This is a genomic window from Klebsiella sp. Lac1, from assembly GCF_009825425.1.
Lineage (GTDB): Bacteria > Pseudomonadota > Gammaproteobacteria > Enterobacterales > Enterobacteriaceae > Klebsiella > Klebsiella electrica.
Map to the genome: position 1 here is coordinate 171002 of NZ_VJZJ01000001.1, position 55902 is coordinate 226903.

Below are 55902 nucleotides of genomic sequence, written 5' to 3' on the forward strand. Positions count from 1 at the left end.
ACCGCGTTGAGATGACGGGCGCGCGGCGTTAGCTCATCAACCAGCGCGGCGGCGCGCTGTTTGTGCGGCACGGTGACCAGTACGCCGCTCATGTTCAGCCATCCACGTAACGCCAGCAAATAATCCGCCACCGCTTCCGGGGCGATATCGACCGGGATCATGACGCTGTCCATCTGCTGGTCGGCAAAGTAGCGGTTGAAGTTCTCCGGGGATTTAACCTGAGTAATCGGATGGCCGATAACGGCAACCACCTGCGTGAATCCACTGACCATTTCAAACCTCATTTGTTAAATGAATGTTGTGAAAGTATTTCAGCGGAACCTGAGAGCGACAACGCAGAATTCGGACGTATTGGTTGTTAATCGCACCACCACTGCGATAATCGCAGTGAATCGATGGTAATGTTGCAAAAATGTGAGCTGATATGCAAAACACAATACATCCGCGCGATTTGATAGTCGGTCTGCAAAAAGGACTGGCCTTGATTCAGCTTTTCTCCAAAGAGTTTCCCCGTCTCACCGTGCCTCAGGCGGCGAAAATGAGCGGCCTGACGCAGAGCGCCGCACGACGTTTTCTGCTGACGCTGCTGCACGAGCACTATGTGCAGACCGACGGTCGCGCTTACTGGCTGACGCCAAAAGCGCTGCGCCTCGGTCAGGCGTATGTCGATTCGGCACAGTTTCCGCGTATGGTCCGCCCCATCGTTGAGTACATTGCCAGCCGCACCGAAGAACATGCGTCGGTGGGGGTGGTTGATGAAGATGAACTGGTGTATATCGCGCGCAGCAAACATACGCCGTTTAACTCGACCTCGGTGCGGTTAGGGGAGCGGGTGCCGATATTTTGCACCGCCGGCGGGCGACTCTGGCTGGCCTCGCTGCCGGAAGAGGAGTGCGAGAGGATTCTGCGGCGTATTAAGCGTGAACAGCGCACGCCGTATACGGTGACGGACGTGGCGATGCTGATGGAGAAAATTGCTGTGGTGCGGCGCCAGGGGTTTGCCGCTATCGAGCAGGAGTTTGAAATTGGGATGCTGGTTCTGGCGGTGCCTTTATCCGACAGGGAAGGGCTGTACTGGGGGGCGCTGAGCCTGACTTCTCACCAGTCGCGGACTTCGCTGGATGCGTTGTGTCGCGACCATCTGGATCTGCTCTATAGCGCGCAGGCGATGCTGGTGGGATAACTCCGGGCAATAAAAAACCCCGCCGGAGCGGGGTTTGTCAGAGCGACAATCTTATCTGACGTAGGCCAGCAGATTGTGTGAATCGGGCACCATAAAGTCGACGGACATCATGACCGACAGCGCGGTAATGGCGACGATAGAAAAGACGAACAGCTTACGCGCCCAGACTTTATCATCCGCCACTTTGTAACCGCGCAGCGCCATCCCCAGCCACCAGACGCTCACCGCGGCCGCCACGACCAGATATTTATACCCGGCGTAACCGCCCAGAGAGAGCATCAGCGTGGCGACAGCAAAAGCCACGATGTACAGCGTAATGTGGTTCTTCGCCACGGAAATGCCTTTCACCACCGGCAGCACCGGAATGTTCGCCGCCTGATAATCCTTAAAGCGGAAAATCGCGATGGCGTAGGAGTGAGGCATCTGCCACAGGCTGAAGATAGCCAGCAAAATCGCCGCGCCGCTATCGAAATGACCGGTTACCGCGCAGTAGCCAATCACCGGCGGCGCCGCGCCGGAGAGAGAACCAATCAGCGTACCGTAGACGGAGTGGCGTTTCATGTACAGGCTGTAGACCCCGACATAAACCACGAACCCCATGACCCCCAGCCAGCAGGCCAGGGGATTCGCGCCGAACCACAGGAGCATGAAGCCAGCAATACCCAGCAAGGTGGCGTATACCAGCGAAACTTGTGGCGAGATCAGCCCTTTGACCAGCACCCGGTTTTTCGTCCGTTCCATCTTACGATCGATGTCGCGGTCGATGTAGTTGTTGAATACACAACCCGAGGCGACCACCAGGGACACCCCAAGGAGTGTCCATGCAAACAGCGGATAGTCGATGTGACCTTTGGAGGCCAACAGGAAACCGCCGATCACGGAGATCAGGTTGCCAAAAATGATGCCAGGTTTCGTTACTTGCAGGTATTGCTTAAACATACTTGCCGCTCTTAGTGCATCATCATGTTGTAGTTCAGGTTCCACATAATCCAGATGGAGCCCACAACAACGATAGCAATGATGATTACGGTGAAGATAAACGCGGTCAGGTTCCAACCTTCGTCAGACTTGCTGTTCATGTGCAGGAAGTACACCAGGTGTACCACAATCTGCACAACAGCAGTGACGAGGATAGTTCCCAGAATAGCCGCATGCGATGCGGAGCCACTCATAACCATAGCAAACGGAATCGCCGTCAGAATGATCGACAGGATGAACCCTGTCATGTAGCTCTTTACGCTGCCGTGAGAAGCGCCGTGATGATCGCCAGAATGACTCATTACATTGCCCCCATCAGATAGACAACCGAGAACACGCAGATCCACACTACGTCCAGGAAGTGCCAGAACAGGCTCAGGCACATGATACGGGTACGGTTAGTGTTGGTCAGACCGCGACGTGAAACCTGAACCATCAGCACCGCCATCCAGATAAGACCAGAGGTGACGTGCAGACCGTGGGTACCGACCAGCGCGAAGAACGCTGACAGGAAGCCGCTGCGATCCGGGCCCATACCTTCAACAATCAGGTGATGGAATTCATACAGTTCCATCGCGATGAACCCTGCCCCGAAGAGGAAGGTCAGCGCCAGCCAGGAAACCACCTGGCTTTTGTTGTTTTTGTACATGGCGATAGCCGCCATGCCGTAGGTGATGGAGCTGAACAGCAGCAGCGCGGTTTCAACCAGAACGAACGGCAGTTCGAAAATATCTTTACCGCTCGGTCCGCCAGCCGTGCCGTTCACCAGAACGGCATAGGTCGCAAACAGGGTAGCGAAGATAATGCAGTCGCTCATCAGGTAGATCCAGAAGCCGAATACCTTCATCGGCCCTGTATCGTGGTGCCCGTGTTCGTGCGCGTGGGCGTTATGCGCAAGAGTATCAGTTGCCATTTTTCAGCCCTGCTTTGTTAATCTCGTCGAAATGCTGATTTTCCAGTTTTTCGACTTCTGCAACCGGCACGTAGTAATCCACGTCCTCGTCAAAGCTCTTAATAATCCAGGTCACCAGGATACCGACGAAGCTTGCAATCGCCATCCACCAGATGTGCCAGATCATCGCGAAACCAAACACCGTTGCGAAAGCAGCAATAACGATGCCCGCGCCGCTGTTTTTCGGCATATGAATCTCTTCATAGCCAGCCGGTTTCTTATACGCTTCGCCTTTTTCTTTCATTTCCCAGAACGCATCGCGCTCGTGGACGTGAGGAACGATGGCGAAGTTGTAGAACGGCGGCGGAGAAGAGGTTGCCCACTCCAGCGTACGGCCGCCCCACGGGTCACCGGTCAGGTCGCGGTTCTGCTCGCGATCGCGGATAGAGACGTAGAACTGAATCAGCTGGCAGAGGATACCGCAGGCAATCAGCGCCGCGCCGCAGGCCGCAACAACCAGCATCGGATGGAACTGCGGGTCAATCTGCTGGCTCAGGCGACGGGTCATCCCCATAAAGCCCAGTACGTACAGCGGCATAAACGCCACGAAGAAGCCGATTATCCAGAACCAGAAGGCGCGTTTGCCCCAGGTTTCGTTCAGCGTGAAGCCAAAGGCTTTCGGCCACCAGTAGGTCAGACCCGCGAAGCAACCAAATACCACGCCGCCGATGATGACGTTATGGAAGTGGGCAATCAGGAACAGACTGTTGTGCAGCACGAAGTCCGCGCCCGGTACGGCCAGCAGTACGCCGGTCATACCACCGACAGAGAAGGTGACGATGAAGCCGATAGTCCACATCATTGCTGAGTTGAAGACAATGCGGCCCTGGTACATGGTGAACAGCCAGTTGAAAATCTTAACCCCGGTCGGGATGGCGATAATCATGGTGGTAATACCGAAGAAGGCGTTAACGTTCGCGCCGGCACCCATAGTGAAGAAGTGGTGCAGCCAAACGATGAACGACAGAACGGTAATACAGACTGTTGCCCAGACCAGCGAGGTGTAGCCAAACAGACGTTTACGCGAGAAGGTCGCCGCGATTTCGGAGAACACCCCGAAGACCGGCAGAACCAGGATATACACTTCCGGATGGCCCCAGGCCCAAATCAGGTTGATGTACATCATCATGTTGCCACCCATATCGTTGGTAAAGAAATGGGTGCCCAGGTAGCGGTCCAGGGTCAGCAGCGCGATAGTGACGGTCAGAATTGGGAAGGAGGCGATAATCAGGATGTTGGCGCACAGAGATGCCCAGCAAAATACCGGCATCTTGAACATGGTCATGCCAGGGGCACGCATCTTGATAATCGTTACAAAGAAGTTAATACCGGTTAACGTCGTACCGATACCAGAGAGCTGGAGAGCCCAGATCCAGTAATCGACCCCAACGCCCGGACTGTACTCGATTCCCGACAGCGGCGGATAGGCCAGCCAACCGGTCTGTGCGAATTCACCGACGCCCAGAGAGAGGTTAACCAGAATTACGCCGACAACGGTGAACCAGAAGCTCAGGTTGTTGAGGAACGGGAAGGCCACGTCGCGCGCGCCGAGCTGCAGAGGAACCACGAGGTTCATCAGGCCGACAACAAACGGCATCGCTACGAAGAAGATCATGATAACGCCGTGGGCGGTAAAGATCTGATCGTAGTGATGAGGCGGCAGGAAGCCAGCTTCCCCGGCCGAGGCCAGTACCTGCTGGCTACGCATCATAACGGCGTCAGCAAAGCCACGTAGCAACATCACGATGGCTAAGATAACGTACATGATACCCAGTTTTTTGTGGTCGACCGAAGTCAGCCATTCATTCCAAAGGTAGGACCACTTACCGAAGTAAGTGATTGCCGCCAGAAGCGCCAGTCCCCCGATGATAATCGCAGCCACCGTAACCACAATAATGGGTTCATGGTAGGGCACTGCATCCAGTGTGAGTTTTCCGAACATCGTTTTCTTCCTCGGCCCCTTAGTGAGCGGTTTCCGCGTGGCTCATGTCCATGCCTTCCATCCCTTCGTGCGCTGCGTGCTCGCCTTCAGGTTGGGACATATCCATGCTCTTGCCATGAGACATAAATTTGTTCACAACATCCTTAAACAAATCCGGTTTCACGTCAGAGAAGTATTCCACTTTGTTGTATTCGCTAGGCGCAGCCAGTTTGTCGAAAGCCGCCATGGAGTCCATGGTATTCGACGACTGTTTCGCTTTCGCTACCCACTGATCGAAGGTTGCACGATCCGGCGTGGCGATAGCTTTGAACTTCATACCAGAGAAGCCCGGGCCGCTATAGCTTGCGGAGATACCGTCATAAGTGCCAGTTTCATTCGCGATGAGGTGCAGCTGAGTCTGCATCCCGGCCATTGCGTAAATCTGGCTGCCTAAACGTGGGATAAAGAACGAGTTCATCACGGAGTTAGAGGTCACTTTGAAGTGTACCGGTACGTTCGCCGGGAAGGCTATTTCGTTGACGGTAGCAATACCCTGTTCCGGATAGATGAAGAACCATTTCCAGTCCATCGAAACGACTTCGATGACGATCGGTTTCTCTTCGTGAGCAAGCGGTTTGCTTGGCTCGAGTGCGTGAGTGGTTTTCCAGGTCAGAACGGCCAGGAACAGGATGATCAGAATAGGAACCGTCCAGACCACCGCTTCAACTTTGTTGGAGTGTGACCAGTTCGGGCTATACTTCGCATCTTTATTACTCGCACGATACTTCCAGGCAAATCCTACTGCCATTAAGACGGCGGGAATAACGACAATCATCATCAGGCCAAAGGCCGTCAGTATCAGAGAACGTTGCTCCAGTCCAATCTGTCCTTTTGGGTCAAGGAGCGCAGAATCACAACCACTGAGTAATACAGTACCTGCGATTAATGACATCCATCCCAAACTTTTATTGTATTTCCTAAGTCTCATTGAACGACCTCAATTCCACGGAATCTGGTGGCGCTTAAAGTGTTCGGGCATTTTACGGGAAGGTTGCATTACTGTAAACATGATTGGAGCTGTGTCAGTTCTGTGTTAGCAGGTTCTGCTCGCTTTGTCACATATGTAACTGAGTGTGATGCTAATGCTTGCAACGCCCGCTATATGCGGGATCTATAACGAAAGAGATAAGAAGCTATTGGCTTATGAGGTAATGAGTATAAACACCAAAAAATAACACAACTAATTAACAATTAATTATCAAATAAAAGACATTGCGCTATGGCGATATTAAATCAGTTTTTGCTGAATCGGTTAAATTATTTAATGTTTTGAGTAAAAGTTGTCAATAACTTCCCAAAATGCAAAGCGCACAAAACAGCAAATGAAAAATGAACAATATAAAATCGTTAATAAGCCGTTATAATTACGATCAGTGATTACAACGGCTAATAACACCACAAGTGCGCGTTAAATCAGCGCGCTCTTCCGCAACGCCAGGTAGTCAAGCAGACTTCCGAGCACAATGCCGACGATAGCGGTGATGGCCGCAATTTCCAGCAGCATGGGCAGGAAGGAAAAAGCGGTGAAGTCGAGGGCATTGAGTATCAGCAGCAACAGCCATACGCCCAGCATCAGCGAACCCGTAGCCAGAATCAGCAGCGCCAGGGCATAGGTTTGCGGATATTGCGTGCGCGGGATGAAGTTGCCGGTGCGCTGCGTGTACTCCAGGGTTTGCCGACAGAGCAGCAGCAGCAGGATCCCCGGGACGGCGGCAAAGACAGAGAACAGATAAAACGTTGGCCAACCGTGCGTTTCGACGAACCAACCGGCAATCGGCCCGACGTACACGCGACCGACTGCCGATAGCGCGGACAGCAAAGCAAACTGGGTGGCGGAAAACGATTTATTACACAGCGTCATTAACAGGGCGACAAACGCCGCCGTGCCCATACCGCCGCACAGATTTTCGAAAAAGACCGCCGTCGCCATGGAATAAAGATGTTTATCGGTAATCGACAGCAGCCAGTAGCCGGCATTGGAGGCACCCTGCAGCACGCCGAAAATCAACAGGGCGCGAAACAGGGTCAGGCGCTGCATTAATATGCCGCCGTACAGCGCGCCAACAATCGTCGCGAAAAGTCCCAGCGTTTTATTGACCATTCCGACCTCGCCGGCATCAAAACCGACTCCGCGAATCAAAAACGTGGTGGACAGCGTCATCGCAAAGGCATCGCCGAGCTTATAAAGGACGATTAACAGCAGGATCAGCCAGGCGTTGTTGCGTCCGAAGAAATCGCGCAGCGGTTCGGCGATCGCCTGTTCGAGGCTTTTCGGCACCGGAATGACATCACTCGGTTCTGGCGCCAGTAAGGTGGCGATAATGCAGGGAATCAGCAGCACGGCCATCAGCCAGTACATTCCCTGCCAGCCGAGCCAGCGGTCAGCCAGCCACAGCGCCAGACCGCCGGATACCAGCATCCCCAGGCGATAGCCCAGTACGCTGATGGCCGCGCCAGCGCCACGCTCCTCGGCCGGCAGCACATCGGTTTTCCAGGCGTCGAAGACGATATCCTGCGATGCGGAGCAGAAGGCGATCGTTACCGCTAATGCCGCCATCCAGCGGAGCTGGCTGGCGGGCTCAAGGAACCCCATCGCGGCAATGGCGATAAGCAGCAGAAACTGGGTGGTCAGCAGCCAGCCGCGGCGTCGGCCAAGGAACGGCGGCGTGTAGCGGTCCATCACCGGCGACCAGAGGAACTTAAAGACGTAGGCCTGACCAACCAGTGAGAAGAAGCCGATCGTTTTCAGATCGATATTTTCAACGGTCATCCACGCCTGGAGCGTGCCGGAGGTCAGCGCGAGAGGCAAACCGGAAGCAAACCCAAGGATCAGCAAAATAGCTGATTTAGGCTGCTGGAAAATGCGTAAGTAGTGGTTGGACATAGCTTATGACGCAAACCCGGCGCGAGGCCGGGTTTGCTGACGATCAACGCGCGTTTTGCTTGATGAAATCATGAATGCTGGTGTCCTGCGCCATATCGGCGATGGTATCGGTCAGGACGCTGTTCACCGCATTGGCGATATTCTGGTTGGAGGCCTGGAAGGCGCCTTCAACAGAGTAGCTTGCGCGATAGTTTTTGGTCATTTTGGTGCCGTTCACGGCGGTAGCGATAATCGCGATATCTGCCTTCGTAGCGATGTTGTATCGCACGTTGCCCTGTGAAACGTCGGCATACAGTTTGTTCACGATGATCTGCAGATCGACTGCGCCGTTCGGCCCAATCATATAGCCGCGCGCGGTCATTTGTTTTTCCAGCACTTCCTGCAGCAGGAAGCGCAGATCGCGGGACGCGGTCAGCGTAACCTGTTGGTTATCGCGGGTGACCTTCGCCAGCGCCTGATCCGGACGCTGATCCGCGCCGTTAATGCTGACGGTGACGCCCATCAGGCTTGGATCCTGCTGCGGCAGGCTCATTTTCGGCGATACATCAATGGTGGTCGGAGGCGTCGCGCATCCTGCCAGCATAAACATCGCGACCAGCGGGAAAAGCATTTTCTTAAACATGTTCAGGGTCTCAGCGCATGGTGTTGTTATACCCGTCATACATCAAGCAACGCTTGCGTTAGCGGCTCTTGTTGGCCCTCGTCGCTGACTTCAGCAAGCGCCTGAGGACTTTCCCGTTTATAGCCTTCGTCGCTCAACTTTATTTGGGGTCATTGAGGAAAATTACCGCCATCATAACATCGCCAACGGCGAGGGGAAGTAGCAGCGCATGTAAATTCATCGCGTTGTACATTTTATCGCCTTCTCCCATTTTTATCGCGATCCTGGCGGCTGTTCGGCGGGAGAGAGTCAGTAAACTTGATACTTTTGAATGAAAATATCGGAAGAATGCTAATTTTTTGTTGTTTTCCCCTAATGGAAGCGGTAAAAGCGGCTAACATTTAAAAGGAATGGCGGCATCTCAGCGTTGTCGGAGGAGAAAATTCATGATGATACGTGAACAGATCGAAGCAAAACTTAGGGCAGCGTTCGACCCCGTGTATCTCGAAGTCGTGGATGAAAGTTATCGCCACAATGTCCCGGCTGGCTCTGAAAGTCATTTTAAAGTGGTGTTGGTGAGCGATCGGTTCACCGGCGAGCGTTTTCTCAACCGTCACCGGATGATCTACGGTACGCTGACTGAGGAGCTGTCGAGCACTGTGCATGCGCTGGCGCTGCATACCTATACGATTAAAGAGTGGGAAGGTCTCCAGGACACGGTCTTTGCCTCTCCTCCTTGCCGCGGCGCGGGAACTATCGCCTAGAAATCGTATTTGCAACCGCGGGAACTTTTCCAGTATGTTGCGTGAAGATTTATCAAAAACGGCCTGCGGGCCGTTTTGTTTTGTCTGAAAATGTGCGCAGTGGGCGCTTTTAAAGACAAATTTGCGCGGGAAATGTGAAAAATGCCGCAGCAGTGGGCGACAACCGTTCTCGACTCACAAAAGTGATGCCGCTATAATGCCGCGTCTTATATGAATGTCTTCGGGATGATTCTGACGACAGGGAATGTGTTTCTGATTGAAGAGGGCATCCCGGTTCTGCGAAGCAACGTACACGCGCTTCCAGAGTTGACCGAGCACTGTGATTTTTTTGAGGTAACAAGATGCAAGTTTCAGTTGAAACCACTCAGGGCCTTGGGCGCCGTGTAACGATTACTATCGCCGCTGACAGCATCGAGAATGCTGTCAAAAGCGAGCTGGTCAACGTGGCGAAAAAAGTTCGCATTGACGGCTTCCGTAAAGGGAAAGTGCCGATGAATGTTGTTGCTCAGCGTTATGGCGCATCCGTTCGCCAGGACGTGCTGGGCGACCTGATGAGCCGTCAGTTCGTTGACGCGATCATCAAAGAGAAAATCAATCCGGCCGGCGCGCCGAACTACGTTCCGGGCGAATACAAGCTGGGCGAAGACTTCACCTACGCGGTAGAGTTCGAAGTTTACCCGGAAGTTGCGCTGCAGGGTCTGGAAACAATCGAAGTTGAAAAACCGGTTGTTGAAGTGACCGACGCTGACGTCGACACCATGCTGGACACTCTGCGTAAGCAGCAGGCTAACTGGAAAGACAAAGATGGCGCTGTTGATGCAGAAGACCGCGTAACTATCGACTTCACCGGTTCTGTTGACGGCGAAGAGTTTGAAGGCGGCAAAGCGTCTGACTTCGTACTGGCGATGGGCCAGGGTCGTATGATCCCGGGCTTTGAAGACGGTATCAAAGGCCGCAAAGCGGGCGAAGAGTTCACTATCGATGTGACCTTCCCGGAAGAATACCACGCAGAAAACCTGAAAGGTAAAGCGGCTAAGTTCGTTATCAACCTGAAGAAAGTTGAAGAGCGCGAACTGCCGGAACTGACTGCTGAATTCATCAAACGTTTCGGCGTTGAAGATGGTTCCGTTGAAGGTCTGCGCGCTGAAGTGCGTAAAAACATGGATCGCGAGCTGAAAGGCGCCGTGCGTAACCGCGTGAAGTCTCAGGCTATCGAAGGTCTGGTTAAAGCCAATGACATCGACGTGCCGGCTGCCCTGATCGACAGCGAAATCGACGTTCTGCGTCGTCAGGCTGCTCAGCGTTTCGGTGGCAATGAGAAACAGGCTCTGGAACTGCCGCGCGAACTGTTCGAAGAGCAGGCTAAGCGCCGCGTTGTTGTTGGTCTGCTGCTGGGCGAAGTGATTCGTACCCACGAGCTGAAAGCTGACGAAGATCGCGTTAAAGGCCTGATCGAAGAGATGGCTTCCGCTTACGAAGATCCGAAAGAAGTTGTTGAGTTCTACAGCAAAAACAACGAACTGATGGACAACATGCGCAACGTCGCGCTGGAAGAGCAGGCTGTTGAAGCCGTTCTGGCAAAAGCGAAAGTGTCTGAAAAAGCCACCACCTTCAATGAGCTGATGAACCAGCAGGCGTAATTTCGCCCCACGGTTTAACGTTCAGGTAAAACCCGTTGCCGAGAGGCGGCGGGTTTTTTTTTTATCGCAGCAATAGCTTCAGGATGAGTGCGAAAATGCGATATCAATGATAGCGTTACGACAAAAGCTTGTTATGCTTGAATTATGATTGCATCGCCCCCACTACGAGGAGAGGAAACCGCATGCGTGAAATCATGCATAATGACGAAGCGTGTCTGTCGGGATTCGTTCAGGTTGTGGGTGTCAGGTTGATATTCAGGTAATTTGAATGATGACGGACAGAAGACTCTGGCTGATAATCCGTCCATAAGGTTACAATCAGTGCGGCAGGTTTATTCAAAATTAATCCAGGAGACGGAAATGTCATACAGTGGCGAACGAGATAACTTTGCACCCCATATGGCCCTGGTGCCGATGGTCATTGAACAGACCTCGCGCGGTGAACGTTCTTTTGATATCTACTCCCGTCTGCTCAAGGAACGCGTCATCTTTCTGACCGGCCAGGTGGAAGACCACATGGCGAATCTGATCGTGGCGCAGATGCTTTTTCTGGAAGCGGAAAACCCGGAAAAAGACATTTATCTGTACATTAACTCTCCGGGCGGGGTGATCACCGCCGGGATGTCGATTTACGACACCATGCAGTTCATCAAGCCTGACGTGAGCACCATTTGTATGGGCCAGGCGGCATCGATGGGCGCATTCCTGCTGACTGCAGGGGCAAAAGGCAAGCGTTTCTGCTTGCCAAACTCCCGCGTGATGATCCACCAGCCGCTGGGCGGCTATCAGGGTCAGGCGACGGATATCGAAATTCACGCCCGCGAGATCCTGAAAGTGAAAGGGCGGATGAATGAACTGATGGCACACCATACCGGTCAATCCCTGGCGCAGATTGAGAACGACACCGAGCGTGACCGTTTCTTGTCAGCCTCCGAAGCGGTGGAATACGGCCTGGTCGATTCCATTTTGGCCCATCGTAATTGATGCCCCTGGCGTAAGGGGGCCGCTATACTTGTCTGGAGTAGGGCGGCACAACGCGTGTCAGCGGCTTGCGCCTGAGAATGGCATTTGCGTCGTCGTGTGCGGCACAAAGAACTTAATAAGAGGTTTGGACTCATGACAGATAAACGCAAAGATGGTTCGGGCAAACTGTTGTATTGCTCTTTTTGCGGCAAAAGCCAGCATGAAGTACGTAAGCTGATCGCCGGGCCATCCGTGTATATCTGCGACGAATGCGTTGATTTATGTAACGACATCATTCGCGAAGAGATTAAAGAAGTCGCGCCGCATCGTGAACGCAGTGCGCTGCCGACGCCGCACGAAATCCGCCATCACCTGGACGATTACGTTATCGGCCAGGAGCCGGCGAAAAAAGTGCTGGCCGTTGCGGTATACAACCACTACAAACGCCTGCGCAATGGTGATACCAGCAACGGCGTTGAGCTGGGTAAAAGTAACATTCTGCTGATTGGGCCGACAGGTTCCGGTAAAACGCTGCTGGCGGAAACGCTGGCGCGCCTGCTGGATGTGCCGTTCACCATGGCTGACGCTACCACCCTGACCGAAGCCGGTTATGTCGGTGAAGACGTCGAAAACATCATTCAAAAGCTGCTGCAGAAATGCGACTACGACGTACAGAAAGCGCAGCGCGGTATCGTCTACATCGATGAAATCGACAAAATTTCGCGTAAATCGGATAACCCGTCGATTACCCGCGATGTCTCTGGTGAAGGCGTGCAGCAGGCGCTGCTGAAGCTTATCGAAGGGACCGTTGCCGCGGTACCACCGCAGGGCGGGCGTAAGCATCCGCAGCAGGAGTTCTTGCAGGTTGACACCTCTAAGATCCTGTTTATCTGCGGCGGCGCGTTTGCCGGTCTGGATAAGGTCATTTCTCATCGTGTAGAAACCGGTTCAGGTATTGGTTTCGGCGCGACGGTAAAAGCCAAATCCGACAAAGCGAGCGAAGGCGAGCTGCTGTCGCAGGTTGAGCCGGAAGATCTGATCAAATTTGGTCTGATTCCGGAGTTCATTGGTCGTCTGCCGGTCGTCGCAACGCTGAATGAGCTGAGCGAAGAAGCGCTGATTCAGATCCTGAAAGAGCCGAAAAATGCCCTGACTAAACAGTATCAGGCATTGTTCAACCTGGAAGGCGCTGAGCTGGAGTTCCGCGATGAAGCGCTGGACGCGATCGCCAAAAAAGCGATGGCGCGTAAAACCGGCGCACGCGGTCTGCGTTCTATCGTTGAAGCGGCGCTGCTCGATACCATGTACGATCTTCCGTCAATGGAAGATGTGGAAAAAGTGGTTATCGACGCCTCCGTTATCGACGGACAGAGCAAGCCGTTGCTGATCTATGGCAAACCGGAAGCGCAGCAGGCGTCTGGTGAATAATTAACCAGCTCGCTCAAGCAGTTAACAAAAAAGGGGGGATTTTATCCCCCCTTTTATTTTTCCTGCATTCCCGCCGTTGAATGTGTGGAATACATCCCCATATACTGGATTACATATTAACGGCGTCGCGATGACGAGTCGTGCCGCTGGCTACCTGGCGGACTTTAAACTAAGAGAGAGCTCTATGAATCCTGAGCGTTCTGAACGCATTGAAATCCCCGTATTGCCGTTGCGCGATGTGGTGGTTTATCCGCACATGGTCATACCCCTGTTTGTAGGGCGGGAAAAATCTATCCGTTGTCTTGAAGCGGCTATGGACCATGATAAAAAAATCATGCTGGTTGCGCAGAAAGAAGCTTCGACGGATGAGCCGGGTGTAAATGATCTTTTCACCGTCGGGACCGTGGCATCAATTTTACAGATGCTGAAGCTGCCTGATGGCACCGTCAAAGTGCTGGTTGAAGGCCTGCAGCGCGCGCGTATTTCTGCATTATCGGATAACGGCGAGCATTTTTCAGCGAAAGCCGAGTACCTTGAATCGCCGGCGATCGACGAACGCGAGCAGGAAGTGCTGGTGCGCACCGCGATCGGTCAGTTTGAAGGCTATATCAAGCTGAACAAGAAAATCCCACCGGAAGTGCTGACGTCGCTCAACAGCATCGACGATCCCGCGCGCCTGGCGGATACCATCGCTGCCCACATGCCGCTCAAGCTGGCCGATAAGCAGTCCGTCCTCGAGATGTCCGACATTAACGAACGTCTGGAATATCTGATGGCGATGATGGAATCGGAAATCGATCTGCTGCAGGTTGAGAAGCGCATTCGCAACCGCGTGAAAAAGCAGATGGAGAAATCTCAGCGTGAGTACTATCTGAATGAGCAGATGAAGGCCATCCAGAAAGAGCTCGGTGAGATGGACGATGCCCCGGACGAGAACGAAGCGCTGAAGCGCAAGATCGACGCGGCGAAAATGCCGAAAGAGGCAAAAGAAAAAACCGAAGCGGAACTGCAAAAGCTGAAGATGATGTCGCCGATGTCGGCGGAAGCGACCGTCGTACGCGGCTACATCGACTGGATGGTGCAGGTGCCGTGGAACGCGCGCAGCAAGGTCAAAAAAGATCTGCGTCAGGCTCAGGAGATCCTCGATACCGATCACTACGGCCTTGAGCGCGTGAAAGATCGTATCCTTGAGTATCTTGCGGTGCAGAGCCGTGTGAATAAGCTCAAAGGGCCGATTCTGTGCCTGGTTGGACCGCCGGGGGTGGGTAAAACCTCGTTGGGTCAATCCATCGCCAAAGCGACCGGACGTAAATACGTGCGTATGGCGCTGGGCGGCGTGCGTGATGAAGCGGAAATCCGCGGTCACCGCCGGACCTATATTGGCTCCATGCCGGGCAAACTGATCCAGAAAATGGCGAAAGTGGGCGTGAAAAACCCGCTGTTCCTGCTGGATGAGATAGACAAAATGTCCTCTGACATGCGCGGCGATCCGGCTTCAGCGCTGCTGGAAGTACTGGATCCTGAACAGAACGTGGCGTTTAACGACCACTATCTGGAAGTGGACTACGATCTGAGCGACGTGATGTTTGTGGCGACCTCTAACTCCATGAATATCCCGGCGCCGCTGTTGGATCGTATGGAAGTGATTCGTCTGTCCGGTTATACCGAAGACGAAAAACTGAACATTGCCAAACGCCACCTGCTGTCTAAACAGATTGAGCGTAATGCGCTGAAAAAAGGCGAGCTGACCGTTGAGGACAGCGCAATTATCGGGATTATTCGCTATTACACCCGTGAAGCGGGCGTGCGTGGGCTGGAGCGTGAAATTTCCAAGCTGTGCCGTAAGGCGGTCAAACAGCTGCTGCTGGATAAGTCACTGAAGCACATCACGATTAGCGGCGATAACCTGCATGATTTCCTTGGCGTGCAGCGCTATGACTACGGTCGTGCGGATAGCGAAAACCGCGTTGGTCAGGTCACCGGTCTGGCATGGACGGAAGTGGGCGGCGATCTGCTGACCATCGAAACCGCCTGCGTGCCGGGTAAAGGCAAGCTGACCTATACCGGCTCGCTGGGCGAAGTGATGCAGGAGTCTATTCAGGCTGCGCTGACCGTAGTCCGTTCGCGTGCGGATAAGCTGGGTATTAACTCAGACTTTTACGAAAAACGTGATATTCACGTTCACGTTCCGGAAGGGGCGACGCCGAAAGACGGCCCGAGCGCCGGTATCGCGATGTGTACCGCGCTGGTGTCCTGTCTGACGGGGAATCCGGTACGCGCTGACGTCGCGATGACGGGGGAAATTACCCTGCGCGGCCAGGTGCTGCCAATCGGCGGTCTGAAGGAAAAACTGCTGGCGGCACACCGCGGCGGCATTAAGACTGTTCTGATTCCTGATGAAAATAAACGTGACCTTGAAGAAATTCCAGATAACGTTATTGCCGATTTAGATATCCATCCGGTGAAACGAATCGAAGAAGTTCTGACACTTGCGTTGCAGAACGAACCCTTTGGCATGCAGGTCGTCACGGCAAAATAGTGATTTCGCGCAAATAGCGCTAAGAAAAGTGGGGCTGGGAAGTAAATTCGTACTTGCCAGCCTTTTTTTGTGTAGCTAACTTAGATCGCTGGCAGGGGGTCATCTACAACTCTGTTGTAAGGGCATGACAGTCCTGATATAACTGCTGCGCGGTCGCACCACGAAGGATTCTGGTGCGATATAAATTATAAAGAGAGGAAGAGAACAGTGAATAAATCTCAACTGATTGACAAAATTGCTGCGGGTGCGGACATTTCTAAAGCTGCAGCCGGACGTGCGTTAGATGCTTTAATTGCTTCTGTTACTGAATCTCTGCAGGCTGGAGATGACGTTGCGCTGGTCGGGTTTGGTACCTTTGCTGTGAAAGAGCGCGCTGCCCGTACCGGTCGCAACCCGCAAACAGGTAAAGAAATTACCATCGCTGCTGCCAAAGTGCCGGGTTTCCGTGCCGGTAAAGCGCTGAAAGACGCGGTAAACTGATCGGCTTCCCATCAGGGAATGTGACGAAGTACAAGGGCGCATCGCGAGATGTGCCTTTTTTATTTGCCCGAAACCCGACTTTATGTGTGTTTGTACGCACTTGTGGGCTGACAATCCCCCCATTTTCTTGTCAAAATAGGTCCTCACGCGCGGCAGCCATCACGTGCTATGCTGCGCGAGCTAAAGTCATCTACAGCGGAGCGTTGTTACACCATGATGGACAACCTACGCACGGCCGCCAATAGCGTCGTGCTCAAGATTATTTTCGGTATTATCATTATCTCGTTCATTTTGACCGGGGTGAGTGGTTACCTGATTGGCGGCAGTAACAATTATGCCGCGAAAGTTAACGACCAGGAAATTGGTCGCTCGCAGTTTGAAAATGCCGTTGCCAGCGAACGTAACCGTATGCAGCAGCAGCTTGGCGATCGGTTCTCGGAACTGGCGGCCAACGAAAACTACATGAAAACCATGCGTCAGCAGGTGCTGAACCGTCTGATTGACGAGTCGCTGCTTGACCAGTACGCCCGCGAACTTGGACTGAGCGTCAGCGATGCTCAAGTCAAACAGGCTATCTTCCAGACCCAGGCTTTCCAGACTAACGGCAAATTTGATAACGAACGTTTTGGCGGCATCGTGAATCAAATGGGTATGACCACCGATCAGTACGCGCAGGCGCTGCGCAACCAGCTGACGACTCAGCAGCTGATTAATGCCATTGCCGGTACCGACTTTATGCTGTCCGGTGAGTCCGATCAGCTGGCTGCGCTGGTATCTCAGCAACGCGTAGTGCGTGAAGCCACCATCGATGTCAACGCGCTGGCGGCGAAGCAGACGGTGAGCGATGAGGAAATCAACGCTTACTACCAGCAAAACCAGGCCCGTTTCATGGCGCCGGAGCAGTTCCGCGTCAGCTACATCAAAATGGATGCGGCTGGCATGCAGGAGAACGCTTCTGACCAGGAAATTCAGTCCTGGTATGATCAGCACCAGGATCAGTTCACGCAGCCGCAGCGTAACCGCTACAGCGTGATTCAGACCAAGACCGAAGCCGATGCCCAGACTATTCTGGATGAACTGAAGAAAGGGGCCGATTTCGCCGCCCTGGCGAAAGAAAAATCTACCGACATTATCTCTGCCCGCAACGGTGGCGATATGGGCTGGATGGAAGATGCCGCAACGGTGCCGGAGCTGAAAAATGCCGGTCTGAAAGAAAAAGGCCAGCTTTCTGGCGTGATTAAATCTTCCGTGGGTTTCCTGGTTGTCCGTCTTGATGATGTTCAGCCGGCGAAGGTTAAACCGCTGGCTGACGTTCGCGATGATATCGCGGCGAAAGTGAAGCAGGAAAAAGCGCTGGATGCTTACTACGCGCTACAGCAGAAAGTGAGCGATGCGGCCAGCAATGATAACGAATCTCTGGCCAGCGCCGCACAGGCTGCGGGTGTGAAAGTGAGCGAAACCGGCTGGTTTGGGCGTGACAATCTGCCGGAAGAGCTGAACTTTAAACCGGTCTCCGATGCTATTTTCAACGGCGGTCTGGTGGGCGAGAACGGTACGCCGGGCAGCAACTCCGATATCATCACCGTCGATGGCGATCGCGCATTTGTTCTGCGCATCAGCGAGCATAAAGCGGAAGCCGTGAAGCTGCTGGCGGATGTGAAAGCGCAGGTTATTGATATCGTAAAACACACCAAAGCTGAACAACAGGCGAAGCTGGATGCAGACAAGCTGCTGGCGGCGCTCAAAGATGGCAAAGGTGACGAGGCGATGAAAGCCGCAGGTTTAAGCTTCGGTCCGGCGCAGACGCTGGCCCGTACCGGTCAGGATCCATTGAGCCAGGCGACGTTTGCTCTGCCGCTGCCGCAGCAGGGTAAACCTGTCTACGGTATGGGTAGCGACATCAAAGGCAACGTGGTGCTGCTGGCGCTGGATGAAGTGAAAGCCGGCGACATGCCGGAAGAGCAGAAAAAAGCCATGGTTCAAGGCATCACGCAGAACAATGCTCAGATTGCTTTCGAAGCGCTGATGAGCAACCTGCGTAAGTCTGCGAAAATTAAACTCGGCGATGCCATCGACCAGCAGCCATAATTTTGTGACGCTTCGCAAAAATCAGTAACGTGATGTAATCCTCAAAGGCCGCTTTCGCGGCCTTTTCCATTTCTGCGGTTTGCCTTTTGTACTCTTTTTCCACGCTCGTTATTGTGACTCCGCTGTCTACAAACAAGGAGATAACAGCATGAAATGTGGATTGAAAACGCTTATTGCCGCCGCCGTACTGGTTTGCGCGGCAGGAAGTCCGGGCGTACTTGCCGCCCCTTCCAGCGGGAAAATGTCGGCGACGGCAAAGGAGAGCGTGCAGACGCCGCAGGCGAAGGCGCCTGAGGCGTTAAACGCGACTGACAATGATGGGACCAGGGTGAGTATCAATAGCGCCAGCGCAGAAGAGCTGGCAAAGGCTCTGAATGGCGTCGGTCTGAAGAAAGCGCAGGCTATCGTGAGCTATCGCGAAGAGTACGGGCCCTTTAAAACCGTTGACGATCTTAAGCAGGTCCCGGGGATGGGTAGCTCGCTGGTGGAGAGAAATCTGTCACATCTGACGCTGTAAATTTGCAGTACAAGTTTGCACAGTCGTTATTATTTGCCAGACTGAAGAGGTCACACGAGTGGTGTGACCTCTGACCTCAAAACAACAATGAAAGATAAGGCATGTGCGCTATGCAGACACAAATCAAAGTTCGCGGCTATCATCTCGACGTCTATCAGCACGTCAATAATGCGCGTTATCTGGAGTTTCTTGAAGAGGCGCGTTGGGATGGCCTGGAAAGCAGCCCGGCCTTTCACTGGATGACCGCACGTAACATCGCCTTCGTGGTGGTGAATATCAATATCAACTATCGACGTCCGGCGGTATTAGGCGATGTGCTCACCGTCACCAGCAAACTGGAACAGCTGAACGGAAAAAGCGGGACGTTAAGCCAGGTCGTCACCCTTAACCCTAACGGCGAGGTGGTAGCCGATGCGCTAATCACCTTTGTCTGCATCGATCTTAAAACGCAGAAGGCGCTGCCGCTGGAGGGCGAACTGCGCGAGAAACTGGTGCAACTGGAGTCTTGCTGACAGGCCCAGCGCAGGAGTCTGTCCCGGAGGCGCCGCTGCGCATCTGTTTCAGCTAACGCTAATCGAGAAAATGCCGGGTGGCGGCTGATGCCTGCCCGGCCTGTAGGTCGTTGCGGATTGGGTACAGGAGTACGCTGGCGGGCTACGGGCCTGATGGTATACGCGGTTCTCGCAGGCCCACGAAGGCGTCAGTCGCTACCGGGAAATAAGCGGCTACTGTAGCCCGGTTTTCTGCTTCATCACGGCCATAATACCTGGTCGATCGGCTTCGTACTGGCTTAGCCTGTTGGCGCGCAGGTTACAGGCCGCGCACTGTCCGCAGCCGTCGCCCTTAATGCCGTTATAGCAGGTCAGGGTTTCATGGCGCACCAGCGCTAACTGGCCCCAGTAATCGGCTAAGGCCCATGTCTCGGCTTTGTTCAGCCACATCAGCGGCGTCTCGAAGCGAATATCTTTCGCCATTCCCAGGCTGACGGCATGGTGCAGCGCTTTCACGAACTCGTCGCGGCAGTCCGGGTAGCCGGAAAAATCGGTCTCGCAAACGCCGGTAATGATCGCTTCCGCCTTGACCTGGTAGGCATAAATCGCCGTCAAGGTTAAAAACAGGATATTTCGTCCGGGCACAAAGGTATTCGGGATACCGCTGGCTTCCGGCTCATAGTCCGGCACCGGAATGTTATCGCGGGTCAGACTGCTGACGGCAAGCTCGTTGAGCAGCGTCACGTCGAGCACCTTATGGGCAACGGCGCCCAGCTTTAACGCCAGAGCGCGCGCAACGTCAATTTCCGCGCGGTGGCGTTGGCCATAATCAAAAGTGACGCAGTGCACTTCATCGTACTGTTGCAGAGCCTGCACCAGGCAGGTTGTTGAATCTTGTCCTCCGCTGAAGACAACTACGGCGCGTTTCATGGCAATTCCTGACAATCAAAGTGAAAGCGATATGGTAGCGCCTGACAGGCGCGGCGACCAGCTTCATCACGGCGGTGATGGCGGTAGCCAGGCGCTGGTGAAATCAAACCAGCCTCGGGCGTTAAGCCGCAGGCCGTTCACGCCCGGCGGGGCACTGATACGATAATGGTAATTAAATAGCGGCGTCATGATGGCATCGTCCATCAGGATATTGAAAACATTGCGCAACGCTTCGTTGCGGCTGCGTTCTTCAGGCTGCGCCTGGACGGCATCGAGGGTGGCCTGCAGATGAGCATATTGCGCCCCGGTCAATAAATGGGGCCACATCGTATCGCAGCGCAGCCACTGCTCCAGCGTGTATTCCGGCGCTTCGCCGATCAGCCGATCGCCCATGACCAAATCCGCCTGCGCCAGTTCCTGGCAACCGTGCCAGTTTTTGGCGTCGTGAAAAATGAGCTTCAGTTCGCAGCCGAGGGCGGCAAGCCGCAGGCGGAGCTGTTCCGCCATCGTGTGCAGTTCGACCGGCAGGTGATACAGCAGCGTAAGCTGTTCAGGCAGAGGCACATCCTGATTCTCCGGCCCCTGGGGAATGGTCCATCCGGGCAACACCTCGTGACTGGGGGTAATCAAATCTTCGTCGAGCGGAAGTGTCTTTAGCAGTGAAGAACGGTGAATCAGCGATACCAGCCGTTGCGCCTGAGCTTTACTGAGGCGAGGGCTTTGATGCAGCGTCAGGTAGCAAAATCCGAGGCTGATGCTATTGCTGACCTGACGAAGATTTGCCAGCTTGTCCGGATCGCCAATGGTAATCTGCACCGGGTGGCGGCAGCTGGTGCCCAGATTCTGCTCAAACAGCTGGGGAGTTATCCAGTACTCCACCGCCTGGATCAGCGGGTGGTGCAGATGATAGCGCGGATGATTCTCCAGCCGCACCAGTTCCGGGCTGAACAGTTGCAGGCGAAACGGCCCGCTGCCGACCGTTGGTTCATCGGGATGCGCCAGTACGCTGCCGTCGCTGGCAAGGCGGAAAGGGAGCCAGTAATCCGGGCGATGCAGCGTAATCGTCAGACACTGCGCATGCGTGACATCGATGCGGTTAATACTGGCAAACAGGGCGCGCAGGGCGGGTAGCTCCAGCAACATCAGCAGTCGCCGCTGAAGCTGCGGCGTTTCTAGCGGATCGCCATTATGCCAGAACAGCGTTGAACGGATATAAAACTGCCAGCACAGGCCGTCCGGCGATACCTGCCAGTGATGAGCTAAATCTCCGACCGGAGAGCTACTGTGCGTCCCGAAGCGCGTCAGTCCGGAAAAAATTTGCCCGGCAAGATGTTGTTCGGCGCGGCCAGGTAAAAAACCCGGCCGCAGTGCGTCAAGCGGGCGATAGTAGGGAATACGCAAAGTCGGCGTATTGTTTTGCCACTGACCGCCAAGAAAAGGCGAAAGCAGCGCCTTCAGCTCTTCCGTCGCCAACTGAGCCAGCTCCAGCGCGTTTTTCTGCTGACCATTATTCAGCGCCAGCTCCATCATCTCATTACGTAAGGCTTCTGGCGCGGTGTGAAAAATCAGCGTGCCGCGTTTTCCGCGCCCGGGAGCGGCCTGCCAGCTCAACCAGCCGGCCTCCTGAGCCTGACGCAGCAGCGTTCGAATATGGCGTTCGCTGCAAAAACAGCGTTCAGCCAGTTCGCCGACCGTCACCTGCTGCGGCGCGCCGGAGGAGGGCCGCCAGAGGCGCTGGTACTGGTTCAGACGGTTTAATAACCTCATAGACACTTCATCCTTCAACCGGCCTCTGCGTTGGCTACGCTTGCTCACCCCGGTCACTTACTGGAGTAAGCTTCCGGGGATTCGCGCCTTTGCCGCCTTGATGCAGGCTGTATTATTCACCTCATCTGACAAGGCTGCCTCTGTGCTGCTTGCGCTTGCTCACACCCGTTACCCGGGCTGTCCTTCGGCCTCGCCCCTTCGGAGCCTGCGCGAGCACGGTTTATAAACCCGGAACAATAAAATTTATCTATTCACTATTACTTCCGTATATCTCAGGCAATACTGGAACTCAAGTAAAACTCACCGTGCTTTTGGGAGCTCACATGGCAAAACTCGCTGCATTTGATATGGACGGCACGCTGCTGCTGCCGGACCACCGTCTGGGAACGTCAACGCGCTCAACGCTGAAGCGTCTGCGCGATCGTGATATTACCCTGACCTTTGCCACGGGCCGCCATGCGCTGGAAATGCGCCACGTCATCGGTGAACTCTCGCTGGATGCCTACTTAATTACCGGTAACGGTACGCGGATTCATGCCGTGGATGGAGAAGAGCTGCACCGCCGCGATCTCGATCCTGGCGTCGCGGAAGCGGTGCTCCACCGCCGCTGGGACACGGCGGCCAGCATGCACGTCTTTAATGATGGCGGCTGGTTTACCGGCCAGGAGATGCCCGGATTGCTGAAAGCGCATATTTTCAGCGGCTTCCGCTATCAGATATCCGATCCCAGACGGATGCCGGCGGATAACGTCACCAAAGTCTGCTTCTGCGGCGAGCACGACGATCTCCGGCGGCTCAACGTTCAGCTGGCTGAAGCGCTCGGCGATCGCGCGCATATTTGTTTTTCAGCGTTCGACTGCCTGGAAGTGCTGCCAAATGGGTGTAATAAAGGCGCAGCGCTGGCGGTACTCAGCCAGCATCTGGGGCTGTCGATGCAGGATTGTATGGCGTTTGGCGACGCCATGAACGACCGCGAAATGCTCGGTAGCGTGGGGCGCGGGGTCATTATGGGTAACGCGATGCCGCAGCTCAAAGCTGAACTGCCGCATTTACCGGTTATTGGAGACTGCCGGCATGAAGCGGTCTCCCATTTTTTAACGCATTGGCTGGATAATCCCGATCTTCCTTATTCCCCCGAATAAACAGACCTTTCCAGCAAGCCAGGCGCCACGGTGTCTGGCTTTTTTTATTGTGTGTTCACCATTGCCGCGATTTTTGCCTGCCACGGAGTGATATCGCCTATCTGACTCGCGACCCACTGCGGGTTGTAATAGCTCTCCAGATAGCGTTCGCCGCTGTCGCACAGCAGAGTGACGATAGAACCGGTACGCCCCTCGGCGCGCATACGCACGGCGAGCTCAAGCACCCCCCACATATTGGTGCCGGTGGAGGCGCCGACTTTGCGACCCAGCAGCGTTTCCAGCCACAGGGCGCTGGCGACGCTGGCCGCGTCCGGCACCCGCAGCATCTCATCGACGACGTCAGGAATAAATGACGGCTCGACGCGCGGGCGACCGATACCTTCTATTTTGCTGCCGACCGGGCTGCGCAGGTCGGCATCGCGGCTCTGCCAGTAGTCGAGGAACACCGAGTTTTGCGGATCGACCACCAATAGTTGAGTATCATAGCCCTGACAGCGGATATAGCGGCCAATCGTGGCCGATGTTCCGCCGGTCCCCGCACTCATCACGATATAAGCGGGCTGCGGATGCGGTTCATGGGTCATCTGCCGGAAAATGCTGTCGGCAATATTGTTATTGCCGCGCCAGTCCGTCGCCCGTTCAGCGAAGGTAAATTGATCCATATAATGGCCGTTCAGCTCGCGAGCCAGTCTCTCGGAGGCGGCATAGATTTCGCACGCGCTCTCGACGAAGTGACAGCGTCCGCCATAAAACTCAATCTGCTCAATTTTGCGTTTCGCCGTACAGGAAGGCATGACGGCGATAAACGGCAGGCCGAGCAGGCGTGCGAAGTAGGCTTCAGAGACTGCCGTCGAGCCGGAAGAGGCTTCGATAATCGTCGTCCCTTCTTTAATCCAGCCGTTACACAGTCCGTAAAGGAACAGAGAACGCGCCAGGCGGTGTTTCAGGCTGCCGGTAGGATGGGTGCTCTCATCCTTCAGGTAGATCTGAATACCCGGGAAGCCGGGCAGCGCCAGGCGAATAAGGTGCGTGTCGGCGGAACGCTGATAATCGGCGTTAATTTCACTGATGGCGTGTTTTACCCAGGCGCTCTTCATCGTTATTTCCTGTTTGTCATTTTGTGCCCAGCTTAGTGGAAGTGCGAGGAAAAATTGTTGCTATTTAGCCTTTAAATTACAATGAAAGGAGAAAATTTTTCTCCAGAGGTGCCCGGTGTTAGATAAAATTGACCGTAAGCTGCTTTCTTTGCTGCAAACTGACTGCACCCTCTCTTTGCAGGCGCTGGCCGATGCCGTTAATCTGACCACCACGCCCTGCTGGAAACGGCTGAAAAGGCTGGAAGATGAGGGTATCCTGCTCGGTCGCGTGGCGCTGCTGGATGCCGAAAAGCTTGGCCTCGGTCTGACGGCATTTGTGCTGATCAAGACCCAGCATCACAGCAGCGACTGGTACTGCCGGTTCGTCAGCGAAGTCACGCAGATGGCGGAAGTCCTCGGTTTCTGGCGGATGGCGGGAGAGTATGATTACCTGCTGCGGGTGCAGGTAGCGGATATGAAACGCTACGATGATTTTTATAAACGGTTGGTGAACAGCGTCCCCGGGTTGTCTGATGTCACTTCGAGTTTCGCGATGGAACAGATAAAATACACCACTGCCTTACCTATTGATTAACGGCGTTTGCCGCGACGATTTATACACTCAGGATTTAACTGCTTGCGATTATTTGCTCAACTTAGCTGGTACTTCCGCCGGGAGTGGCGCCGTTATCTCGGTGCTATTGCCCTGCTGGCCATTATCGCCGTTTTACAGCTGATTCCGCCAAAGGTGGTGGGGATCGTGGTTGATGGCGTCACCAGACAACATTACACCGCAGAGAAGGTGTGGATGTGGATCGGCGCGTTAGTCCTGATCGCGGTGATGGTCTATCTGCTGCGCTACGTCTGGCGCGTGCTGCTTTTTGGCGCCTCTTATCAGCTGGCCGTGGAGCTGCGGGAGGACTTTTATCGTCAGCTCAGCCGTCAGCATCCGGCCTTTTACCTGCGCCACCGCACCGGCGACCTGATCGCCCGCGCCACCAACGATGTTGATCGGGTGGTGTTTGCTGCGGGGGAAGGGGTGCTGACGCTGGTGGACTCGCTGGTGATGGGCTGTGCGGTATTGATCGTGATGTCGACGCAAATCAGCTGGCAGCTCACTCTGCTGGCGCTGTTGCCGATGCCGGTGATGGCCCTGGTTATCAAGCGTAACGGCGATGCGCTCCATGAACGTTTCCGCGTCGCGCAGGCGGCATTCTCCAGCCTCAACGATCGCACCCAGGAGAGCCTGACCAGTATCCGCATGATTAAGGCCTTTGGCCTGGAGGACCGGCAATCGGCGCAGTTTGCTGCCGATGCGGCGGATACCGGCAGAAAGAACATGCGCGTGGCGCGGATTGATGCGCGCTTTGACCCGACTATCTATATCGCGATTGGCACGGCTAACCTGCTGGCAATCGGCGGAGGGAGCTGGATGGTGCTGCAGGGCAGTATGACCCTCGGCCAGTTGACCAGCTTTGTGATGTATCTCGGTTTGATGATTTGGCCGATGCTGGCGCTGGCATGGATGTTTAACATCGTGGAACGCGGCAGCGCGGCCTACAGTCGGATCCGCACGATGCTCGAAGAAGCGCCGACCGTCAACGATGGTCATGAACTGGCCCCGGAAGGGCGCGGGGCGCTGAGCGTCGCCGTACGCGAATTTATCTATCCGCAGGCGAATAAGACCTCGCTGGAGAAGGTCAACTTTGTGCTCCAGCCTGGGCAAATGCTGGGTATTTGCGGGCCAACCGGCGCAGGGAAAAGCACGATCCTGGCGCTGATCCAGCGCCACTTTGACGTCACGCAAGGGGATATTCGCTTCCATGATATTCCGCTGACGCGGCTGCAGCTCGATAGCTGGCGCGCCCGTCTGGCGGTGGTGAACCAGACGCCGTTCCTGTTTTCCGACACCGTCGCCAACAACATCGCGCTCGGCAGGCCCGATGCGACGCCGGAGCAAATTGAGCATGTTGCGCGGCTGGCCAGCGTGCACGACGATATTCTGCGCCTGCCTCAGGGCTATGAAACGGAAGTCGGCGAACGCGGCGTGATGCTGTCCGGCGGACAAAAACAGCGCATTTCCATCGCTCGCGCGCTGCTGCTGGAGGCGGAGATTCTGATTCTTGACGATGCGCTGTCGGCGGTGGATGGCCGGACCGAGCATCAGATATTGCATAACCTGCGGCAATGGGGAGAGGGGCGAACGGTTATTATCAGCGCCCATCGCCTGTCGGCACTGACTGAAGCCAGCGAGATTCTGGTGATGCAGCATGGGCATATTGTCCAGCGCGGTCGCCACGACGGACTGGCGGCGCAACCCGGCTGGTATCGCGACATGTATCGCTATCAACAGCTGGAAGCGGCGCTGGACGATGCGCCGCAGGATCACGAGGAGGCCGCTGATGCGTAGTTTTTCCGAGCTCTGGCCGACTTTAAAACGTCTGCTGGCCTACGGTTCTCCGTGGCGTAAGCCGCTGATTATTGCGGTGGTGATGATGTGGATTGCCGCGGCCGCCGAGGTCAGTGGCCCGCTGCTGATCAGCTACTTTATCGACAATATGGTGGCGAAGAACGCCGTGCCGCTGAAGCTGGTCTGCGGTCTGGCCGTGGCCTATCTCGGCTTACAGATCCTCGCGGCGACCCTGCACTATAACCAGTCGCTGCTGTTTAATCGCGCCGCCGTTGGCGTGGTGCAGCAGCTGCGCAGTGATGTGATGGATGCGGCGCTGCGCCAGCCGCTGAGTGAATTTGATACCCAGCCGGTCGGGCAGCTGATCTCCCGCGTCACCAACGACACGGAAGTGATCCGCGATCTGTACGTCACGGTGGTGGCGACGGTGCTGCGTAGCGCGGCGCTGATTGGCGCCATGCTGGTGGCGATGTTCAGCCTTGACTGGCGCATGGCGCTGGTGGCGCTGACTATTTTCCCGGCGGTGTTGATTGTGATGATGATTTATCAACGCTACAGCACGCCGATCGTGCGCCGGGTGCGTGCCTGGCTGGCGGATATCAACGACGGCTTTAATGAAGTCATCAACGGTATGGGGGTTATCCAGCAGTTCCGCCAGCAGGCGCGCTTCGGCGAGCGGATGCGTGAAGCCAGCTATGCGCACTATCTGGCGCGAATGCAAACGCTGCGCCTCGATGGTTTCCTGTTGCGCCCGCTGCTGAGCCTGTTCTCAACGCTGGTACTCTGCGGGTTGCTGATGCTGTTCGGATTCAGCTCGGCTGGCACGATTGAAGTCGGGGTGCTGTACGCCTTTATCAGCTATCTGGGGCGTCTGAATGAGCCGCTGATTGAGCTGACGACCCAGCAATCGATGCTTCAGCAGGCGGTGGTCGCCGGCGAGCGCGTCTTCGAATTGATGGATCGCCCGCGTCAGGAGTGGGGGCAGGATAGCGCGCCGCTGCGCAGCGGCACGGTGTCGATTGAGAACCTCTCTTTTGCTTATCGCGGCGATCGCCTGGTGCTGCAGGATATCAACCTGGAGATTCCGTCCCGTGGTTTTGTGGCGCTGGTCGGCCATACCGGCAGCGGCAAAAGCACGCTTGCCAGCCTGATGATGGGCTACTACCCGCTGAGCAAAGGGGAAATTCGTATTGACGGTCGTCCGCTCTCCTCGTTGAGCCACAGCGCGTTGCGCCAGGGCGTCGCTATGGTGCAGCAGGATCCGGTGGTGCTGGCGGATACCTTTTATGCCAACGTCACGCTCGGTCGCGATATCAGCGAGGCGCAGGTCTGGGAAGCGCTGGAGTCGGTGCAACTGGCGGAACTGGCGCGCGGGATGAGCGAGGGGATTTACACGCAGCTGGGCGAGCAGGGGAATAATCTCTCGGTGGGTCAGAAGCAGCTGCTGGCGCTGGCGCGGGTGCTGGTGGATACCCCGCAGATTCTGATTCTCGATGAAGCGACGGCGAATATTGACTCCGGCACCGAACAGGCGATTCAGCAAGCGCTGGCCAAAGTTCGCCAGCACACCACGCTGGTAGTGATTGCGCATCGCCTGTCGACGATTGTTGAGGCTGACACCATTCTGGTGCTCCACCGTGGGCAGGCCGTCGAGCGCGGCAATCATCAGCAGTTGCTGGCAGCCAAAGGGCGCTACTGGCAAATGTATCAGCTGCAGCTGGCTGGTGAAGAGCTGGCCGCCAGCGCGCAGGAAGAGTCGCTGATTGCCTGATGCACTATAAGCAGGCAGTGGTGCTGGCGCGGTTTAGCATGGTGCAAAAATGTAACGCTCTGTGCACTGTAATGGTGCGTTTTTGGCTGTGACCGGTGCTTTTCCGCCTTCTTCTTATGCCGTTCTTCTGTTTTCTGCCTTAAAAGGGCCGCTATGCGGCCCTTTTTCATTTCTGGCATAGCCCTTGCTTTATTCCCTGCGTGTTAGCTGCTGCCATTACGAATTCAGAGCGGAGGGGACTTATGAAGCTGGTTACCGTGGTAATCAAACCATTCAAACTGGAAGATGTGCGTGAAGCGTTATCTTCCATCGGCATTCAGGGCCTGACGGTCACTGAGGTAAAAGGGTTTGGCCGTCAGAAAGGCCACGCCGAGCTGTACCGTGGTGCCGAATATAGCGTCAATTTTCTGCCAAAGGTGAAGATTGATGTCGCGATTGCCGACGATCAGCTTGATGAGGTCGTTGATGTGATTAGTAAAGCGGCCTACACCGGAAAAATTGGCGATGGCAAAATTTTTGTCGCCGAGTTGCAACGCGTTATTCGCATCCGCACCGGCGAAGCCGACGAAGCGGCACTGTAACGTCCAGACCACACAGTGATGGGGATCGAGAAAATGAAAATAGCAACAATGAAAACAGGTCTGGGTGCGCTGGCACTGCTTCCGGGGCTGGCGATGGCCGCACCGGCAGTGGCAGATAAAGCCGACAACGCCTTTATGATGATTTGCACCGCGCTGGTGCTGTTTATGACCATTCCGGGCATTGCGCTGTTCTATGGCGGCCTGATTCGCGGTAAAAACGTGCTCTCTATGCTGACCCAGGTCATCGTCACCTTTGGGTTGGTATGCGTGCTGTGGGTCGTTTATGGCTACACGCTGGCATTTGGTACCGGCGGCAGCTTCTTCGGCAGCTTCGACTGGGTATTATTGAAAAACATTGAGCTGAAAGCGCTGATGGGGACCTTCTATCAGTACATCCACGTCGCTTTCCAGGGCTCCTTCGCCTGTATCACCGTTGGCCTGATCGTGGGCGCACTGGCTGAACGTATTCGCTTCTCCGCGGTGCTGATTTTCGTCGTCGTCTGGATGACCCTCTCCTATGTGCCGATTGCGCACATGGTATGGGGCGGTGGTCTGCTGGCGACGCACGGCGCGCTGGATTTCGCCGGTGGTACTGTGGTGCATATCAACGCCGCCGTTGCCGGTCTGGTGGGCGCCTATATGATGGGCAAACGCGTTGGCTTTGGCAAAGAAGCGTTCAAACCGCATAACCTGCCGATGGTCTTCACCGGTACGGCAATCCTGTATGTTGGCTGGTTTGGCTTTAACGCCGGTTCGGCGAGTGCGGCGAACGAAATTGCCGCGCTGGCTTTCGTCAACACCGTTGTGGCGACCGCTGCGGCCATTCTGGCCTGGACCTTCGGCGAATGGGCGACCCGCGGTAAACCTTCTCTGTTAGGTGCCTGTTCCGGTGCGATTGCCGGTCTGGTTGGTGTCACTCCGGCATGTGGTTACATCGGCGTAGGCGGCTCACTGATTGTGGGTATCGCTTCCGGCCTGGCGGGTCTGTGGGGCGTAACGGTTCTGAAACGCTGGTTGCGTGTTGATGACCCGTGCGATGTGTTCGGCGTACACGGTGTCTGCGGGATCGTGGGCTGTATCCTGACCGGTATCTTTGCCGCAACCTCTCTGGGCGGCGTCGGCTACGCGGAAGGCGTGACCATGGGCCATCAGCTGCTGGTACAGCTGGAAAGTATCGGCATCACTATCGTCTGGTCCGGTATTGTCGCCTTCATCGGTTATAAAGTGGCGGATATGACCGTAGGTCTGCGTGTTCCGGAAGAGCAGGAGCGCGAAGGTCTGGACGTCAACAGCCACGGCGAAAATGCCTACAACGCCTGATAAATTGAGTTGTCTCCAGTAGCAGCAAAGCCTCCCGACGGGAGGCTTTTTTCGTCATGGGGGAGCGTATCGGGAATGGCCCGTCACGGATGACGCCTTATGCGTGACGGTTGCGCATGACCCCTTCCTGCACCGTTGATGCCACAAGCGTGCCATCCTGAGTATAAAACTCACCGCGAACAAAGCCCCGGGCGCTGGAGGCGGAAGTGCTCTCAACGCTGTACAGCAGCCAGTCGTTAATGTTGAACGGGCGATGGAACCACATTGAGTGGTCGATCGTCGCTACCTGCATCCCCGGTTCCAGGAACCCGACGCCGTGCGGCTGGAGCGCCACCGGCAGGAAATTGAAATCGGAAGCGTAGCCCAGCAGGTACTGATGGATGCGAATATCCTCCGGCACCGCGCCGTTGGCGCGGATCCACACCTGACGGGTCGGTTCAGCAACGTGGCCTTTCAGCGGGTTGTGAAACTCCACCGGGCGGATTTCCAGCGGTTTGTCGCTGAGGAACTTATCTTTGGCCTGCGGCGGCAGCAGGTGCGCCAGCTTACGCGCGATGTCGGTTTCGGAAGGCAGACCATTCGGCGCAGGGGCGTCCGGCATCAATTTCTGATGCTCATAGCCGGGCTCCGGGGCCTGGAAAGAGGCGGTCATATAAAAAATAGGTTTCCCGTTTTGAATGGCCGCGACCCGACGGGCGCTGAAGCTGTTGCCATCGCGCAGCACTTCGACGTCATAAATAATCGGTTTCTGGCTGTCGCCTGGGCGCAGGAAATAGCTGTGGAATGAGTGGATAAGACGCTCGGCAGGCACGGTTTCTTTCGCCGCGTACAGCGCCTGACCGACGACCTGGTCGCCAAAAACCTGACGTAAGCCCAGATCTTCACTCTGCCCGCGGAATAACCCTTCTTCAATTTTTTCCAGATTCAATAATGCCAGCAGATTGGTTAGTGCCTGACTCATATTTACCCTCAATCAATGATAACTGCGTTGCGCAGTACGTGTCGCGCAGTGCGTATTGAGGCCAAGTATAACCTGGAATCGCAAGTGGTCCGATGGGTGTAATAATCTGAATAAAGTGGCGTTTGCAGGAAGAGAACTGAGATCTGTGCCACACTTATGCACGATGCCAATGTTACTGCTCGCCAGTAGGCAGGACATACTCCTGCATGTAAAGGGATGAAAAGGAGAACATAATGAAATTTGCCTATATGTTAAGTGCTTTAGCCGTTGCAACCGCTTTGACCGCTTGCGCGAATAATCACGGCGCAAACACGGCCAGCCATGCGGCTGCCCCCGATCCTTATGGCATTGCCTCACTGACCTCATCGCAGCAACAGCCTAATGTTTCAGGGACTATTTCCATCCGGCAGAAAGTCGCCCTACCGCCGGATGCGGTACTCACCGTGACCTTGTCGGATGCGTCGTTAGCCGATGCGCCGTCGCGTGTGCTGGCGCAGAAAACGGTTCGTACCGAAGGTAAACAGCCGCCGTATGACTTCGTCCTGCCGTATAACCAGGCGGACATTAAGCCTGACGCGCGAATTTTGCTGAGTTCGGCTATCACGGTTGGCGGCAGGCTGATGTTTATCACCGATACCGTGCAGACGGTGGTGAATGGCGGAGGGAACCGTGCCGACCTGGTTCTGGTGCCGGTGCAGCAGATGGCCGTACCGGTCGCCAGCAGCGATACCCCCGCCGCGCAGTAAACCATCTATGCCCCTTGCCTGGGGCATTTTTTTGCCTTCAGTAAATCCAGCGATAGTGCTGCAGATCGATGTGGCCGCCGCCGGATACCTGCACGCCTTCAGCCAGCAGCGCCTGGCGCTGACGCTGCAGATCCGGGCCGGTAAGGGAAATGTCGCCGTGACGGTTGACCACCCGGTGCCAGGGAAGCGTGGAACCTTCGGGCAGGCGCTTGAGGACCCCGCCAACCTGGCGCGCCGCGCGGGGGGATCCCGCCAGTCGCGCTATATCGCCATAGGTGGTGACGTAACCTTCTGGAATGGAGGCCACAATTTGCCAGACCCGCCGGGGAAAAGTGTCGTGAGAATCCATCGTGCGTCCTGTAAACCGGGAAAGGCTCAGAATAAGCGCTGACTGCGTACCTGTACAGCGCGGGGCTATACGGGTTTGACGATAGTGAAATCGAGCGCGAGGCCAAGAATCTGCATCCCGTGCACGTTGTCGTGCGGGCTGATGGCCAGCAAACTTTCTAAAAATTTCAGCCGTCGGGAGCCGGCGTTGATAATCAGCTTTGCCCGCAGGGAAGGCAGTTGCTGCGAGGAGATCGGGTAGATGATGCGGCCGCTGACTTCGATGGGCAGTTTGCGCAAATCAATACGCCGCAGGACGCCGACCGTGGAATAGAGCACGGCAACCGGGGTAACCGCCAGCAGAGTACCGCTGCTGACGCTGACGAAATCCAGCATCAATTCCGGGCGCAGGAAATTCAGCCCTTGAAAGGAGAGGGTGACGCCGTCGATCTCTGGCATGGCAAGGGTCGTGGTTAAACGGGGAGCTTCACTCATTCCATTACCCTTGAGGTCAGAGATTGATTAAAAAGAGTACGGCGATATGGCGTGAAGTATGGATGGCGACAGGAAAATGTGCTGCGATAGCGCTCGCAATCCCTTAATTTAGTCCGCAAGACGCGTATCGAAACGGAAAATTGTGTCCGGGCATCGCCGCCGTGCCGCCCGCGGCGGCGGCAGAAATAGCGGGTCGACAGCCTGTGGCAGGCCCCTTTGGGGTGATAGCGCAAGCTTTCTGCACGCGGTTGCACAATAAACCAGCATCTGGTTGGGGGTTGCTTGCAATTAGCCGGTCCAGTAGGGATAATGCGCCTGCGCGTTGGATAACGACGCTCTCAATGGGGGCTCTGTTGGTTCTCCCGCAACGCTACTCTGTTTACCAGGTCAGATCCGGAAGGAAGCAGCCAGAGCAGACGACGTGTGTGCCGGGATGTAGCTGGCAGGGCCCCCACCCAATTCTGGGGATCCTTGTTTTTTCTTTCTTTTTTCATCTGTTCCCGCGTTCCCGCACTCAGCAAAAAACCACCTTGCGCATTTTGCATGTCGGAGCGTTTTGCCGGATTATTGTACTCCCGAATCGTGCCAGCAAGATAAATAGCGGAGAATTTGCGCGGTTCGTGCCTGTCAGTGTCGTCTCTAAAAATACCCTCTGTTTATGCCTTAAAACTATTTGTCATAAATTTGAAATGATAATGAAATATTAATGTCATCTTCATGTCATATATAACTGGCAGATTATCTGTGGGCATTTATTGTCTGGCTATCAGTTGAAAAATATATGACTGGATCAGTTTGTTAACTTCGTGTATTAATTATGATAAATTTATTGCACGGGAAGCATGGCGATGACTACAGTAGTTTTGAACGTAAAAATTGATGCAGAGTTAAAAGAAAAGCTGCGTCATTATGCGGAAGTAAATGACGAGAATCTGGGTACTGCAACGGAGAAACTGCTGCTGCTGGCCTTCCAGATAGCAGATTCAGCAGGTGAGGCGGGGGTTTCGGAAGAGGATATTGATAGTCAGCATACCGAAGAAGAAGCTTCTCCATTAACCCCTAAAGAAATCAAAGCATTAAGAAAAATTCTGAAGAAGAAAAAATGAAACAACAACTCTCTACAGCCAGCAACTATAGCGAAGCCTGCGATCTGTTACGTTCAGGGTATGTTAAGCATGTTCGCCTCAACTGGAATATCGGTAGTGATGAGTTCTTTCGCATTGCCTCCGACTGGTGTGAAACCGGGGCGAAAATTAAAAAAGATGAAGATGGTTTTATTATCTCATTAAAAAGCTTTCCCATCCCCCGCCAGCATTAATGAAATTTTTCATTGATGTCATCAGGCTGACATATAGCAATGACATCATGAAGCGCAATTTATAAAAAACATCTCATATGCGTCATGGATGATGATTTTTGACGGGCTGAATCCAGCCCGTCGATATTTTATTATATTATTTTACGCATTCTCGTATTTTCATTCTGTTGCGCCAGACCTGCCCAGATGGGCTGCAGGGTGGTAAATGCGCTGCGCAACGGCTCATCGTCCAGGGTGAAAGGTAAACGCAAATAGCGGTCAAAGGCGCCAGCCAGGCCGAAGCGCGTTCCGGTACCAATATGGATCCCAAGACTTTCTGCTCTTGCCGAGAAGATGGTCGCCAGCATGTCCGGTAATTCCACCCAAAAAGAGAGTCCGCCTGCCGGCGATGTGAAGCGCCAGTGGGGGAAGTATTCCGTCATGAGCGCGCCGCACATATCGCGGCGTGCGGCCAGCATGGCTCTACGCGCCGGGAGCCAGGCCCGATCATTTTCGAGCAACCAGCTGCAGGCCAGTTGTTCGAGAAGCGGCGTGCCCAGATCGAGTGAATCCCGGGCCTGAACTAACGAGGCGATGGTGCGTGCGGAAGCGCGGATCCAGCCGATACGTAATCCCCCCCAGAAACTTTTTCCGGCCGAGCCAATCGTGATAACCGGCGCCTCGGCGTTGAAGGTCGCCAGCGGCGGAGGCGGCGGGGCGTTGTACCATAAATCCACCATTGTCTCGTCGACCACCAGCGTCGTACGCGTTTGCGCCGCTATATCGGCTACCCGCTGGCGGGTGGCGCTATCCATACAACGGCCGGTAGGGTTGTGAAAATCAGGCATCAGCCATGCCAGCCGTGGTGCGGTTTGCGCAATGGTTGCCGCCAGTCCGTCGCAGTCCCAGCCATGTTGCGGCAGGGCGACGCTGACCGGCCTGCAGGAGGCGCCCTGAATGGCGCTGATCGCCATGGGATAAGTCGGCGCATCGATCACCACGCGATCGCCAGGCCCGGTGAGCAGACGAAGCACCAGCGAAAAGGCGTTCAGCGCGCCGTTCACAATCATCACTTCATCGCCGCGGGTTGGCAGACCTCGTTCGCAGTAGCGGCGGGCTATCGCCTCCCGCAAAACCGGTAGCCCGTGCTGGTCGTAACCGGTATTGGACAGATGCTGCGGCAGCATCGTCAGGGCCTGATGATAGGCCTGGTGAATCTCCGGTCCGGCGCTCAGGGCGGCGGTGGCCAGATTGACCGATGATGGATGGAGGGCCTCTTTTGTCGCCGTGTCTGCACGTTCCGGCAGCGCGATACGCGAACCGCTGCCCTGGCGGCTGTAAAGATAACCCTCTTCACGCAGCTGGCCGAGCGCGCTGGCGATCGTGGTGCGGCTGACGTTCAGGGCCGCAGCCAGCTCCCGTTCGCCCGGGAGCCGCGTCTCCAGCGTCAGGCGACCATCGAGAATCAGCAGACGCAGGGCGTCCGCCAGCTGGCGCCAGAGCGGCGTTCGGGTCGAAGACTCTTGCCAGTGGCCCAGCAGGCGTACCAGCGATTGGGTACCGAAGCGACGAGAAACCATAGCGATCCACTTTTAAAAAACTGGCCATTAATTATCAATCCATTTTTGCTGATGATGGCGAGGTCCGCAATCATCCAGAGGTAAAAAATGTTACGTCGATTAGTGCAGCTCTATATCGGTCTTGTTCTGTACGGCGTGTCGACCGCGTTGTTTGTTCATGCCAATCTGGGTGCCGATCCGTGGGATGTTTTTCATCTCGGCGTCGGTAAGCAGTTTGGCCTCGATTTTGGCACGGTGATCATTCTGACCGGGGCGGCGGTGCTGCTGCTGTGGATCCCGATGCGTCAAATGCCGGGACTGGGAACGGTCAGCAATGTGATCGTACTGGGGCTGGCGGCAAACGCGACGCTGGCGGTCCTGCCGCCGATGGAGTCGCTGGTGTGGCGCAGCCTGATGCTGATCGGCGCTATCGTGCTCAATGCTCTGGCGACGGGGATGTATATTGGCGCCGGTTTTGGCCCCGGGCCGCGCGATGGACTGATGACCGGCTTGCATGCCCGTACCGGGTGGTCTTTGCGGGGTATCCGCACCGTCATTGAGCTATCGGTGCTGGCGATCGGCTGGGCGCTGGGTGGGACCTTTGGCGTCGGAACCGTGCTTTATGCGCTGACGATCGGGCCGCTTATTCAGCTGTGCTTACCCTGGTTTCGCCAGCCGGTGGTGCGCAAAACGGCTACCGCGACCGGTGAGGTGGTCTCCTGATTTTATCCCGTTACAAGGGATGAGGGCTAAACTTAGCCTTACAGATGCGGCCGGGTTTTCCGGTCGCGCTGTTCACTTCGGAGATCAGACTCATGAAGTACGTTGATGGTTTTGTCGTTGCCGTGCCCGCGAAAAATAAGGAGGCCTATCGCGAGCTGGCAGCAAAGGCCGCACCGCTGTTTAAAGAGTTTGGCGCGCTACGGGTGGTGGAGTGCTGGGCGGACGATGTGCCGGACGGTAAGCTCACCGATTTTCGCATGGCGGTGAAAGCCGGGAGCGACGAAGAGGTCGTGTTCAGCTGGATAGAATATCCGTCAAAAGAGGTGCGCGACGCGGCGAATGCCACCATGATGGCCGACCCAAGGATGAAGGCGTTAGGCGATAGCATGCCGTTTGATGGCCAACGAATGATTTTCGGCGGCTTCCTGCCGTTACTGGATGAATAAGCTTTGCCGCCGTCCCTTTCCTGTTGAAGGGGACGGCAGTGGCGTGGTCAGGATACTTTGGTAAACAGATGGCGATAATCGCGCACGTCGCCGTCGGTACGAAACAGACCGCCGCCGCTGTAATGCAGGGTCTGTGGCCAGACGGGCTGCGGTTTAACCTTTGCCGCCACCACCTCAAAAATAAAGAAGTTATAGCTCTCCACCAGCGCATCGTCGAAGAGCCGGCATTCAAAGCTGGCGTGGCACTCGGCAATCGACGGCGCGGCCACCCGTTCGCTGGCTTCCGCGGTAAGCCGGAAGGCAGCGAATTTGTCCACCGTGTCGCCGTCACAGTTACCGATTCTGGCGACCGTCTCCGCCATGGCGGCATCAGGCAGATTGATAACGCACTCCCCGCTGCTGCGGATCATGTCGAAACTGATATTGCCGGCGGAAATCATGCACCCGACCAGCGAGGGGGAAAACTCCAGCACCGTATACCAGCCAAGGGTCATGATATTATTCCGATCCTGCCAGCGACTGCTGATTAAGACCACGGCACCGGGTTCCAGCCAGTGGCGCACATCGTGTAAAGGCCAGGGATGTTTTTGCATCAGGGAACTCTCCCTTTTATGGAGTTACCTTAAGCGTAGCTCAATGCGCTCTCAGGTTATTTTCCGCCCACAGCATAAACTGCGTTTTCGGCAACGCCGGGCTGTACAGCCAGCCCTGGGCATAGAGCACATCGTGGCGACACAGCCAGTCGCGCTGTTCCTGAGTTTCGACGCCTTCGGCAATGGTGGCCAGATGGAGCGCTTTTGCCATTTTGATGATATGCGGCGTCAGCGGCTTATATTCGAGGGTATCGACGAAGGATTTGTCTATTTTCAGGATATCGACATCCAGTTTTTGCAGGTAGCTGAGGCTGGAATAACCGGTCCCGAAATCATCGATTGAAATACTGTGCCCCATCTGGCGATAGCGGGCGATCACCGGCAGAGTGGTCTCGGGATCGATGAAACCGCGCTCCGTCAGCTCAAGCGTAATTTGCGCCGGCGCGATCTCCCACTGGCGAAGCCTATCGGCCAGAAGGGCTGGCAGGGCAGGCGAGCGCAGATCGTCGACCGACAAGTTAATTGAAATGTGGAGTTCCGGATGCGCGTGCAGCCACGGGCCGAGATCGGCGAAAATTTTCCGCACAATATCTTCGGTTAACTGGGTAATGAGCCCGGTTTGTTCGGCAAGCGGAATAAAAATATCCGGCGACAAAAAGCTGCCGTCGGGCTGCTGCCAGCGCGCCAGCGCTTCGGCGCCGACGATTTTGCCATCTTTGAGTGAGACGATGGGCTGGTAATGGACCTGAATCGCGTCAGAGTGCAGCGCATCCAGCATCCCATAGCGCGGCGAGCGTAAGGTACGCAGCAGTCGCAGGAGCAAAAATGAGGTCAGCAGACTGATAAACAGGCCGAGGGGCAGCCACAGCGCCAGCTGATGGCGGAATTTTTCCTGCAACGGGAGCGTGGATGACCAGGTGGCGATAGCCAGCCCCAGTTCAGGGATACGATGGAGGCGATAAACCCTGTTGTCGACGGTGAGCGTCTGGCCGGCCAGGTGATTGATTTGATTCCACACCACCGGGTCGAGAGGCTCACTGCTGGTAATCACCTGTTTGTCTTCGATGCCAAACAGAATCGCATGAATATTTTCCTGGCCCGGCGAAATGATATCGATAAATGAGGCAGGATCGATCATCACGACATGATGCTCACTGCCCAGCGCCGTCATTTTGCGCTGCAGACCGAGATCGTTGACCGACGTGAGCCACGCCCGGTAGCCGTCGGTGGTGACATGATCGGGGACAGGGAAGGAGACCGGGGTAGGGTGATCTTCGAGAGAAGAACATTGCGGCACCGAACCCTGGAGCCACAGCACCTCCTGCACATAGCGATGGGTATAGGCGATTCGGCGCATCGCGAGCAAATGCTGTGGGCTGCAGGCGGCTGCGCCGTGGGCATCGGCTTCCTGCAGCGCTTCTCTTGCCTGGCTTGCCACCTGCTGGATGCGCATCAGCACCCGGGAAGAGTAGTTATCCAGTTCGGAATAAAACAGTATTTTTGCCTGACTGGTCGCCAGCCAGATACTTAAGGCTATCGGCACGATGACGGCGAGTATCAATACCCCGGTAACCAGACTCACCAGATTGCTGGTCGTCATGCGTATATCCTGATGTTATTGGGGATTTGATGAGTATATCCGATGGCGGAAAAGGTCGCAGACGGGGGGCAATGATTATTATTTAAAAAATGCCCGAATCACGACATGGCGCGGATATCGGGCTAACAGTGGATGATCCGCAGCGGTCGAGGCACTGAGCGGTGCGGATTAAAACGAGGGTTAAAGCTGGCATGCCAATAGCTTGCGTTATCAGCATCCAGGTTCAGCTTATAGCGTCATCATGACAGCCAGATGTTTTTAATGGGCATCCGGCGCCGTAATATCGGTACTGATCCGCAGATCGTTTTCATCGAAGACCATACAGAAGCGGTCGTCAAAGGCGACGTCGATTTTCTGCCACGGGCGGAAGTGCACATCGCCAGGCAGCAGAATTTTAACGTTGTCATGCCCGTAGCACTGGCCGAACAGGTAGGTGTTGTTCCCCAGGCGTTCAACCACTTCACATTGAAACTCCACGACCGTACCGCTGCGCACATCGGTCGACAGATGTTCAGGGCGAATCCCCAGCGTCACCGCATCACCGGGTTGTAGCGGCGAAGTTGTGATATTCAGCGTCAGACTGTGTTGCTGCGCCATCTGCACGGTGAGCTGCCCCGGTTGCCAGGCGCTGACCGTGGCGGGCAGGAAGTTCATTTTCGGCGAGCCGATAAAACCGGCGACGAACCGGTTGACCGGGTTGTAGTACAGCGCCATCGGCGACCCCATCTGCTCGACTTTCCCGTAGTTCATCACCACGATTTTGTCGGCCAGGGTCATCGCTTCCACCTGATCGTGGGTGACATACACCATGGTGGTTTTCAGCTCATGATGCAGTTTGGCGATGTGCAGACGCATCTCGACGCGCAGCTCCGCATCGAGGTTTGAGAGCGGCTCATCAAACATAAACACCCGCGGGTTACGGACGATGGCGCGGCCGATAGCCACGCGCTGACGCTGGCCGCCGGAGAGCTGTTTCGGTTTGCGGTCCAGCAGATGGGTCAACTGCAGCGTTTTGGCCACCATTTCGACCTGACGACGAATTTCGTCCTTTGGCACTTTATTGACTTTCAGGCCATAGCCCATATTTTCCGCCACCGTCATGTGCGGATAGAGCGCATAGGACTGGAAAACCATAGCCACGCCGCGGTGGGCGGGCACCACATCATTCATCACCTCATCGCCGATCAGCACCTCGCCATCGCTGACCTCCTCAAGCCCGGCAATCATCCGCAGCAGAGTCGATTTCCCACAGCCGGATGGCCCGACAAAGACCGCAAATTCACCGTCTTCGATATCAAGATTGACCTGGTGCAGCGTCACGGTCGTACCAAACCGTTTGGTGACATTCCTCAGTCGTATATTGGACATCAACATTCCCCGGGGTTAGTAAGCGTTATTTGCCGTTGGGATTAGGGTTGCAGCGGTTTTTTGTACTACGTGTAACAACCTGGCTGAACAATGCTCAACAGCACTGAAATCATGGGATGACTATAACTTCCAGTATTTTTGAGCCCTACATCGATGTTTCATTTCTGCAATCACGATCACACAACTGGTAGCTTCATGTAGTTTTATACGCCTTCAAAGCGTAGCGTATAACAAATAAGGAAAATCTGTATTTAGCGTTGTAAGTCGCCATTTATCAGTTGATTCACATTCAGTGATAAATGAAGTCATCAAATGAAAACCAATAAATTGTTATACCTTCACATGAGGTTGATAATGAAAAAGAACATCCTTGCTGCACTTATCCTCACGACTCTGGCTGCCGGGCAGCTTGTCAGCCTGCAGGCTCACGCCGCCGGCCAGCTGAACGTCTGGGAAGACATCAAAAAATCCGCCGGGATTAAAGCCGCGATCGGCGATTTTGAAAAACAGTATGACGTTAAGGTCAACGTGCAGGAGATGCCCTATGCCCAGCAGCTGGAAAAGCTGCGCCTTGATGGCCCGGCCGGTATTGGCCCGGATGTGCTGGTTATCCCCAATGATCAGCTCGGAGGGGCGGTAGTGCAGGGGCTGCTGTCGCCGCTGACGCTGGATCAGGCGAAGCAGGAGGTATTCACCCCGGCGTCAATCAATGCCTTCCGGATGGATAACGTGCTGTATGGCGTGCCGAAAGCGGTGGAAACCCTGGTGCTGATTTACAACAAAGACCTGATCGACAAACCGCTGGATAGCCTGCAGGCGTGGTTCGACTATTCGAAAGCGCAGCGGGCGCAGAACAAATATGGCCTGCTGGCGAAGTTCGATCAGATCTATTACAGCTGGGGGGCGATTGGCCCGATGGGCGGCTATATCTTCGGCAAAAACGAGAAGGGCGGTTTTAACCCGCAGGACGTCGGTTTGAATAAGCCCGGTGCGGTCGAAGCCGTCACCTTCCTGAAAAAATTCTATAGCGACAAGGTCTTCCCGGCGGGGATCCTCGGTGATAACGGGCTGAACGCCATCGATTCGCTATTCACGGAGAAAAAAGCGGCGGCGGTGATCAACGGTCCATGGGCGTTCCAGCCGTACGAAGCGGCGGGGATTAACTACGGCGTTGCGCCGCTGCCGACGCTGCCAGACGGCAAACCGATGAGCTCGTTCCTTGGCGTAAAAGGTTACGTGGTGTCGACCTGGAGTAAAGACAAAGCGCTGGCGCAGCAGTTTATTGCGTTTATCAACCAGCCGCAGTACGTGAAGGCGCGCTATGTGGCAACCGGTGAGATCCCGGCACTGAAAGCAATGATTGACGATCCGCTTATCAAAAATGACGAAAAAGCCAGCGCGGTGGCGGTGCAGTCCGCTCGCGCCACGGCGATGCCGGGGATCCCGGAAATGGGCGAAGTGTGGGGGCCGGCGAACGCGGCGCTGGAGCTCAGCCTGACCGGCAAACAGCCGCCGCAGGCGGCGCTCGATAATGCTGAGAAACAGATCAAGATGCAGATTGAGGCCATGCAGGCCAGCAACCAGTAATCGCGATGTCCGTCATTGTAAGGTGACAGGCGCGTTGGCCGCTGACCTGTTACCCGGATTATCAGGGCATAGATGTAAAGAAACGGGAGGAGGACCTCCCGTTTTCAGAAGGAGTGGTGTGTGATTATCAATCCCAGCGAAAATATTGCCGAGTCGCGCGGCGCAGGCCGCCATGCGTGGTGCGGCCTGCTGCTGGCTGTCGTGCCGGGTTTTGGCCAGTTTTATCATCGCCAGTGGCTGAAGGGGCTTGTCTTCCTGGTTCTGCTGAGCAGTTTCATGGGGGTTTTTTATGACTTCCTGCAGGAAGGGCTGTGGGGGCTCTACACCCTGGGTGAGGAAGTCCCGCGGGATAACTCTATTTTCCTGTTGGCGGAAGGGATCATCAGCGTTTTGATCGTCGCTTTCGGCCTGCTCATTTACTCTCTTTCGCTGCGCGACGCCTGGGTTAACGGCAAAAAGCGCGATGAAGGCATGGCGCTGAACAGCGTGCGCAAACAGTATCAGATGCTGTTAAACCAGGGGTTTCCCTATCTGATGATCAGCCCCGGCTTTATTCTGCTGGTGTTCGTCGTCATCTTCCCGATTCTCTTTGGCTTTGCCATCGCGTTTACTAACTACAACCTCTACCACACGCCGCCGGCGAAGCTGGTGGACTGGGTGGGTTTTAAAAACTTTATTAATATTTTCACGCTCTCTATCTGGCGCACGACCTTCTTTGACGTGCTGCAGTGGACGGTGGTGTGGACGCTGCTGGCGACGACCCTGCAATGCACCGTCGGCGTGCTGCTGGCCATCCTGGTGAACCAGAAAGATCTGCGTTTTAAACCGATGATTCGCACCATTTTTATCCTGCCGTGGGCGGTTCCGGGTTTTGTCACTATCCTGGTGTTTGCGGGGATGTTCAACGACTCGTTTGGGGTGATCAACAACGCGATTCTGTCGTTCTTCGGCATTGGCCCGAAGGCGTGGCTGACCGATCCGTTCTGGACGAAAACCGCGCTGATTATGATGCAGACCTGGCTGGGCTTTCCGTTTGTCTTCGCCATGACCACCGGCGTGCTGCAGGCGATTCCTGACGATCTTTATGAAGCCGCGACCATGGACGGCGCCAGCGCGTTTACCCGCCTGCGGACCATTACATTGCCGCTGGTGCTGTACTCGATCGCGCCGATCATTATCACCCAGTACACCTTCAACTTTAACAACTTCAACATCATTTACCTGTTCAACAACGGCGGGCCAGCGGTCGCCGGTTCGAACGCCGGCGGGACGGATATTCTGGTGTCGTGGATCTACAAACTGACGATGTCGTCTTCGCAATATGCCATTGCGGCGACCATTACTATCCTGCTGTCGATCTTTGTCGTCGGCCTGGCACTGTGGCAGTTCCGCGCCACCAAATCTTTCAAAAACGACGACATGGCGTAAGGGAAGCAACATGGCTAAATCACCCAGTATTAAACGCGAAAAGTGGATTCGCCTGTCACTCACCTGGCTGATTGTTATCCTGGTCTCGGTAGTGATTATCTATCCGCTGGTCTGGACCGTCGGCGCGTCGCTGAATGCCGGAAACAGCCTGCTCAGCACCTCGATTATTCCGGAGAACCTGTCATTCCAGCACTATGCCGACCTGTTCAACGGCAATGTGAACTACCTGACCTGGTACTGGAACTCGATGAAAATCAGCTTCATGACCATGGCGCTGACCATAATCAGCGTCAGTTTTACCGCCTACGCTTTTTCCCGCTTTCGTTTCAAAGGACGGCAGAACGGACTGATGTTGTTCCTGCTGCTGCAGATGATCCCGCAGTTTTCTGCGCTGATTGCGATCTTCGTGCTCTCGCAACTGCTGGGGTTGATCAACAGCCATCTGGCGCTGGTGCTGATCTACGTTGGCGGCATGATCCCGATGAATACCTGGCTGATGAAAGGCTATCTCGACGCGATCCCAAAAGATCTGGATGAGTCGGCAAGAATGGACGGTGCCAGCAGCTTCCGCATTTTCTTCGAGATAATCATGCCGCTGTCAAAGCCGATTCTCGCGGTGGTGGCGCTGTTTTCATTCACCGGTCCGCTGGGCGATTTTATTTTGTCGAGCACCATTCTGCGCACGCCGGACAAATACACGCTGCCGATCGGCCTGTACAACCTGGTCGCGCAAAAAATGGGCGCCAGCTATACCACCTACGCAGCGGGAGCGGTGCTGATTGCCGTACCGGTCGCGATTCTCTACCTGGCATTACAAAAATACTTTGTTTCCGGCCTGACCTCTGGCAGTACAAAAGGATAACCCCATGAAAAGATTAACACCCGCCTTGCTTGCTGTTTGTCTGGCATGCAGTTTTTCCCCTGCTGTTCTGGCCGCCGAGGCGCTGCAAATGCGCGCATTCCGCGCGTTGCCTGCAGATTTTATTAAAGGCGCAGATATCTCCACGCTGCTGGATGCGGAAAAGCACGGGGCAAAGTTTTATAACCACAATAACCAACGGCAGGATCCGCTCGCTATTTTGCGGGCCGACGGCGTGAACTATGTTCGTCTGCGCCTGTGGGTCGACCCGAAAGATGCGCAGGGGCAGGGCTACGGCGGTGGTGATAACGATCTGGCGGCGACGCTGGCGCTGGCGAAACGGGCAAAAGCGCAGGGTATGAAGCTGCTGCTGGATTTCCACTACAGCGATTTCTGGACCGATCCGGGTAAACAATTCAAGCCGAAAGCCTGGGAAAACATGGATTATCCGCAGCTGAAAACGACTATCCACGACTATACCCGTGACACCATCGCCCGCTTTAAGCAGGAAGGCGTTCTGCCGGATATGGTGCAGATTGGCAATGAGATAAATGGCGGCATGCTGTGGCCGGAAGGCAAAAGCTGGGGGCAGGGCGGCGGCGAATTTGACCGTGTGGCTGGCCTGCTGAATGCGGCCATTGACGGCCTGAAAGAGAATCTGCGCAATGGCGAGCAGGTGAAAATCATGCTTCATCTGGCGGAAGGCACTAAGAACGATACCTTCCGCTGGTGGTTTGATGAAATCAGTAAGCGCAACGTGCCGTACGACATCATTGGCCTGTCGATGTACACCTACTGGAACGGCCCGATTAGCGCGCTGAAAGCGAATATGGATGATATCAGCAAGCGCTATAACAAAGAGGTGATCGTCGTGGAGGCCGCCTATGCCTATACCCTGGAAAATTGCGACAACGCGGAAAACAGTTTCCAGGCCAAAGAAGAAAAAGAGGGCGGTTATCCGGCCACGGTACAGGGGCAATATAATTATATTCACGATTTAATGCAGGCCGTTGCCGATGTTCCTGACCAGCGCGGGAAAGGTATTTTTTATTGGGAACCGACCTGGATCGCCGTGCCGGGAAATACCTGGGCCACGCCAGCGGGTATGAAATATATCCACGATGAATGGAAGCAGGGTAATGCCCGGGAAAATCAGGCGTTGTTTGATTGCCAGGGGAAAGTATTACCTTCAGCGAAAGTTTTTAATTAATCGTTAAGTTTTATACTTCAGGATGTTTATTATGAATAAATTTGCGCCTTTGAGTCCGAAGGTCAATGCATTATTGCATGGCGCTGACTATAACCCGGAGCAGTGGGAGAATTATCCCGGTATTATCGATCAGGATATTGCCATGATGCAGCAGGCTAAATGCAACGTCATGTCGGTGGGGATTTTCAGCTGGGCCAAACTTGAACCTCAGGAAGGCGTATTTGAATTTGGCTGGCTGGACAGCATTCTGGATAAGCTATATGCCGCCGGCATTCACGTATTTCTGGCTACGCCAAGCGGCGCGCGCCCGGCCTGGATGTCGCAGGCCTATCCGCAGGTGTTACGGGTGGGGCGCGACCGGGTACCGGCGCTGCACGGTGGACGGCATAACCACTGTATGACGTCACCGGTGTACCGTGAGAAGGTATTTAAAATCAACAGCCTGCTGGCGGAACGCTACGCGCAGCATCCGGCGGTGCTCGGCTGGCATATTTCCAATGAATATGGCGGAGATTGCCATTGTGAACGCTGTCAGGCGCGCTTTCGCGACTGGCTGAAAGCGCGCTATCAAACGCTGGAAAACCTTAATCACGCCTGGTGGAGCGCCTTCTGGAGCCACACCTACAGCGACTGGTCGCAGATTGAATCGCCGGCACCGCAGGGCGAAGTGTCCATTCACGGGCTGAACCTCGACTGGCGCCGCTTTAATACGGCGCAGGTCACGGACTTCTGCCGCCATGAGATTGCCCCGCTGAAGGCAGCGAATGCCGACCTGCCGGTGACCACCAACTTCATGGAGTATTTCTACGATTACGACTACTGGCAGCTGGCGCCGGCGCTGGACTTTATCTCCTGGGACAGCTACCCGATGTGGCATCGCGACAAAGATGAAACCGCGCTGGCCTGCTATACCGCGATGTACCATGACATGATGCGCAGCCTGAAGGGCGGCAAGCCGTTCGTGCTGATGGAATCAACGCCGAGCGCCACCAACTGGCAGCCGACCAGTAAATTGAAAAAGCCGGGGATGCATATTCTCTCCTCGATGCAGGCGGTCGCCCACGGCGCGGATTCGGTTCAGTACTTTCAGTGGCGTAAGAGCCGTGGCTCGGTGGAGAAATTCCACGGCGCGGTCATTGACCACGTCGGGCACCTGGATACCCGCGTCGGCCGCGAAGTCAGCCGGCTGGGAGAGATGCTCAGCCGCCTGCCGGGCGTGGTTGGCTGTCGCACCGACGCCAAAGTGGCGATTATTTTTGACCAGCAAAACCGCTGGGCGCTGGATGATGCGCAGGGCCCGCGTAATCTCGGGATGGAGTATGAAAATACCGTTAATGAACACTACCGGCCATTCTGGGAGCAGGGCATTGCGGTCGATATCATCGATGCCGATGGCGATCTGAGCGCCTACCAGCTGGTCATTGCCCCGATGCTGTATATGGTTCGCGACGGCTTTGCCGCGCGCGCCGAAGCGTTTGTCGCCAGCGGGGGACATCTGGTGACCACCTACTGGACGGGAATCGTCAATGAGTCCGACCTTTGCCATTCTGGCGGCTTCCCGGGACCGCTGCGCAACCTGCTGGGGATTTGGGCGGAGGAGATTGATTGCCTGAATGACGGCGAGCGCAATTTGGTACAGGGGCTGGCAGGCAATGAAGGCGGATTACAGGGGCCGTATCAGGTGCGCCATCTGTGCGAGCTGATTCATGCCGAAAGCGCCCTGCCGCTGGCCACCTATCGTGATGATTTCTATGCCGGTCGCCCGGCGGTTACCGTCAATCATTTCGGCAAGGGGAAGGCCTGGCATGTCGCCTCACGCAACGACCTGGCTTTCCAGCGCGATTTCTTCGCGGTCATCAGCCGGGAGCTGGCCTTACCGCGGGCGCTCGACAGCGAGCTTCCGCCGGGCGTGGTCGCGACGGCACGTACCGATGGCGAAACGACCTATGTTTTCTTGCAAAACTACAGCGCGCAGCAGCACAGCGTCAGCCTGCCGCAGGGCTATCAGGACAGTTTATCCGGCGAGGACATGAGCGCGCCGTTAACTTTAACGGCGTGGAACTGTCGTATTCTTAGTCGTAAAGCGTAATCACCGCGTTATCCGAGCCTGCTCCTGCGAGCAGGCTTTTTTTTACCTTGATATTATCAGGAGTGCATGATGGTCAGTTTAAAATCCTTTTTGCATTATTTCGCCCAGCCTTGCCAACCGGTGTCGTTAAGTGATGTTGAAAAGCAACAGCTACAGGATTTAATTCAGGCATTTGGTGGGGAAGGGAATATTGTTAATGTCGACGCCTGTATTACGCGTTTACGGGTCACGGTGAATAATCTGGCGATCGTTGATTCGCAGGCGCTACAGCAGCAAGGGGCGCTGGGTGTAATTATTCTCGGGCAACAGGTGCACGCTATTTTCGGCAAGCAGTCTGATGCTCTGCGTAAACTATTAGATGAGCACTTTACCAGCCATAAATAATAAATAAAAAGGGATAACTCAATATTGAGTTATCCCGAAAATAAGACAAAGAAAACAATGGCAATAATCATTACCGGAGGGTAATTACGACCTTACAGCTGGAGATAACACAGGTTCAGATAACCAGATTCCTCTTACCACCAGGCTTCGACCTGGACACCGAAGTTCCACGTATTGCTGGCGGTTTTATCGTCAAACGGTTTGCCGTTCTCTGAATCATTGAGATAGGAGGCGAAAATACGTAATTCCGGGCGTGACATAAAGTCCGGGCCATCGGCCAGACCCAGCGCAATGGTGTATTTCTCGCCGGCTTGTTTGTAGTCGGTATTGTTTTTATAGCTGTCTTTCTGGTAGAAACCGCCGACCTCGCCAATCAAACGGACATACTCGGTGAACTGATACTGTCCGCGTGCGACCAGAGAGAGTAAGCGCGTTTTGTTGGTGTAGTCGGTGATGTCGTCGGCGGAGCCCCAGGTCAACACATGGTTAATCGAGAATTTGTCGGTGATCGGAATCAGACCGGTGTTGATCACGCGATAGCCGGTGGCATCGTTGACATAGTTCCACATGTCGTACCAACCGCCGCCCTGGGAGACCATGTTCTGCGCCAGCCCTTTATTCGCATACTGCAGAACCAGCTTGTTGTAACCGCCCAGCATATCCTGGCTGATTTCACCGGTCAGCATCACGCCGTTTTCGGCATCGTACAGCCCGCCGTAGCTGTCCTGTTTTTTGGTGGTGTTAGGCATCGCGTAGTCGATACCAAATTCGGTCCAGGCGCCGGACCACGGTTTCCAGCCCGCATAGCGCAGATCGACATAGTTGATATTGACGTTGCTGTCGCCATCGACGCGGTAATCAACGTCGTTCGCGTCACCGCGGAGCCAGGCAAGTGAAACGGCGCCAGGGCCTAAGCTGTAGTTTTCGACCCCGGCGCCGGAACCGGAGATGTTCCAGTATTTGGTATCGATGATGTGCAGATCGTGGCGCTGGTAGTAGCGCTTACCGCCCCAAATGACCGCATTCGGATCGCCGGGGATCAGCCCTTTTATCTGCAGGTTCAGCTGACGCAGGCCAAACTGCGCATCGTCATTGCGGGTGGTTTCGTTATCGTTAGAACCGTCAGAGACCATGCTGACCATGCTATCGAGATAGAAGCTGACGTCGTCCTTCTTGTACACCTCGGAACCCAGCTCCAGTTCGCCATAGGTATCGGATTCGTTACCCAGGCGACCAATTTTGTTTTTTTGCCATTCGGCCAGGCTGCCATCCCCGGAGACCCCAACTCCGGCACGCATATAACCATGAAAATCGATTCCAGGAACAGAGGCGGAAGCCGCAAGCACGGATGGTGAAATCAGCGCGGCGGCCAACGCAACAGAGACTGTGCGCAGCGTAGTGTTCATGTCTATCCTCTTATTGTTTTGTATTACGTTCACATTAACGGTGTAATGAAATGCCTAAACGTAACGACAGGCAATTTAATGATTGCGATAGTGTGATTAAGTGCAAATAAAATGACGTAATTTGTTACGGTAAGTGAGTCCATTCACAATTTGATGTATTGTGAGCGTAATACTTTTATTGTCTTTTTTAGCAGGGGGGCGTTGCGGGGCGCGTTTTTTCAAATAGCCCCTGTTACAATCCAGGGATAACAACATAAGGAACCGGACCATGAAGTCGAAAAGCGCAACCTTAGAAGATGTCGCGCGTCACGCAGGCGTCTCCTATCAGACCGTGTCCAGGGTGCTCAATAAATCTGCCAATGTATCCGAGGCCACGCGTCGTAAGGTGGAGAAATCCATCGAGCTATTGCGGTATGTCCCTAACCGCCTGGCGCAGCAGCTGGTGGGCAAGCAAAGCCGGACCGTCGGTCTGGTGACGATTTCACTGTCGTTGCACGCGCCTTCTCAGGTTGCTGCAGCGGTAAAACGCTATGCGAACGTGGAAGGTTATCAGGTATTAATCTCGATGATTGATGAGAGCGTCAATCAAAGTATTCAGGAATCCATCAATGAGCTGAAGTCTCAGCTGGTTGATAAGGTCATTATCAACGTGCCTCTGGAGACCGAACAGGCCCAGAAAATCGCGGCTGACAACGATGATATCGTTTGTCTCTTTCTCGATGTCGATCCCTACAGCTCCGTGTTTAACGTTTCGTTTAATCCGGCTGACGGCACCCGCGCGAGCGTCAAATATCTGTATGAAATGGGCCATCGGGAGATTGCGCTGCTGGCCGGGCCGGAAAGCTCGGTCTCGGCGACATTACGCCTGAAGAGCTGGATGGAGACGCTGGCAGGGTACGGGCTGCTGCCGGTGACGGTGATTCGCGGTAACTGGGATGCGCAGAGCGGCTATGCGGGCGCGCTGCAGATGTTGCGTGAGACGCCGAAATTTACGGCGGTGCTGGTGGGGAATGACCAGATGGCGCTGGGGGTACTGAGCGCGTTTCATCAGCATCAGGTGCCGATTCCCGGCGAAAAATCGGTGATTGGCTACGATGATACCTATGAAAGCTCGTTCTTCTACCCGGCGCTGACGACCGTCTCGCTGGATCTCGATTTGCAGGGCAAAGAGGCGGTACGCCGCATTCTTGATAGCGGCGATGGCGAAACGTCGCATACCTCCTCAATCCTGCCTGCCCGGCTGGTCGTGCGTCACTCTACCGGGCCAAGAACGGAGCAGGGGAAAAATCTACAGGCGATCGCAGAACAGCTGCGTGCGCTTGCCTATCAACTGAATCCTTAATCTCTGACGGGCGGTTTGCGCCGCTCGATTTTTCATCCCTTCGCTTCTCATGGTTGATCTTTGTCTTTTTGCGGCGTAACCTTATTGTTATGTTATAACATATCTATAGAGGTTATCATGAAAGACAATATCCATCCCCATTACCGTACCGTTGTGTTCCATGACACCAGCGTGAATGAATATTTTAAAGTGGGATCGACAATCAAGACCGAGCGCGTGATTGAACTGGACGGGGAGACCTATCCCTATGTCACCCTCGATGTGTCGTCCAAATCGCACCCGTACTACACCGGTAAGCAAAAAGCCCTCAACAGCGAAGGCAGCACTGCACGTTTCCGCCAGCGCTTCGGCGGCTTTATTGATGCTAAAAGGAACTAATAATGCAGGTACTTAACTCATTGCGCAGTGCGAAACAGCGCCACCCGGACTGTCAGATTGTGAAACGCAAAGGGCGGCTGTACGTTATCTGCAAAAGCAATCCTCGCTTTAAAGCCGTGCAGGGACGCAAGAAGAGACGCTAGTCAGCCGACGTGCGCAAGCTCTCCAGCGTGGCGCGCTGCTGACCATCGGGGCTAAAGTTCTCGCTGTCCAGCCATCGTTGCATCGCTTTATCAATCAGCGGCCACTCGCTGTCGATTATCGAAAACCAGTCGGTATCGCGGTTGTGGCCCTTTATCACTAACGCCTGACGAAAACGCCCCTCAAAGCGAAACCCCAATCGTTGCGCCGCCCGGCGCGAAGGTTCGTTCAGGCTATTACATTTCCACTCATAGCGGCGATAGCCGAGGGTATCGAAAACATAGCGCATCAGTAGCCACTGGGCTTCCGTCGCCATTGCGGTCCGGCTGAGCAGCGGTGAGAAGTGCACGTGCCCGACTTCAATCACGCCGTTTTGGGCATCGATACGCATTAGCGCCAGGGAGCCGACGGGCTGCCGGGTCCGTTCATCCACGACGGCGAAATGGAGCGGGTCGCTGAGTTTTTCCACGCTGGCTATCCAGGCGCTGAACGTCTCAACGCAGCTGTCCGGCTCGCGCAATAACCACGTCCAGCTCCGGGTGTCCGGAGCCCGTTGATGCGCGGCAAAGAGCGCGCTGGCGTGAGCGGGCGTCAGCGGCTCGAGGCGGCAGTAGCGTCCCTGCAGAATCTGACGCTGCGGAAATGGACGCGGCTGCCAGTCGGGCAGGGCCTGGCCAACGGGTTGTCCGAACGAATTATGGTGATGCATAGGGGCTCCTTGTCTGCGGAAATCTGCGGGAATAACGTGAGACTAAAGTTTTACTGGTTCCATAAAAAGAGCCACAGAGGTATGTTTTTATGGTGCCACGAGGAGCCGCGATGAATATTCCTGATGATGCCTTCTTCACACTACTGGAACACACCTTGTCCCGGCGAGGTCATGACACTCTCCAGCGCACGCTGTATCGCGCGCTGCGCGAGGCGATTTTGCAGGAGGCGCTGGCAGGCGGTAGCCGGCTGCCGGGGGCGCGGGTTATCGCGACGCGGCTCAATCTGTCGCGTAATACGATTAACGGGGTGCTGGAGCAGTTGACCATGGAAGGCTACCTGCAGCGCAGCCGTCAGGGGACCTATGTGGCGACGCTGACCGCCGAGCGAGAGGGGCTACCGCTTACCATTGCGCTGCCGGAGCGGCTGCTCGCGCTACCTCCCGGCACCCGTCGCGATTCGCCGACGCTGGTATTTACTCCCGGCACGCCGGCGATTAACTATTTTCCTCTGCCGATCTGGCGGCGGCTGCTCGACAAGGTGCTGCGCGAAGAGGGGGGCGCGCTGCTGGGTTACGGAGAGGCGGCCGGGGAACTCGCGCTGCGGCAGGCGATTGTCCGCCATCTGGCGTTATCTCGCGGGATCCGCTGCGATGCCCGGCAAATCGTGATTACCGAAGGCGCGCTCGAAGGGGTGAACCTCTGTAGCCATTTGCTGAGCGTGGCGGGTGATACTGCATGGGTTGAGGAGCCGGGATATCCCGGCGCGAAGAGCGTATTTCTGAAAGCCGGGTTACGGATAAAAGGGATGCCGGTAGACAGCGAAGGGATGCGTCCGGAGATGGACGAGAACCCGCCGCCGCGGCTGATTTTTACCTCACCGTCGCATCAGTATCCCTGTGGCGCGGTGATGAGCGCAGGCAGGCGTCTGGCGCTGCTGGAATATGCCCGCCAGCATGATGCATGGATCGTTGAGGATGATTACGATAGCGAGTTTCGCTATAGCGGTGAACCGGTTCCGGCCATGTCAGGGATGATGAAACAGGCGCCGGTGGTTTATATCGGCACCTTCAGCAAGACGTTGTTTCCGGCGCTGCGCATTGGTTTCGTGGTGATGCCTCCCGCCCTGGCGCAAGCCGCTCAGGGATTCGTGGGATCGCTGCTGCGCGGCGGTCACCGGGTTGAACAGCGAGCGCTGGCGTTGTTTATCGAAGAGGGGCATTACGCGCGTCATCTGGCGGCGATGCGCCGCTTGTATCGCCGGCGACAGCTGCAGCTTCGCGAGGTGCTGGCGGCGGAGCTGACGCAACCTTTTACTCTTCTCGGTGGTGAGGGGGGACTGCACCTGACGGTGGCTATTGACGGGATAGACGATGGGGCGGTGGTTGAGCAGGCGCGGCAGTATCAACAGGCACCGGCGGCATTAAGCCGGTTCTACCTTGATACACAACGGGCGCGAAGCGGGCTGGTGCTGGGGTATGGCAATACGTCCGCCTCGCATTTTGGCCCTGCGGTGCGGACGTTGAATCGTCTTATCGAGCGGTATCGACGCGGGTGAGGCTAAAGATATCGTAGAACGAGAGTTGACCTTTCGTCGCCACCATTTTTTGGAGCCGGGTTTTCTGCTCGCCGGCTACGCGAGGCGACTGCATAATGCGTTCGATCAGCTGCTGAGGGACGTATCGCGTGTTGTACCACTCCCCGTTGTAGCAAACGCGAAAATCCAGGACATCGATATCTTCGTAGCGGTAGCGCGGGTAAACGTCAAAAAAGAAGAAACCGTTGAACAGGGCGAACAGCACCACCAGTAGCCAAACCGAATCGGCCAGCGTTTCCGATGTCACCATGACCACGAACGTCGCCAGGAATGCGGCGTACATTGCAACGAACAGCCACGGATGATTGCGAATAAAACTGATACTAAAGCGCGGACGGTTGTCGCGCTTCTCTTTCACATTGAGCTCATCAATCGTGTTGGTCAGCAGCTGCTGTATTTCTGTCATCTTGGTCCCCGAATTCTGCTAAGGCTCAGCCTGAAGGCTATTTTATGTTGCAGGAATCTCTCAGGAAAGTAACAGATCAGTTGCGGAAAAGCATAACAGTTACGCTTTTTGCGCTGTCAGCATCTTGATGATTTGCGCCGGGTTGCCGCCAACCACGGCATTGGCCGGAACATCTTTCACGACCACGGCGCCGGAGGCAATGACTGCATTATCGCCGATGGTTATTCCGGGGTTAATGACCGCCCGGCCGCCAATCCACACATTATGGCCGATAGTAACGGGTTTGCCGTATTCTTTACCGCTGTTGCGTTCGGCGGCATCTAATGGATGCGTGGCGGTATAGATATGTACGCCGGGCGCCAGCATGCAATTATCACCAATATGAATCGGGCAGACATCAAGCATTACGCAATCAAAGTTTGCGTAGAAACTGGCGCCGAGGAAAATATTGTAACCATAATCACAGCGGAAAGTGGGTTCAATATAAGCATCGCTCGCCTGGCCAAACAGTTCAGTCAGGCATATTTTCCGCCATTCGCGCTCGTCCGGCGCCGAATGGTTGTAGCGATGCAGCAATTGTCTGGCGCGCAGGCGGTCTGCCCGAAGCGTGGCATCACCTGCCCGATACAGTTCACCGGCGATCATTTTACGTTTCTCTTCACTCATGCTGCTTTCCTGATTAAGGTGGACAGGCGTTACAGTATAAAAAAGAAACCGGTTTCATGAGCGCGTTTTGCTGACTTATGCGAGTAATCTCACAATAATATCCAGTGCAGGGGAGGGCCCGGTTAATCATCTGACTGACAGCTGAAATGAATTAGCGAATGAACTTCCACACCGATGTCGGGATTTTGTCGTAGAGCTTATTCATGGTCAATTCAGCAAGACGATGATCGGCCGCTGAGTAAAATACAGCCAGTTCGTTATCTGAAAGTTCATATTTGTTTTTTTCAATTACGCGTTCCAGTGTATCAATTGTCTGACAGCGACGTAAGCGCATCAAATAGTCTGTTTTGGTTAATGGTTCACCAGACATAACTTCACCTTTTGATTGTAATAATACTAGCAAGAAAGACTTGCCGGATTTTCCCGACTGGCGTTGACAAAGCATCGGAATAACCGATTTCCCGATTTGCGCCATTTCTGTAAATCGGCCGTGTTAATGCCATAACTACTGAACAACATAAAAGTGTCATCCAGGTATTCGTCCAGCTGAGCGATCAGTTTATTATCCTCAGCGTACTTAATTTTATAATTAAGCGCGAACGTGGCTATGTGTTCGATCAATTCATTAAGTTGAAGATTGATAGCCGACGTCGGGTCATTCACCCACCCGTGGTTACTCTCTTCCAGGTTTGCAAGGCAGTCATGATACAGGGTTTCGCAAAGAAATCGAAGCTGCGCGATATCATGTCTTTTTGGCGAGTATTCGTCCATAACGCATCCCCTTTTGAGTGGTTTAAACGACGACTAACAAGCACCGTTGTGGGATGAACACGACTAACAGACCTGACACATACATTGTAATCCTGTTGTTTTAACTATAATCCACTCTCAAAAAGATTTCACCGTGCTATTACGAAAAATTACAATTATCACCGTTAATTTATCTTAAAAATATCTGAACTTATTATTCTACGGCATTCAATGTGATGCTTCTACAAAGCAATGCTTATGGATCATTGATTTAGCTGACTCTTTTCTTTGAAACCAGATCTTAAACCCGGATAATACTGAGGTTAAGAATATTCTTAGTTCAGATGAGGG

The 55902-nt window shown here is 54.9% G+C and carries 56 protein-coding genes and 1 other RNA gene (1 of these 57 running past the window's edge); 33 read left to right on the forward strand and 24 right to left on the reverse strand.

Annotation, left to right across the window (positions count from 1 at the left end):
- A protein-coding gene (locus tag FNY10_RS00785) for a shikimate dehydrogenase family protein (protein WP_100683122.1) crosses the window boundary here: on the reverse strand, nucleotides 1-272 show its start. The gene continues 550 nt to the left of window position 1, outside the view; only the first 272 of its 822 coding nucleotides appear in the window; it begins with the start codon at nucleotides 270-272; its stop codon lies beyond the left edge, outside the window.
- Between the two features lie 152 nt (nucleotides 273-424).
- On the opposite strand from FNY10_RS00785, the gene FNY10_RS00790 reads away from it, so the two are divergent.
- On the forward strand, nucleotides 425-1183 hold the full coding sequence (locus tag FNY10_RS00790) for an IclR family transcriptional regulator domain-containing protein (RefSeq protein WP_160702177.1): 759 nt from the start codon (nucleotides 425-427) through the stop codon (nucleotides 1181-1183).
- A 51-nt stretch (nucleotides 1184-1234) separates the two neighbouring features.
- Here FNY10_RS00790 and cyoE read toward each other — a convergent pair whose 3' ends face one another.
- The 7 genes from cyoE to FNY10_RS00825 all read right to left on the reverse strand — a co-directional run bounded on the left by cyoE (nucleotide 1235) and on the right by FNY10_RS00825 (nucleotide 8600).
- Nucleotides 1235-2122, reverse strand: a complete 888-nt coding sequence (cyoE, locus tag FNY10_RS00795; RefSeq protein ID WP_100683124.1) for a heme o synthase — start codon at nucleotides 2120-2122, stop codon at nucleotides 1235-1237.
- 11 nt (nucleotides 2123-2133) lie between these two features.
- The gene (locus FNY10_RS00800) at nucleotides 2134-2463 is read right to left on the reverse strand and encodes a cytochrome o ubiquinol oxidase subunit IV (RefSeq protein WP_100683125.1); all 330 of its coding nucleotides are present in this window, start codon (nucleotides 2461-2463) and stop codon (nucleotides 2134-2136) included.
- Nucleotides 2463-3074 (reverse strand): cytochrome o ubiquinol oxidase subunit III, encoded by a 612-nt coding sequence (locus FNY10_RS00805; protein ID WP_100683126.1) that lies wholly within the window; start codon nucleotides 3072-3074, stop codon nucleotides 2463-2465. Before FNY10_RS00805 ends, FNY10_RS00800 begins: the two co-directional genes overlap by 1 nt.
- On the reverse strand, nucleotides 3064-5055 hold the full coding sequence (gene cyoB / locus FNY10_RS00810) for a cytochrome o ubiquinol oxidase subunit I (RefSeq protein ID WP_131047494.1): 1992 nt from the start codon (nucleotides 5053-5055) through the stop codon (nucleotides 3064-3066). Before cyoB ends, FNY10_RS00805 begins: the two co-directional genes overlap by 11 nt.
- Before the next feature lie 19 nt (nucleotides 5056-5074).
- Nucleotides 5075-6022, reverse strand: coding sequence for a cytochrome o ubiquinol oxidase subunit II (gene cyoA, locus FNY10_RS00815; protein WP_004858705.1), 948 nt, complete (start codon nucleotides 6020-6022; stop codon nucleotides 5075-5077).
- 480 nt (nucleotides 6023-6502) lie between these two features.
- On the reverse strand, nucleotides 6503-7978 hold the full coding sequence (gene ampG, locus FNY10_RS00820) for a muropeptide MFS transporter AmpG (protein WP_160702175.1): 1476 nt from the start codon (nucleotides 7976-7978) through the stop codon (nucleotides 6503-6505).
- A 43-nt stretch (nucleotides 7979-8021) separates the two neighbouring features.
- Nucleotides 8022-8600, reverse strand: coding sequence for a lipoprotein (locus FNY10_RS00825; RefSeq protein WP_160702173.1), 579 nt, complete (start codon nucleotides 8598-8600; stop codon nucleotides 8022-8024).
- Nucleotides 8601-9025: 425 nt separating this feature from the next.
- Here FNY10_RS00825 and bolA point away from each other — a divergent pair, with 425 nt between their 5' ends.
- From bolA to FNY10_RS00870, 9 genes are all read left to right on the forward strand, one after another.
- Nucleotides 9026-9343, forward strand: a complete 318-nt coding sequence (bolA, locus tag FNY10_RS00830) for a transcriptional regulator BolA (RefSeq protein ID WP_100683130.1) — start codon at nucleotides 9026-9028, stop codon at nucleotides 9341-9343.
- A gap of 341 nt (nucleotides 9344-9684) precedes the next feature.
- A complete protein-coding gene (gene tig / locus FNY10_RS00835; protein ID WP_100683131.1) occupies nucleotides 9685-10983 on the forward strand; it encodes a trigger factor in 1299 nt (432 codons plus the stop codon).
- A 360-nt stretch (nucleotides 10984-11343) separates the two neighbouring features.
- The gene (gene clpP, locus FNY10_RS00840; RefSeq protein ID WP_100683132.1) at nucleotides 11344-11967 is read left to right on the forward strand and encodes an ATP-dependent Clp endopeptidase proteolytic subunit ClpP; all 624 of its coding nucleotides are present in this window, start codon (nucleotides 11344-11346) and stop codon (nucleotides 11965-11967) included.
- A 132-nt stretch (nucleotides 11968-12099) separates the two neighbouring features.
- A complete protein-coding gene (clpX, locus tag FNY10_RS00845) occupies nucleotides 12100-13374 on the forward strand; it encodes an ATP-dependent protease ATP-binding subunit ClpX (RefSeq protein WP_004858716.1) in 1275 nt (424 codons plus the stop codon).
- A 184-nt stretch (nucleotides 13375-13558) separates the two neighbouring features.
- On the forward strand, nucleotides 13559-15913 hold the full coding sequence (gene lon, locus FNY10_RS00850; RefSeq protein ID WP_100683133.1) for an endopeptidase La: 2355 nt from the start codon (nucleotides 13559-13561) through the stop codon (nucleotides 15911-15913).
- 207 nt (nucleotides 15914-16120) lie between these two features.
- Nucleotides 16121-16393, forward strand: a complete 273-nt coding sequence (gene hupB / locus FNY10_RS00855) for a nucleoid-associated protein HU-beta (RefSeq protein ID WP_002444653.1) — start codon at nucleotides 16121-16123, stop codon at nucleotides 16391-16393.
- Nucleotides 16394-16606: 213 nt separating this feature from the next.
- Nucleotides 16607-18481, forward strand: a complete 1875-nt coding sequence (gene ppiD, locus FNY10_RS00860) for a peptidylprolyl isomerase (RefSeq protein ID WP_160702171.1) — start codon at nucleotides 16607-16609, stop codon at nucleotides 18479-18481.
- Between the two features lie 148 nt (nucleotides 18482-18629).
- Nucleotides 18630-18998 carry a helix-hairpin-helix domain-containing protein gene (locus FNY10_RS00865; protein WP_160702169.1) on the forward strand — a complete coding sequence of 123 codons (369 nt, stop codon included), beginning with the start codon at nucleotides 18630-18632 and terminating at the stop codon, nucleotides 18996-18998.
- Between the two features lie 110 nt (nucleotides 18999-19108).
- A complete protein-coding gene (locus FNY10_RS00870) occupies nucleotides 19109-19510 on the forward strand; it encodes a YbgC/FadM family acyl-CoA thioesterase (RefSeq protein ID WP_131066478.1) in 402 nt (133 codons plus the stop codon).
- Nucleotides 19511-19723: 213 nt separating this feature from the next.
- On the opposite strand, the gene queC is transcribed toward FNY10_RS00870, so the two are convergent.
- Both queC and FNY10_RS00880 read right to left on the reverse strand, forming a co-directional pair.
- A complete protein-coding gene (queC, locus tag FNY10_RS00875; RefSeq protein ID WP_160702167.1) occupies nucleotides 19724-20419 on the reverse strand; it encodes a 7-cyano-7-deazaguanine synthase QueC in 696 nt (231 codons plus the stop codon).
- 66 nt (nucleotides 20420-20485) lie between these two features.
- A complete protein-coding gene (locus tag FNY10_RS00880) occupies nucleotides 20486-22186 on the reverse strand; it encodes an SgrR family transcriptional regulator (protein WP_141965211.1) in 1701 nt (566 codons plus the stop codon).
- Nucleotides 22187-22509: 323 nt separating this feature from the next.
- Here FNY10_RS00880 and cof point away from each other — a divergent pair, with 323 nt between their 5' ends.
- Complete coding sequence (cof, locus tag FNY10_RS00885) at nucleotides 22510-23328, forward strand: HMP-PP phosphatase (RefSeq protein ID WP_160702165.1); 819 nt, start codon at nucleotides 22510-22512, stop codon at nucleotides 23326-23328.
- A 44-nt stretch (nucleotides 23329-23372) separates the two neighbouring features.
- Here cof and FNY10_RS00890 read toward each other — a convergent pair whose 3' ends face one another.
- Nucleotides 23373-24425 (reverse strand): PLP-dependent cysteine synthase family protein, encoded by a 1053-nt coding sequence (locus FNY10_RS00890; protein WP_131047501.1) that lies wholly within the window; start codon nucleotides 24423-24425, stop codon nucleotides 23373-23375.
- A gap of 115 nt (nucleotides 24426-24540) precedes the next feature.
- On the opposite strand from FNY10_RS00890, the gene FNY10_RS00895 reads away from it, so the two are divergent.
- From FNY10_RS00895 to amtB, 5 genes are all read left to right on the forward strand, one after another.
- A complete protein-coding gene (locus tag FNY10_RS00895) occupies nucleotides 24541-24999 on the forward strand; it encodes an Lrp/AsnC family transcriptional regulator (protein WP_004858739.1) in 459 nt (152 codons plus the stop codon).
- A 42-nt stretch (nucleotides 25000-25041) separates the two neighbouring features.
- Nucleotides 25042-26814 (forward strand): SmdA family multidrug ABC transporter permease/ATP-binding protein, encoded by a 1773-nt coding sequence (locus tag FNY10_RS00900; protein WP_141965209.1) that lies wholly within the window; start codon nucleotides 25042-25044, stop codon nucleotides 26812-26814.
- Entirely contained in the window at nucleotides 26807-28585 is a 1779-nt protein-coding gene (locus FNY10_RS00905; RefSeq protein WP_131047503.1) for a SmdB family multidrug efflux ABC transporter permease/ATP-binding protein, read from the forward strand. Before FNY10_RS00900 ends, FNY10_RS00905 begins: the two co-directional genes overlap by 8 nt.
- Before the next feature lie 242 nt (nucleotides 28586-28827).
- Nucleotides 28828-29166 carry a P-II family nitrogen regulator gene (gene glnK / locus FNY10_RS00910; RefSeq protein ID WP_004858743.1) on the forward strand — a complete coding sequence of 113 codons (339 nt, stop codon included), beginning with the start codon at nucleotides 28828-28830 and terminating at the stop codon, nucleotides 29164-29166.
- A 33-nt stretch (nucleotides 29167-29199) separates the two neighbouring features.
- Nucleotides 29200-30486, forward strand: coding sequence for an ammonium transporter AmtB (amtB, locus tag FNY10_RS00915; protein WP_160702163.1), 1287 nt, complete (start codon nucleotides 29200-29202; stop codon nucleotides 30484-30486).
- 97 nt (nucleotides 30487-30583) lie between these two features.
- Here the strand turns inward: amtB and tesB are convergent, their stop codons facing one another.
- Entirely contained in the window at nucleotides 30584-31447 is an 864-nt protein-coding gene (gene tesB, locus FNY10_RS00920) for an acyl-CoA thioesterase II (RefSeq protein WP_160702161.1), read from the reverse strand.
- A gap of 233 nt (nucleotides 31448-31680) precedes the next feature.
- On the opposite strand from tesB, the gene FNY10_RS00925 reads away from it, so the two are divergent.
- Entirely contained in the window at nucleotides 31681-32193 is a 513-nt protein-coding gene (locus FNY10_RS00925) for a YbaY family lipoprotein (protein WP_100683144.1), read from the forward strand.
- Between the two features lie 37 nt (nucleotides 32194-32230).
- Here the strand turns inward: FNY10_RS00925 and FNY10_RS00930 are convergent, their stop codons facing one another.
- Nucleotides 32231-32542 carry an MGMT family protein gene (locus tag FNY10_RS00930; RefSeq protein ID WP_160702159.1) on the reverse strand — a complete coding sequence of 104 codons (312 nt, stop codon included), beginning with the start codon at nucleotides 32540-32542 and terminating at the stop codon, nucleotides 32231-32233.
- A gap of 65 nt (nucleotides 32543-32607) precedes the next feature.
- The gene (locus tag FNY10_RS00935) at nucleotides 32608-33015 is read right to left on the reverse strand and encodes a dTDP-glucose pyrophosphorylase (protein ID WP_100683146.1); all 408 of its coding nucleotides are present in this window, start codon (nucleotides 33013-33015) and stop codon (nucleotides 32608-32610) included.
- A 351-nt stretch (nucleotides 33016-33366) separates the two neighbouring features.
- On the opposite strand from FNY10_RS00935, the gene ffs reads away from it, so the two are divergent.
- The 3 genes from ffs (at nucleotide 33367) to FNY10_RS00950 (ending at nucleotide 34333) form a co-directional block, all read left to right on the forward strand.
- Nucleotides 33367-33463, forward strand: an RNA gene (gene ffs / locus FNY10_RS00940) — signal recognition particle sRNA small type.
- A 400-nt stretch (nucleotides 33464-33863) separates the two neighbouring features.
- On the forward strand, nucleotides 33864-34121 hold the full coding sequence (locus FNY10_RS00945) for a hypothetical protein (protein WP_100683151.1): 258 nt from the start codon (nucleotides 33864-33866) through the stop codon (nucleotides 34119-34121).
- Nucleotides 34118-34333 carry a hypothetical protein gene (locus tag FNY10_RS00950; protein ID WP_100683152.1) on the forward strand — a complete coding sequence of 72 codons (216 nt, stop codon included), beginning with the start codon at nucleotides 34118-34120 and terminating at the stop codon, nucleotides 34331-34333. The genes FNY10_RS00945 and FNY10_RS00950 overlap by 4 nt, the downstream gene beginning before the upstream one ends.
- A gap of 131 nt (nucleotides 34334-34464) precedes the next feature.
- On the opposite strand, the gene FNY10_RS00955 is transcribed toward FNY10_RS00950, so the two are convergent.
- On the reverse strand, nucleotides 34465-35892 hold the full coding sequence (locus FNY10_RS00955) for an aminotransferase class I/II-fold pyridoxal phosphate-dependent enzyme (RefSeq protein ID WP_160702157.1): 1428 nt from the start codon (nucleotides 35890-35892) through the stop codon (nucleotides 34465-34467).
- 87 nt (nucleotides 35893-35979) lie between these two features.
- On the opposite strand from FNY10_RS00955, the gene FNY10_RS00960 reads away from it, so the two are divergent.
- A complete protein-coding gene (locus FNY10_RS00960) occupies nucleotides 35980-36594 on the forward strand; it encodes a YczE/YyaS/YitT family protein (protein WP_100683154.1) in 615 nt (204 codons plus the stop codon).
- Between the two features lie 92 nt (nucleotides 36595-36686).
- The gene (locus FNY10_RS00965) at nucleotides 36687-37040 is read left to right on the forward strand and encodes a DUF1428 domain-containing protein (protein WP_100683210.1); all 354 of its coding nucleotides are present in this window, start codon (nucleotides 36687-36689) and stop codon (nucleotides 37038-37040) included.
- A gap of 47 nt (nucleotides 37041-37087) precedes the next feature.
- Here the strand turns inward: FNY10_RS00965 and FNY10_RS00970 are convergent, their stop codons facing one another.
- The 3 genes from FNY10_RS00970 to FNY10_RS00980 all read right to left on the reverse strand — a co-directional run bounded on the left by FNY10_RS00970 (nucleotide 37088) and on the right by FNY10_RS00980 (nucleotide 40601).
- Nucleotides 37088-37633 carry a flavin reductase family protein gene (locus FNY10_RS00970; RefSeq protein ID WP_160702155.1) on the reverse strand — a complete coding sequence of 182 codons (546 nt, stop codon included), beginning with the start codon at nucleotides 37631-37633 and terminating at the stop codon, nucleotides 37088-37090.
- A gap of 40 nt (nucleotides 37634-37673) precedes the next feature.
- Nucleotides 37674-39233 (reverse strand): EAL domain-containing protein, encoded by a 1560-nt coding sequence (locus FNY10_RS00975; protein WP_141965206.1) that lies wholly within the window; start codon nucleotides 39231-39233, stop codon nucleotides 37674-37676.
- Nucleotides 39234-39491: 258 nt separating this feature from the next.
- Complete coding sequence (locus tag FNY10_RS00980) at nucleotides 39492-40601, reverse strand: ABC transporter ATP-binding protein (protein WP_131047511.1); 1110 nt, start codon at nucleotides 40599-40601, stop codon at nucleotides 39492-39494.
- A 354-nt stretch (nucleotides 40602-40955) separates the two neighbouring features.
- Between FNY10_RS00980 and FNY10_RS00985 the strand changes: the two genes are divergently transcribed.
- The 6 genes from FNY10_RS00985 to FNY10_RS01010 all read left to right on the forward strand — a co-directional run bounded on the left by FNY10_RS00985 (nucleotide 40956) and on the right by FNY10_RS01010 (nucleotide 48158).
- A complete protein-coding gene (locus FNY10_RS00985; RefSeq protein ID WP_100683158.1) occupies nucleotides 40956-42188 on the forward strand; it encodes a maltodextrin ABC transporter substrate-binding protein in 1233 nt (410 codons plus the stop codon).
- Between the two features lie 120 nt (nucleotides 42189-42308).
- Nucleotides 42309-43616 (forward strand): carbohydrate ABC transporter permease, encoded by a 1308-nt coding sequence (locus FNY10_RS00990; protein ID WP_131047513.1) that lies wholly within the window; start codon nucleotides 42309-42311, stop codon nucleotides 43614-43616.
- A 10-nt stretch (nucleotides 43617-43626) separates the two neighbouring features.
- Nucleotides 43627-44478 (forward strand): sugar ABC transporter permease, encoded by an 852-nt coding sequence (locus FNY10_RS00995; protein WP_160702153.1) that lies wholly within the window; start codon nucleotides 43627-43629, stop codon nucleotides 44476-44478.
- Between the two features lie 4 nt (nucleotides 44479-44482).
- A complete protein-coding gene (locus FNY10_RS01000; protein ID WP_160702151.1) occupies nucleotides 44483-45685 on the forward strand; it encodes a glycoside hydrolase family 53 protein in 1203 nt (400 codons plus the stop codon).
- 31 nt (nucleotides 45686-45716) lie between these two features.
- Nucleotides 45717-47774: a beta-galactosidase gene (locus tag FNY10_RS01005; protein ID WP_160702149.1), complete on the forward strand. Its 2058-nt coding sequence runs from the start codon at nucleotides 45717-45719 to the stop codon at nucleotides 47772-47774.
- Between the two features lie 69 nt (nucleotides 47775-47843).
- Nucleotides 47844-48158, forward strand: coding sequence for a glucose PTS transporter subunit EIIB (locus FNY10_RS01010; protein ID WP_160702572.1), 315 nt, complete (start codon nucleotides 47844-47846; stop codon nucleotides 48156-48158).
- A 134-nt stretch (nucleotides 48159-48292) separates the two neighbouring features.
- On the opposite strand, the gene FNY10_RS01015 is transcribed toward FNY10_RS01010, so the two are convergent.
- The gene (locus FNY10_RS01015; RefSeq protein WP_131047518.1) at nucleotides 48293-49564 is read right to left on the reverse strand and encodes a maltoporin; all 1272 of its coding nucleotides are present in this window, start codon (nucleotides 49562-49564) and stop codon (nucleotides 48293-48295) included.
- Between the two features lie 268 nt (nucleotides 49565-49832).
- Between FNY10_RS01015 and FNY10_RS01020 the strand changes: the two genes are divergently transcribed.
- The 3 genes from FNY10_RS01020 (at nucleotide 49833) to ykgO (ending at nucleotide 51427) form a co-directional block, all read left to right on the forward strand.
- Entirely contained in the window at nucleotides 49833-50906 is a 1074-nt protein-coding gene (locus FNY10_RS01020; RefSeq protein WP_100683165.1) for a LacI family DNA-binding transcriptional regulator, read from the forward strand.
- Nucleotides 50907-51023: 117 nt separating this feature from the next.
- Complete coding sequence (locus tag FNY10_RS01025; protein ID WP_004858777.1) at nucleotides 51024-51284, forward strand: type B 50S ribosomal protein L31; 261 nt, start codon at nucleotides 51024-51026, stop codon at nucleotides 51282-51284.
- 2 nt (nucleotides 51285-51286) lie between these two features.
- Nucleotides 51287-51427, forward strand: a complete 141-nt coding sequence (gene ykgO, locus FNY10_RS01030; protein WP_003859006.1) for a type B 50S ribosomal protein L36 — start codon at nucleotides 51287-51289, stop codon at nucleotides 51425-51427.
- Here the strand turns inward: ykgO and FNY10_RS01035 are convergent.
- A complete protein-coding gene (locus FNY10_RS01035) occupies nucleotides 51424-52134 on the reverse strand; it encodes a GNAT family N-acetyltransferase (protein WP_100683167.1) in 711 nt (236 codons plus the stop codon). The two genes, ykgO and FNY10_RS01035, sit on opposite strands and share 4 nt — an antisense overlap.
- 110 nt (nucleotides 52135-52244) lie before the next feature.
- Between FNY10_RS01035 and FNY10_RS01040 the strand changes: the two genes are divergently transcribed.
- Nucleotides 52245-53690, forward strand: coding sequence for a PLP-dependent aminotransferase family protein (locus FNY10_RS01040; protein WP_160702148.1), 1446 nt, complete (start codon nucleotides 52245-52247; stop codon nucleotides 53688-53690).
- Here the strand turns inward: FNY10_RS01040 and FNY10_RS01045 are convergent.
- The gene (locus FNY10_RS01045; protein WP_100683169.1) at nucleotides 53665-54135 is read right to left on the reverse strand and encodes a YlaC family protein; all 471 of its coding nucleotides are present in this window, start codon (nucleotides 54133-54135) and stop codon (nucleotides 53665-53667) included. The genes FNY10_RS01040 and FNY10_RS01045 overlap by 26 nt on opposite strands.
- Between FNY10_RS01045 and FNY10_RS26720 the strand changes: the two genes are divergently transcribed.
- Nucleotides 54129-54263: a hypothetical protein gene (locus FNY10_RS26720; protein ID WP_224742582.1), complete on the forward strand. Its 135-nt coding sequence runs from the start codon at nucleotides 54129-54131 to the stop codon at nucleotides 54261-54263. The genes FNY10_RS01045 and FNY10_RS26720 overlap by 7 nt on opposite strands.
- Here FNY10_RS26720 and maa read toward each other — a convergent pair.
- The 3 genes from maa to tomB form a co-directional block, all read right to left on the reverse strand.
- A complete protein-coding gene (gene maa / locus FNY10_RS01050; protein ID WP_100683170.1) occupies nucleotides 54235-54801 on the reverse strand; it encodes a maltose O-acetyltransferase in 567 nt (188 codons plus the stop codon). The two genes, FNY10_RS26720 and maa, sit on opposite strands and share 29 nt — an antisense overlap.
- A gap of 151 nt (nucleotides 54802-54952) precedes the next feature.
- Nucleotides 54953-55171, reverse strand: coding sequence for an HHA domain-containing protein (locus FNY10_RS01055; protein WP_004858783.1), 219 nt, complete (start codon nucleotides 55169-55171; stop codon nucleotides 54953-54955).
- A 26-nt stretch (nucleotides 55172-55197) separates the two neighbouring features.
- Nucleotides 55198-55572, reverse strand: a complete 375-nt coding sequence (gene tomB, locus FNY10_RS01060; RefSeq protein ID WP_004858785.1) for an Hha toxicity modulator TomB — start codon at nucleotides 55570-55572, stop codon at nucleotides 55198-55200.
- Nucleotides 55573-55902 lie beyond the last annotated feature (330 nt).

Excerpts from the sequence above, each read along its gene's own strand:
- FNY10_RS01005 (WP_160702149.1), top strand. The coding sequence starts at position 45,717 with ATGAATAAATTTGCGCCTTTGAGTCCGAAGGTCAATGCATTATTGCAT.
- ppiD (WP_160702171.1), top strand. The coding sequence starts at position 16,607 with ATGATGGACAACCTACGCACGGCCGCCAATAGCGTCGTGCTCAAGATT.
- glnK (WP_004858743.1), top strand. The coding sequence starts at position 28,828 with ATGAAGCTGGTTACCGTGGTAATCAAACCATTCAAACTGGAAGATGTG.
- FNY10_RS00890 (WP_131047501.1), bottom strand. The coding sequence starts at position 24,425 with ATGAAGAGCGCCTGGGTAAAACACGCCATCAGTGAAATTAACGCCGAT.
- FNY10_RS00790 (WP_160702177.1), top strand. The coding sequence starts at position 425 with ATGCAAAACACAATACATCCGCGCGATTTGATAGTCGGTCTGCAAAAA.
- FNY10_RS00975 (WP_141965206.1), bottom strand. The coding sequence starts at position 39,233 with ATGACGACCAGCAATCTGGTGAGTCTGGTTACCGGGGTATTGATACTC.
- FNY10_RS00800 (WP_100683125.1), bottom strand. The coding sequence starts at position 2,463 with ATGAGTCATTCTGGCGATCATCACGGCGCTTCTCACGGCAGCGTAAAG.
- clpX (WP_004858716.1), top strand. The coding sequence starts at position 12,100 with ATGACAGATAAACGCAAAGATGGTTCGGGCAAACTGTTGTATTGCTCT.
- cyoA (WP_004858705.1), bottom strand. The coding sequence starts at position 6,022 with ATGAGACTTAGGAAATACAATAAAAGTTTGGGATGGATGTCATTAATC.
- FNY10_RS01020 (WP_100683165.1), top strand. The coding sequence starts at position 49,833 with ATGAAGTCGAAAAGCGCAACCTTAGAAGATGTCGCGCGTCACGCAGGC.
- tomB (WP_004858785.1), bottom strand. The coding sequence starts at position 55,572 with ATGGACGAATACTCGCCAAAAAGACATGATATCGCGCAGCTTCGATTT.
- ampG (WP_160702175.1), bottom strand. The coding sequence starts at position 7,978 with ATGTCCAACCACTACTTACGCATTTTCCAGCAGCCTAAATCAGCTATT.
- FNY10_RS00925 (WP_100683144.1), top strand. The coding sequence starts at position 31,681 with ATGAAATTTGCCTATATGTTAAGTGCTTTAGCCGTTGCAACCGCTTTG.
- maa (WP_100683170.1), bottom strand. The coding sequence starts at position 54,801 with ATGAGTGAAGAGAAACGTAAAATGATCGCCGGTGAACTGTATCGGGCA.
- FNY10_RS00930 (WP_160702159.1), bottom strand. The coding sequence starts at position 32,542 with ATGGATTCTCACGACACTTTTCCCCGGCGGGTCTGGCAAATTGTGGCC.
- clpP (WP_100683132.1), top strand. The coding sequence starts at position 11,344 with ATGTCATACAGTGGCGAACGAGATAACTTTGCACCCCATATGGCCCTG.
- ykgO (WP_003859006.1), top strand. The coding sequence starts at position 51,287 with ATGCAGGTACTTAACTCATTGCGCAGTGCGAAACAGCGCCACCCGGAC.
- FNY10_RS01040 (WP_160702148.1), top strand. The coding sequence starts at position 52,245 with ATGAATATTCCTGATGATGCCTTCTTCACACTACTGGAACACACCTTG.
- FNY10_RS00880 (WP_141965211.1), bottom strand. The coding sequence starts at position 22,186 with ATGAGGTTATTAAACCGTCTGAACCAGTACCAGCGCCTCTGGCGGCCC.
- amtB (WP_160702163.1), top strand. The coding sequence starts at position 29,200 with ATGAAAATAGCAACAATGAAAACAGGTCTGGGTGCGCTGGCACTGCTT.
- FNY10_RS00995 (WP_160702153.1), top strand. The coding sequence starts at position 43,627 with ATGGCTAAATCACCCAGTATTAAACGCGAAAAGTGGATTCGCCTGTCA.
- FNY10_RS00825 (WP_160702173.1), bottom strand. The coding sequence starts at position 8,600 with ATGTTTAAGAAAATGCTTTTCCCGCTGGTCGCGATGTTTATGCTGGCA.
- FNY10_RS01000 (WP_160702151.1), top strand. The coding sequence starts at position 44,483 with ATGAAAAGATTAACACCCGCCTTGCTTGCTGTTTGTCTGGCATGCAGT.
- FNY10_RS00935 (WP_100683146.1), bottom strand. The coding sequence starts at position 33,015 with ATGAGTGAAGCTCCCCGTTTAACCACGACCCTTGCCATGCCAGAGATC.
- FNY10_RS00950 (WP_100683152.1), top strand. The coding sequence starts at position 34,118 with ATGAAACAACAACTCTCTACAGCCAGCAACTATAGCGAAGCCTGCGAT.
- FNY10_RS00965 (WP_100683210.1), top strand. The coding sequence starts at position 36,687 with ATGAAGTACGTTGATGGTTTTGTCGTTGCCGTGCCCGCGAAAAATAAG.
- cyoB (WP_131047494.1), bottom strand. The coding sequence starts at position 5,055 with ATGTTCGGAAAACTCACACTGGATGCAGTGCCCTACCATGAACCCATT.
- FNY10_RS00865 (WP_160702169.1), top strand. The coding sequence starts at position 18,630 with ATGAAATGTGGATTGAAAACGCTTATTGCCGCCGCCGTACTGGTTTGC.
- FNY10_RS00955 (WP_160702157.1), bottom strand. The coding sequence starts at position 35,892 with ATGGTTTCTCGTCGCTTCGGTACCCAATCGCTGGTACGCCTGCTGGGC.
- FNY10_RS00960 (WP_100683154.1), top strand. The coding sequence starts at position 35,980 with ATGTTACGTCGATTAGTGCAGCTCTATATCGGTCTTGTTCTGTACGGC.
- FNY10_RS01010 (WP_160702572.1), top strand. The coding sequence starts at position 47,844 with ATGGTCAGTTTAAAATCCTTTTTGCATTATTTCGCCCAGCCTTGCCAA.
- FNY10_RS00985 (WP_100683158.1), top strand. The coding sequence starts at position 40,956 with ATGAAAAAGAACATCCTTGCTGCACTTATCCTCACGACTCTGGCTGCC.
- FNY10_RS01025 (WP_004858777.1), top strand. The coding sequence starts at position 51,024 with ATGAAAGACAATATCCATCCCCATTACCGTACCGTTGTGTTCCATGAC.
- FNY10_RS01015 (WP_131047518.1), bottom strand. The coding sequence starts at position 49,564 with ATGAACACTACGCTGCGCACAGTCTCTGTTGCGTTGGCCGCCGCGCTG.
- FNY10_RS01055 (WP_004858783.1), bottom strand. The coding sequence starts at position 55,171 with ATGTCTGGTGAACCATTAACCAAAACAGACTATTTGATGCGCTTACGT.
- FNY10_RS00970 (WP_160702155.1), bottom strand. The coding sequence starts at position 37,633 with ATGCAAAAACATCCCTGGCCTTTACACGATGTGCGCCACTGGCTGGAA.
- tig (WP_100683131.1), top strand. The coding sequence starts at position 9,685 with ATGCAAGTTTCAGTTGAAACCACTCAGGGCCTTGGGCGCCGTGTAACG.
- bolA (WP_100683130.1), top strand. The coding sequence starts at position 9,026 with ATGATGATACGTGAACAGATCGAAGCAAAACTTAGGGCAGCGTTCGAC.
- FNY10_RS01045 (WP_100683169.1), bottom strand. The coding sequence starts at position 54,135 with ATGACAGAAATACAGCAGCTGCTGACCAACACGATTGATGAGCTCAAT.
- FNY10_RS00870 (WP_131066478.1), top strand. The coding sequence starts at position 19,109 with ATGCAGACACAAATCAAAGTTCGCGGCTATCATCTCGACGTCTATCAG.
- FNY10_RS00945 (WP_100683151.1), top strand. The coding sequence starts at position 33,864 with ATGACTACAGTAGTTTTGAACGTAAAAATTGATGCAGAGTTAAAAGAA.
- lon (WP_100683133.1), top strand. The coding sequence starts at position 13,559 with ATGAATCCTGAGCGTTCTGAACGCATTGAAATCCCCGTATTGCCGTTG.
- tesB (WP_160702161.1), bottom strand. The coding sequence starts at position 31,447 with ATGAGTCAGGCACTAACCAATCTGCTGGCATTATTGAATCTGGAAAAA.
- queC (WP_160702167.1), bottom strand. The coding sequence starts at position 20,419 with ATGAAACGCGCCGTAGTTGTCTTCAGCGGAGGACAAGATTCAACAACC.
- FNY10_RS00905 (WP_131047503.1), top strand. The coding sequence starts at position 26,807 with ATGCGTAGTTTTTCCGAGCTCTGGCCGACTTTAAAACGTCTGCTGGCC.
- cof (WP_160702165.1), top strand. The coding sequence starts at position 22,510 with ATGGCAAAACTCGCTGCATTTGATATGGACGGCACGCTGCTGCTGCCG.
- FNY10_RS00980 (WP_131047511.1), bottom strand. The coding sequence starts at position 40,601 with ATGTCCAATATACGACTGAGGAATGTCACCAAACGGTTTGGTACGACC.
- cyoE (WP_100683124.1), bottom strand. The coding sequence starts at position 2,122 with ATGTTTAAGCAATACCTGCAAGTAACGAAACCTGGCATCATTTTTGGC.
- FNY10_RS00805 (WP_100683126.1), bottom strand. The coding sequence starts at position 3,074 with ATGGCAACTGATACTCTTGCGCATAACGCCCACGCGCACGAACACGGG.
- FNY10_RS01035 (WP_100683167.1), bottom strand. The coding sequence starts at position 52,134 with ATGCATCACCATAATTCGTTCGGACAACCCGTTGGCCAGGCCCTGCCC.